The following is a 57,671-nucleotide window of genomic DNA, read 5'->3' on the forward strand; positions in this document are numbered from 1 at the left end:
ATCAGCCACGGGGCCCAGGATGGCAGCAGCCACGCCGGGGGTATCAGGCACGCCCAGCACGGAGATCTTGGCCTCGCCACGGTTGAAAGCGATGCCGGATACGACAGCCTTTTCCATTTTTTCGTCTTCCTCAAAAGTAATCAGCGTGCCAGACTTGGCTTCTTCTTCCAGATCGATATCCCAGGGCGTGAAGCTCGACAGCACGCGCATGGGCACCTTGTACTTGCCTGCAAACTCCACGGAACGGATTTGCAGCACCTTGGAGCCCAGGCTGGCCATTTCCAGCATTTCCTCAAAGCTCACCGTACCCAGGCGCTTGGCAGCAGGCACCACACGGGGATCGGTGGTGTAGACGCCATCCACATCGGTATAGATCAGGCATTCGGCCGCCTTCAGGGCGGCAGCCACGGCCACAGCCGAAGTATCGGAGCCGCCACGCCCCAGCGTGGTGATATTGCCTTCGGGATCGATACCCTGGAAGCCGGTCACGATCACGACACGACCTGCCTCGAGGTCGGCACGCACGCGCTTGTCGTCGATGGACTCGATGCGAGCCTTGGTGTAGCTGCTATCGGTGCGCACGGGCACTTGCCAGCCCGCATAGCTGACCGACTCCATGCCTTCAGCCTGCAGCGCAATGGCCAGCAGCGCTGAGGATGCCTGCTCGCCAGTGGCGGCCAGCATATCAAGCTCACGATAGTACGAACTCTTGGCGTGGCTGGGAGCCAGTTCGCTGGCCAGACCCAGCAAACGGTTGGTTTCGCCACTCATGGCGCTGGGCACAACCACCAACTGGTGACCTGCCCGAGCCCATTTGGCCACACGCTTGGCGACGTTGCGGATGCGCTCTGTCGAGCCCATCGAGGTGCCGCCGTATTTATGAACGATCAGTGCCATTGGATACTAAAGGGTGACGAAACAGCAGCCACGGCGCAGGTCACAAAGGTTTTGGCGCGCCGGCGGTTTTCGTACAGGTAAAAAAACCAAAACCTAGGAATTGTACCAACCGAGACTTGTCCCCTGGCGCTCTACAAAACCTCGCCCCACCTTGATGTGGATGCGGTGCCCTCGCGTAGTGCAAACGCCGAGCTGTGCCATGAGCTGCGCAAGCTGTGCCGCCGTCGGCGTGGTGCCATGCTCGGTGCGCAACCAATAACGCAGGACATTACCCATACGCAGCTCGCTCAAACTCTGCAGCGCCTTGATGGCGGGCGGCACCCCCACCAGTTGCAGATCTGCCGCCGCCTGCTGGTCCAGCAACTGCGACGCTTGGGCGCAATGGGCGCTGCTGCGTGCAAACGTACTGCGAAACTGCGGAAAGACCTGTTCCAGCACCGGCAGCAACTGAGCCCGGATGCGATTGCGCGTGTAGCCTGGATCGGCATTCGTCGGATCCTCGACCCAGCTCAAATTCCTGAGCCGCAACCAGTCGCGCAGCGCCTGCCCCGGCACCTCCAGCAAGGGCCTGAACCATTCCAGCCCTGCTCTTTGCCAATGCCCAGGCATGGCCGCCAGGCCGGCCACACCGGCACCGCGCGAGAGCGCCAGCAGCAAAGTCTCGACCTGATCGTCGGCATGCTGGGCCAGCGCCATGGAGCGCACCGCATCCAGCGCAGCACCCTGCGCATCGAGCCAAGGCTGCCGGGCCTCCTGAATCAAGGCCGCATAACGCCTCTGCCGCGCCGCATCTTCGGGGCTTTGTCCCTGCACATTGCGCGCATTGATGGCGCAGACCTTGAGGGCAATGCCGTGCCGGGCGCACAGCTGCTCGCAGTGCCGCTGAAATTCATCAGCTGCAGCCTGCAAACCATGGTGCACATGAATCGCCCGCACCTGCCCTGGCCAGCGCGCATGGCAGGCCAGCAGCAGAGCTGACGAATCGGCTCCGCCGCTGAAGGCCACAACCAGCGGCAGCGCTGGATTGAATGCAGCCACTGCGGCATCCACCCGGCCGGCCGAAGCCACCAACAAGTCAGCATCTGACTGGGCTTGCATGAACAACAGACCCCTTCTTTCAAATTCAATAGCAGCCAACGCCTACCCAGCAAGGGATTAAGGCGTATTTCGCTCATAAACTCTCGACAAAAAACAAATGGCTCCCGAAGGAGCCATTGTGCGCAAGCGGCATCAAGCCCGCTGGCTCAGCGGTTGTCGGCCTTGGTGTCGGCAAACTTGCCATAGCTCTGAATGCGGTCGTAGCGACGATCCTGCAGTTCCTTGGGCTTGAGATCGGTCAGCTGGCGATAGGCATCGCCCAGCGCACGCTTGAGGAAGGCACCCATTTGCTTGTGATCGCGGTGAGCACCGCCCACAGGCTCGTTGACGATCTTGTCCACCAGACCCAGCGCCTTGAGGCGGTGAGCAGTGATGCCCATGGCGTCTGCCGCTTCCTGGGCCTTTTCGCCGGTCTTCCACAGAATGGAAGCGCAGCCTTCGGGACTGATCACCGAGTACACGGAGTACTGCAGCATCAGCACCTGGTCTGCCACTGCAATGGCCAGCGCACCGCCCGAGCCACCTTCACCGATGATGGTGGTGATGATGGGGGTCTGCAGCTGCGCCATTTCGTAGATGTTGCGACCGATGGCTTCTGACTGGCCACGCTCCTCGGCATCGATGCCTGGGAAGGCGCCGGGCGTGTCCACGAAAGTGAACACGGGCAGCTTGAACTTCTCGGCCGTCTTCATCAGACGCAAGGCCTTGCGATAGCCCTCGGGACGCGTCATGCCGAAGTTGCGCAGCGTACGCTCCTTGGTATCGCGGCCCTTTTGATGACCGATCACCATGCAGGGCTGGCCATTGAAGCGCGCCAGGCCGCCGATGATGGACTGGTCATCCGCAAAGTGGCGGTCGCCGTGCATTTCGACAAAGTCGGTAAAGCACTCGCGCACATAGTCGAGCGTATAGGGGCGCTCGGTATGGCGTGCGATCTTGGTGATCTGCCAGGGGGTCAGGTCGCTGTAGATGTCCTTGGTCAGCTGCAGGCTTTTCTTGCTGAGCTGATCGATCTCTTCCGAGATATCTACTGCGCTTTCAGTCTGCACATAGCGCAGTTCTTCGATTTTGGATTCGAGTTCGGCAATGGGCTGCTCAAAATCCAGAAAGTTCTTTTTCGCCAACGTATTTCTCCTTGTGCCAGCCTGTTGCAATCCTTGCAATCGGCCAGTGGACAGATGTCATCAAGCCACAGGCTGCGCCTCGAGCGAGCGCCAAATATACCAAGTTGCAACCGTACACCACGGTTTCCAAGCCTCGGCAACTTCACGGGCATCGCTGCGACTGACAGGATCGCCCGAAAAATGATTGAGAGAGATGCCCTGTATCAAACCGGCATCGTCCAGAGGCAGCACATTGGGCCGCCCCAGACAGTAAATCAGAAAATTCTCGGCCGTCCAGCGGCTTAGACCGCGTATGGACATCAGCTCGGCAATGATGACTTCATCGCTCATCTGAGCCCATTCATCCATGTGCAGACGGTTCTCGGTGAAGTGCAGAGCCAGATCGACCAGATAGTCCACCTTGCGGGCCGACAACCCCACCGCACGCATATCGTCCACCTTGAGCCTGAGCACCTGCTCGGGCTGCATGGCAACAGGCAGCCTGGCGAACTTGTTCCACAAGGTCTTGGCGGACTTCGCCGAAATCTGCTGCCCGATGATGGACCGGGCCAACGTGGCAAAGGCCTGCTCCTGCCCGCAAGGCAACAAAGCCTGGCTGCCGAGTTGCGGAATCAGGCGCTTGAGCACACGATCGCGGCGCATGAGTTGACGACAGGCCTCAGCCCAATAGGCGGGCACACCATCAGGCAAATCCAGATGGATCTTTGGAGCGGCCGCTTTGGACGCAACTGCCTGCTTTGCAGATGTACCCGCAGGCTGAGCAATGGCTGCGGCCCCCAAAGGCGCTACAGGCAAAGGCGCAGCCGGCCCCATGGGCACGGGCAGATCAGCCACCAGCGGCAGCTGCTCAAACTCCATGGTGTCCAGATGCTTGGCCGCACTCATGCACGACTCTCCGCACTGCTCACACAGTTGATGGAATATTGCATGCAGCCTCAGCCCTTGGCGGCCGCTTCCCAGGTCGTGCCCGCAGCCGAGTCCTTGAGGACGATGCCCTGATCGAGCAACTCCTTGCGGATGCGGTCGGCCTCGGCCCAGTTCTTGGCAGCCTTGGCCTCTGCGCGTGCGGCAATCTGCGCCTCGATCGCTGCCGCGTCCACCCCTTCGGCACCAGCCTGCAGAAACTTTTGCGGCTCGGCCTGCAGCAGGCCCAGGCAGGCCCCCAGGGCCTTGAGCAAGCCAGCCACTTCGGGCGACTTGCTGCGGTTGACCTCGGCGGCCAGCTCGAAGAGCACGGCCACGGCCTCGGGCGTGCCGAAGTCTTCGTCCATCGCCGCCTTGAAGCGGGCGGCATAGGGATTGCTCCAGTCGATCTGCACCTCGGCAGGCGTCACCAGGTCCAGCGCGGTATAGAGGCGCTTGAGCGCACCGCGCGCATCATCGAGATGCACATTGGAATAGTTCAGCGGGCTGCGGTAGTGACTGCGCACGACGAAGAAACGGATGGTCTCGGCGTCGTACTCCTTGAGCACGTCGCGGATGGTGAAGAAGTTGCCCAGCGACTTGGACATCTTCTCGTTGTCCACGTTGATGAAGCCGTTGTGCATCCAGGTCCGTGCGAACGGCTTGCCGGTCGCACCTTCGCTCTGGGCGATCTCGTTTTCGTGGTGAGGGAACTGCAGATCCGCACCGCCGCCATGGATGTCGAAGCTCTCTCCCAGCAGCTCGCAACCCATGGCCGAGCACTCGATATGCCAGCCGGGGCGACCTTCGCCAAAGGGGCTGGCCCACTTCACGTCGGCGGGCTCGTCCACCTTGGCCGACTTCCACAGCACAAAGTCCAGCGGGTCGTGCTTGCCGTCGGCCACGGCCACACGCTCGCCGGCGTTGAGCTCGTCCAGCGACTTGCCCGAAAGCTTGCCGTAGCCAGAAAACTTGCGCACGGCGTAGTTCACATCGCCGTTGCCGGCCTGATAGGCCAGGCCCTTGCCCTGCAAGCGGGCAATCATGCTCAGCATCTGCGGCACATACTCGGTGGCGCGCGGCTCCAGCGTGGGGCGCTCGATGCCCAGCGCATCCGCGTCCTGGTGCAGCGCATCGATCATGCGGTCGGTCAGGCTGCGTATGGTCTCGCCGTTTTCCACCGCGCGCTTGATGATCTTGTCATCGATGTCGGTGATGTTGCGCACATAGGTCACCTTGTAGCCGCTGGCGCGCAGCCAGCGCTGCACCACGTCGAAAGCCACCATGGAGCGTGCATGGCCCAGGTGGCAGAGGTCATAGACCGTCATGCCACAGACGTACATACGCACATGGCCCGGCTCAAGCGGCGAAAACGATTCCAGTGCACGCGACAGCGTGTTGTAGATACGCAAACTCATGAATCTTGAAATAGGGAGAGAGGGTGGCGAGCAGCAGCACTGGTCATGCCTGCGATGCATAAACCATGCCTGCCATTCCCTGAGGCTGAAAAATGCGCACTAGCATCCAGACACATCCCGGTCCGGCCAGACGCCTAAGCGCCGCACACCCCTCAGCTACAATTCCCCGCAGTATAAGCTCCCGCCGCAGCGCAGTTTTGCGGCGCCATGAAAGCACCTACATGCCTGTACGCAACTTGTTCAGTACCGCAGCGCGTGCGGCAGCCCTGGCTGCCTTGCTCGCTGCAGGTAGCGCCTACGCCGACGATTACACGGATGTTGCCCAGTTGCTCAAGAGCGGCAAGACACAGCAGGCGCTGCAAAAAGCAGACGCCTATCTGGCCAAGAATTCACGCGACCCGCAGATGCGTTTTCTGCGCGGCATCGCACTGAGCAATGACGGCAAGACCGAGGACGCGATTGCAGCGTTTCGCCAGCTGACCGAGGACTATCCCGAGCTGCCCGAGCCCTATAACAACCTGGCCGTGATCTATGCACGCCAGGGTGACCTGGATCGCGCCCGCGCCGCGCTCGAAGCTGCCGTGCGCAACAATCCGAACTATGCCGTGGCGCACGAGAACCTGGGCGATATCTATGCCCGCCTGGCCTATCAGTCCTATGCGCAGTCCCTGGCCAAGGGCGGCCGCCCAGCAGCCCTGAACCCCAAGCTCAAGCAGCTCAAGGACTTGCTGCAGCCTGCGGCCTCTCTCGCAACGCCTGCCCCGGCCCAGCCTGCACAACGCTGAACCCGTTTTTTGCCATCGCCGCCCTTCTCCCTCTTGTGAAGCAGGCCGGCGCCCTCAGCTGCCTCAAGCCTGTTTTTCGCAGCCGCCATCCCTGCGGCCCTGCCCAAGGCCCACTTACCCAGGAATATGACCATGCTGAATTTCCGTCGAAACAGCCTCAAGGCCCTGTCCGCGATTGCGCTGACAGCCACTGTTTTTGCCACCCCCGGCCTGGCCCAGGCGCAATCCAAGGTGCAGCTCAAGACCAGCATGGGCGATATCGTGGTCGAGCTCAACGATGCCAAGGCCCCCAAGAGCGCCGCCAATTTTCTGCAGTATGTGCGCGACAAGCACTATGACGGCACGGTGTTCCACCGCGTCATCGACGGCTTCATGATCCAGGGCGGCGGCATGGACGCCAATCTGAACGAAAAGCCCACACGCGCCCCGATTCCGCTGGAAGCCAGCAACGGCCTCAAGAACGACCGCGGCACGATTGCCATGGCGCGCACCGGCAACCCCAATTCCGCCACCTCGCAGTTCTTCATCAATGTGGTGAACAACGACATGCTCAATGCCCCCAAGCCCGACGGCCATGGCTATACCGTCTTCGGCAAGGTCGTCAAGGGCATGGATGTGGTGGACAAAATCCGCGCCGTGGCTACGGGCAACCGTGGCATGCACCAGAATGTGCCCACGACGCCGGTAACAATCCTCTCCGCCACCGAAATCAAGTAAACACCCCGGCGGCGCTGCACCTGCCGGGCCGCGCCAGCCTCTTTACTCCATCCTCTAGAAAGCACAGACATGAGCAATCCCCAAGTCGAACTGCACGTGACCATCAACGTGGCTGACACCGCAACCCAGGGCGTGATCACCCTGGAACTGGACGCCGTGAATGCGCCCAAGTCCACAGAGAACTTCCTGAACTACGTGAATCAGGGCTTCTACAACGGCACCATCTTCCACCGCGTGATCAAGAATTTCATGATCCAGGGCGGCGGTTTCGCAGCCGACATGAAGCAGAAGGAAACCGCTGCTCCCATCGAGAACGAAGCCAAGAACGGCCTGAAGAACGACAAGTACACGATTGCCATGGCTCGCACCAGCGATCCTCACAGCGCAACCGCCCAGTTCTTCATCAACACCGTGGACAACGGCTTCCTGAACCACACCGCTCCCACCGGCCAGGGCTGGGGCTATGCCGTGTTCGGCAAGGTGGTCAAGGGTGAAGAAGTCGTGGACGCCATCAAGAAGGTGCGCACCACTCGCAAGGGCTTCCACGACGACGTGCCTTTCGACGCCGTGGTGATCGACAAGGCCGTGGCACTGTAATCTCCCCCTGAGGCGCTAACGCGCCTTCCCCCTCTCTGCTTCGCGGAGGGGGACGACGGCCTCGCTGCGGGGCGGCCCTTGCTTGCCGTCTCTTTGTGAGGCCGTTATTGTTTTCAGGCTGCGCACTTTTCATTCATGGCTGAATCTTCTGATCCACGCACTGCCGCTCCTCAAGTCGCGCAGCTCCAGGCTGAGCCCCACTGGCGCACGCTTGATTTCATTTCCGATCTGCATCTGCAGCCTTCGGAGCCGCAGACGGTTGAAGCCTGGCGCAGCTATCTGGCACGCAGCACGGCCGACGCCATCTTTATCCTCGGCGATCTGTTTGAAGTCTGGGTGGGTGACGATGCACTCGATGAAACCGGCAGCTTCGAAGCCGAATGCGCTGCCGTGCTGCGCGAGGCGGCGCAGCAGCGCCCGCTGTTCTTCATGGTCGGCAACCGCGACTTTCTGGCCGGCGACGAATTTCTGCGCCGCAGCGGCATGACCGGCCTTTCCGACCCCACGGTGCTGCGGTGGGCAGGCACCAGCATCTTGCTCAGCCATGGCGATGCACTGTGCCTTGACGATGTGGATTACCAGCAATTCCGCGCTGTTTCGCGCTCCGCCGCCTGGCAACAGCAACTGCTGGCCCAGCCCCTGGCCGTGCGCCGCGCGATCGGCAGATCGGCACGCAGCGAAAGCGAGCAACGCAAGCAAAGCGGCGCGCCCTACGCAGATGCCGACGCGCAGATGAGTGCCACCTGGATGCAGGCCGCGCAAGCGCCCTGGCTGATTCACGGCCACACTCATCAGCCCGCCGACCACGCACTGGGCAGGCAGCAGTGGCGCATCGTGCTCAGCGACTGGCATATCGATGCCGATACGCGTCGCGCCGAGGTGCTGCGTGTGACGCCCGAAGGCTGGCAGCGCATGCCGCCCGAGCTGGCGTGACGCACCAACCAGTTGCCGCTATCTCATTCAGAGCTTATTGCGCAGGTTATTTATAGATTTCAGATTGAAAACTATCCAAATTCCATGAATAGCAGGCGCTAGCAGCTATCAAATTTACTGAACTGACAGACACGGGAAAGCCCGCTGCCCACAGAGTTGGAGCACCGGGCTTCTTTGTTTACGGCCAGATCTCAAACCGAGATAGCTGAAGCCGAGCCTACTTGCTTGCGCAGCTCGAACTTCTGGATCTTGCCCGTGCTGGTCTTGGGCAGTTCGCCAAACACCACGGCGCGCGGCACCTTGTAGCCGGCCAGATGCTTTTTGCAGTGGGCAATGATGTCTTCGGCCGTGGTCTCGGCTCCGGCTTTGAGCTCGATGAAGGCGCAGGGCGTCTCGCCCCATTTGGGGTCGGGCTTGGCCACCACGGCCGCAGCCAGCACGGCAGGGTGGCGATAGAGCACATCCTCCACTTCGATGGACGAGATGTTCTCGCCTCCCGAGATGATGATGTCCTTGCTGCGGTCCTTGATCTGGATATAGCCGTCGGGATGCTGAACGGCTAGGTCGCCGCTGTGGAACCATCCGCCGCGGAAGGCTTCCTGCGTCGCCTGCGGGTTCTTGAGATAGCCCTTCATGGCGATATTGCCCTGAAACATGATCTCGCCCATGGTCTGGCCGTCGCGCGGCACGGGCTGCATGGTTTCGGGATCCAGCACGGCAGCAGAGCGCTGCAGGTGGTAGCGCACGCCCTGGCGCGAGTTCAGGCGGGCGCGCTCGCCGATATCGAGCGCATTCCAGCTCCCATGCTTGGCGCAAACCGTGGCCGGGCCATAGGTTTCGGTCAAGCCGTAGACATGGGTGATGTCAAAGCCCATGGCCTCCATGCCCTCTATCATCGATGCAGGCGGCGCAGCCCCTGCCACCATGGCCTTGACGCCTGCGGGCACGCCCTGCTTCATGGCAGCCGGCGCATTCACCAGCAGGCTGTGCACAATGGGCGCGCCGCAGTAATGGCTCACGCCATGGTTGCGAATGGCGTCAAAAATCGCCTGCGCATCCACCCGGCGCAGGCAGACATTGACCGCCGCGCGTGCGGCCACCGTCCAGGGGAAGCACCAGCCGTTGCAGTGGAACATGGGCAGCGTCCACAGATAGACGGCGTGTTTGGGCATGTCCCACTCCAGCACATTGCTGATGGCGTTGTTGTGCGCGCCGCGATGGTGGTAGACCACACCCTTGGGATTGCCCGTGGTTCCGCTGGTGTAGTTCAACGCAATCGCATCCCATTCGTCGCCGGGCAACTGCCAGTCGAAACCGGCATCGCCCTGGGCCACAAAGCTCTCATAGTCGGTAGCACCGATTTGCTCGGCCGCCTCGCCGTAAACCGGGTCTTCGACCTGGATCACATAGATGGGCGCGGTGCTCTGGCGCAGCTTGAGCGCCCTAGCCATCAAGGCCGCGAACTCGGGGTCCACGATCAAGGCCTTGGCCTCGCCGTGATCCAGCATGAATGCCAGGGTCTCGGCATCGAGCCGGGTATTGAGCGTGTTGAGCACGGCACCGGCCATGGGCACGCCAAAGTGCGCCTCCACCATGGGCGGCGTATTGGGCAGCATTACGGCCACGGTGTCGTTCTTGCCAATGCCGATTTTCTGCAGGCTGCTGGCCAGCTGACGGCAGCGCGCATAGGTTTGCGCCCAGCTCTGGCGCAAGTCGCCGTGAACAATGGCCAGGCGCTCGGGGTAGACCTCGGCCGTGCGGGCAATAAAGCTCAGCGGCGTCAGCGCGGCATGGTTGGCGGTATTTGGGGCGAGGTTCAGATCGAAAGAACTTGTCATGTTTGTCTCCTGAGCGTTTTGTACTCCAGCATCCGTCACGCCAGGCTTACAACCGAGCGCCATGCGGGCCTGTTGTGATCGGGATCAAGCAGTTGCGCCCGAAATGGCCGCTCCGCACCGGCAAACCGGCATGCGACATGCACAGACAAACCAGAGCAATGCAAATGGTCATTCAGCGAAACAGTACTTTCAACAGCTTCTGAAAATCGATAAATTCATTTGAAATCAACCACATGAAATCCTATTGAAAAACCCCCTCATTCCCTAGGCAGGGCCAACTCATGCAAGTCATCTATAAGACATCATTTATCTGACAGACCAATCACCAGGACTTCGAATCGCTTTTAGAATGCGCACATGTTTTGAGTACATGACTGCCTGCACTGGCAGTGCAAGACCGGCATCTCTGCCCGCACGGAGCCGGTCGCAAGCCTCAAGACTGAGTGGCGGAGGAGACGTTTTAGAGGAGAGCCTGGCAATGACCCAGGCATCAGGAGACCTGAGCCTGCACCCATGGGTGCAGGCTTTTTTTTGCCCGCCTGCTCCATTCCTGCCGCGCCCTCGGCCATTGCCGAAAAAGGCAGAATACGCGGGTGGCCATTCCCCAATCATTTATCCAAGAGTTGCTATCCCGCGTCGACGTCGTCGACATCGTGGGCCGCTATGTACAGCTCAAAAAGGGCGGCGCCAACTTCATGGGCTTATGCCCGTTCCATAGCGAGAAGTCGCCCTCTTTCACCGTCAGCCCCAGCAAGCAGTTCTTTCACTGCTTTGGCTGCGGCAAGAATGGCAATGCCATCGGCTTTCTGATGGAGCATGCCGGCATGGGCTTTGTCGAAGCCGTGCAGGAGCTTGCCAACCAATGCGGTCTGCAAGTGCCGCAGGACGACATCAGTCCCGCCGAGCGCCAGCGCCAGGCTCAGCAAAAGCAAAAGGCGGAAACACTGAGTGATCTGCTGGAAAAAGCCGGCGAGTCCTATCGCAAGCAGCTCAAGGCAGCTCCGAAAGCCATCGAGTATCTGAAAAAGCGCGGCGTCTCCGGCGAAGTCTCCAAGCGCTTTGGCCTGGGCTATGCCCCTGCAGGCTGGCATGGTCTGGCCAGCGTATTTGCCGAGTACGACAACCCGCAGCTCGAAGAATGCGGGCTGGTCATCGTCGGCGGGGACGACAGCCGCCGCTACGACCGCTTTCGCGACCGGCTCATGTTCCCGATTCGCAATGTCAAAGGCGAGTGCATAGGCTTTGGCGGGCGGGTGTTCGGCGATGAAAAGCCCAAGTACCTGAACTCGCCCGAAACCCCGGTCTTCCACAAGGGCCGCGAACTCTACGGCCTTTACGAGGCCCGCCAGGCCCTGCGCGACATGGGCTACGCCTTGGTCACCGAAGGCTATATGGACGTGGTGGCGCTGGCCCAGCTCGGCTTTGCCAATGCCGTGGCCACGCTTGGAACGGCCTGCACGCCCGAGCATGTGCAAAAGCTGTTTCGATTCACCGATGCCGTGGTCTTCAGCTTCGACGGCGACGGCGCGGGCCGGCGCGCCGCGCGCAAGGCTCTGGATGCAGCCCTGCCGCTGGCAACCGACACGCGCTCCATCAAATTCCTGTTCCTGCCTTCGGAGCACGACCCCGACAGCTTCATCCGCGAATTCGGCCCCGAGGCCTTCTCGCGCTATGTAGGCGATGCAACGCCACTGAGCCGCTTTCTCATCGAATCGGCCAGCGAAGGCTGCGATCTGGGACAGACAGAAGGCCGTGCCCACATGGCCAGCAACGCCCGGCCGCTGTGGTCGCTGCTGCCCGACGGCGCGCTCAAACGCCAGTTGCTCTCCGAAATCGCAGCCCTGGCCCAGCTGGACTCGCGCGACCTCTCCGATATCTGGGCGCAGGAAGCCGCACGCACCGCCCCCATTGCCCGCCGCGCGCCTGCGCCCCCCGGCCCTCAGGCACCGGAATGGGATGCTCCTGCGGGCAACTGGGAAAGCGCTCCCGACTGGACTGACGCAGGTGCACCCAGCCCCTCCTACCCAAGCCAGAGCGGAGGCAGCGATGGTGGCAACTGGTCGGGCCGCAAGGAATTCGGCCGCCAGCGCAAGCCCTGGGGCAAGAAGGGTGAGGACTGGAATCCGCCACAACTGGGCCCGCGCCCCACGCCGGTCAGCCGCGAAGATCAGGCCGCACGCCTGCTGATGTGTCACATGGAGTTCATGGAAGAGATGACCCATGAGGATTTCGATGCCCTGGCTCGCTGCAACCAAAGCCATGCCCCCTTGTTCCGTTGGCTGGAGGCCCAGTTCACCGAATCCGGGCCGCGCTCCTGGGCAGTGCTGCGCGAGCAATTGCAAGGCTCACCCTGCGAGCCGCTGGCCCACAAGCTCATGAGCGGCGCCCATGCCAACCCTGAAGGCGAAGTGGACGAGTTGCGCAAGGAGTTACGCGGCACGCTCAATCTGATCCTGGTGGATCACCTCAAGCGCGAAGAAGCCAAGGCTCTCAAGGAAATTGCTACAGACCCCACAGCCGCAAGACGTTACATTGAGTTTCAACAGCGGCGAAAAAATTTATCTGTAATTATTAGCTCCACCTCTTGACATCTTTAAAAAAGGTATAATTTAGTGGATATAGGCAAGAGCGACAGCAACACCTCCGACCCGGGCACCGTGAAGAAATCACGTGATGGCAGCAACTGCATGGCCCATTTCTCGCAAGGATTGCATACCAAATGATCGCCCCAACATCTTGCCATGGAGTCTTTGTGCTCCACCGGACAGGCTAGACCTGTTCTTGCGCCAGCTTTCATGGCGTTTGTTTGCATTTTCCGTTTTCCTTTGTGTGTTTGTGTGTGTTCGTACCGTGAGAGGTGTTCATGCCCGTTTCAAAGTCCGTGAAGTCCAAGCAGGCCCCAGAAGCTTCAGCAAAGCCCAAGACCTCTAAAACTTCCACTTCCGCAGCAGAGCCCGCGAAAAAGGCCAGTGCCAGCAAGCCTGCTGTGAAGAAGAGTGCTGCATCTGCAGCCGAAGCAAAGAAAGACACCACCGTGGTTACCAAGTCACAAGCCGAACTCAAAGCCATGGCCGATGCGCTGCTGGCGCAGGCAACTCCCAAGCGCGGCCGCAAGAAGGCCGAAGAAGACGACGACACAGCTGCCGCTCCTGCCGCCAAGAAGACTGTCGCCAAAAAGACCCCTGCTGCCAAGAAGGCAGCCGCCGTCAAGGCCCCTGCTGCCAGTGCCGATGCCGACAAGGCTCCCGCCAAGCGCGGTCGCAAGCCCAAGGCCAAGGAGGCCGACGAGGACATGGATGATGCAGACCTGTCGGATATCGACAGCGATCTGGAAGGCGAAGTCGAAGAGGAGGCATCGACCGAAGCGTCTGCTGCTCCTGCCGAAAAGGCCAAGCCTCTGCGCATGAAGATCAGCAAGGCGAAGGAACGCGCCTTGATGAAGGAATTCGGCCTGGACGAGACTGTTCTGACCGAAGAGGAAATGAACACCCGCCGTCAGCGTCTGAAGATGCTGATCAAGCTGGGCAAGACCCGCGGCTACCTGACCCACGCCGAAATCAACGACCACCTGCCCGACAAGCTGGTCGATGCCGAAACGCTGGAAGTCGTGATCTCCATGTTGAACGACATGGGCGTGGCCGTGTACGAGCAGACTCCCGATGCGGAAACCCTGCTGCTGAACAACACCGGCCAGTCGGCCACCACCGAAGAAGAAGCGGAAGAAGAGGCCGAAGCGGCTCTGTCCACCGTGGACTCAGAATTCGGTCGCACCACCGACCCCGTGCGCATGTACATGCGTGAAATGGGTACCGTCGAACTGCTGACACGCGAAGGCGAAATCGAAATCGCCAAGCGCATCGAAGGCGGTCTGATGGACATGATGGAAGCCATCTCGGCCTCCCCTGCGACCATCGCCGAAATCCTCAACATGGCCGAGGAAATCCGCGAAGGCAAGGTTGTCATCTCCACCGTGGTGGACGGCTTCGTCAATGCCAACGAGAACGACGACTATGTGGCCGAAGAAGACTTCGACGAATACGACGAAGAAGACGACGATGACGGCAAGGGCGGCTCCAAGGCTCTGACCAAGAAGCTCGAAGAGCTGAAGAACGAAGCCCTGGGTCGCTTTGACTCCATGCGCGAGCTCTTCGACAAGATGCACAAGGTGTATGACAAGGAAGGCTACGGCACCGAGGCATACATGAAGGTGCAGAAGGCCATCACCGAAGAGCTGATGACCATTCGCTTCACAGCCAAGACGATTGAAAAGCTCTGCGATCTGGTGCGCGCCCAGGTGGACGATGTGCGCAAGAAGGAACGCGAGCTGCGCAAGATCATCGTGGACAAGTGCGGCATGCCCCAGGAGCAGTTCATCAAGGACTTCCCGCCCAATCTGCTGAACCTGGACTGGGTCATCAAGCAAGTGGCGGCAGGCAAGAACTACAGCGCCGTGCTGGAGCGCAATATTCCGCCTGTGCAGGAGCTGCAGCAGAACCTGATCGACCTGCAGGCCCGCGTGGTCGTGCCTCTGGAAGAGCTCAAGCACATCAACAAGCGCATGAACAGCGGCGAGCGCGCCAGCCGCGATGCCAAGAAGGAAATGATCGAGGCCAACCTGCGTCTCGTGATCTCCATCGCCAAGAAGTACACCAACCGCGGTCTGCAATTCCTGGATCTGATCCAGGAAGGCAATATCGGTCTGATGAAGGCCGTGGACAAGTTCGAATATCGTCGCGGCTACAAGTTCTCGACCTATGCGACCTGGTGGATTCGTCAGGCCATCACGCGCTCCATCGCCGATCAGGCCCGTACGATCCGCATCCCCGTGCACATGATCGAGACCATCAACAAGATGAACCGCATCTCGCGCCAGCACTTGCAAGAGTTTGGTTTCGAGCCCGATGCGTCCATCCTGGCAGCCAAGATGGAGATCCCCGAGGACAAGATCCGCAAGATCATGAAGATCGCCAAGGAGCCGATCTCGATGGAAACCCCCATCGGCGACGACGACGATTCCCACCTGGGCGATTTCATCGAGGACGGCAACAACACGGCGCCTATCGACGCCGCCATGCAGGCCGGTCTGCGCGATGTGGTCAAGGACATTCTCGACGGCCTGACGCCTCGCGAAGCCAAGGTGCTGCGCATGCGCTTCGGTATTGAAATGTCCACTGACCATACGCTGGAAGAAGTCGGCAAGCAGTTTGACGTGACGCGCGAGCGTATCCGTCAGATCGAAGCCAAGGCGCTGCGCAAGCTCAAGCACCCTTCGCGCTCCGACAAGCTGCGCAGCTTCATCGACTCGCTGTAAAGTCAGTCCGAGGAACCGGCGCGCCGGTTCCCTGCTACTCAAAGCCCCGACCTGCCCCAGGTCGGGGCTTTTTCGCATGCAGCCCAGGTCAGCAAGCCTTCGCTTGCGGCCAAACCCACCAAAAGACACATAACAACGGAGACAGACATGAATACCCCCCACGCGAACAATGCCCTGACACGTCGCCACTGGCTAAGCTATTGCGCTGCCTTGCTGTCTACACCTTTTGCTGCCATCGCCAATCCGCCTCAACGCCTTGGCACGCAGTTGCGTATCGTGATCCCCGCCAACCCCGGCGGCGGCTGGGACCAGACCGGCCGCGCCCTGGGCACCGCGCTGACCAGCAGCGGCACGGTGGACAAGGTCGTTTATGAAAACATCGGCGGCAAGGGCGGCACCATCGGCTTGGCCGAGTACACCAAACGCTATGGCAGCGACCCCAACTGCCTGCTGATCGGCGGCATGGTCATGGTCGGCGCCCTGGCGCTGAACAAGAATTCGGCCGCGCTGCAGCAGGTACAGCCCCTTGCGCGCCTGACCAGCGACTATCTGGTAGTGGCCGTGCCCACCGACTCGCCGCTTGCCAACCCCAAGGCACTGGCCAAGGCCATGCGCGAGAACCTGCCGGCACTGACCATTGCCGGAGGCTCTGCAGGCGGTGTGGACCATATGTACGCAGGCATGCTGGCCCGCCTGGCCAAGGCCAATGCGGAGCAACTGCAATACAAACCCTTTGCCGGCGGTAACGATGTGCTCCAGGCCCTGCTGCAAAAGCAGGTGCAGGTGGGAATCTCTGGTTACAGCGAGTTCAGAGAAGCCTTGCAGGCGGGCAAACTGCGCGCCCTCGGTGTTTCGTCACGCCGTGCCATGTTCGGCATTGCCTCCATGCGCGACCAGGGTCTGGATGCTGAAATGTCCAACTGGCGTGCCGTCTTTACAGGCAAGAATCTGCCGGCAGAACGCGCCCAGCAACTGCTGGCCGCTATCGACCATGCAAGCAACCAGGACAGCTGGAAGCAAGCCCTGGTCAGCAATAATTGGAACTCTTCCTGGCAAACCGGCAAGGCACTGCATGAATTTCTGGAGGTCGAAACCTCCACCGCCCAGCTGATGACCTATCTGCTCAAGCTCAAGAGCTGAGCCTCTTTGCGAGATAGCCGCATGAACATGGTCAACCACACCGCCGCCTCCCCCCGCCTGTCCATTGCCGTCATGGGTGCGGGCTCGGTGGGCTGCTACTTTGGTGCTCTGCTGGCACGCGCCGGCCACCCTGTCACGCTGATCGGTAGAGCATCGCATATGCAGGCCATCAGCCAGCACGGGCTGCGGCTGCAGACGGCGACAGAAGATCTGAACATCCCCATCACCACCAGCACCGAAGCCAGTGCTGTGGCAGGCGCCGATGTGGTGCTGTTCTGCGTGAAATCCACCGACACCGAAGCAGCGGCTGCACAGATCAAACCCCACCTGGCAGCGCACACCCAGGTACTGAGCTTGCAGAACGGCGTGGACAACGACCGGCGCCTGCGCCTGGTGCTGAGCCAGCAGCCGGTGGCTGCTGCCGTGGTCTATGTCGCCACAGCCATGGCCGGCCCAGGCCATGTGCGTCACTTCGGCCGAGGCGAGCTGCTCATCGCGCCCTGTCCGCAGGGTGACGAGATTGCACTCCAGTTCAGCGCAGCAAACATCCCCACCCAGACCTCGGACGGCGTGCTGACCGCACTCTGGCAAAAACTCATCATCAACTGCGTGTACAACGCACTCTCCGCCCTCACCCAGCAGCCCTATGGCTGGCTGATAGCGCAGCAGGGCGTACCCGCCGTCATGCAGGATATTGCCGCCGAATGCAAGGCCGTAGCTCTGGCCGACGGCGTGCTGCTACCGGCCTCCGTGGACGAGGCTGTAGCGGCCATAGCGCGCACCATGCCCCGACAGCTCTCTTCCACGGCCCAGGATCTGGCGCGGGGCAAGACCACGGAAATCGACCATCTCAACGGCTATGTGGTGCGACGCGGTCAGGCCCTGGGCATTGCCACGCCGATCAACCGTCTGCTGCAGGTGCTGGTGCAACTCAAGCAAATGCCGGCACAAAAGCAGGAACTATGATTTCCATAGCTGCTTGCTCTGACAAATCAATGATCAGAGTCAATTTTTACACCCAGAAACACCTAAGCCAGCACTAACACTTCCGGCATGGCTCGCCACCCTGTCCCCAGGGCTGCTTCAGCCCTGCCCCTATTGCTACAAACCCTGAAGCAAGCGAGTCTTCTCCCTGATTCGTGGCTGACCCGCAACACTTGCGCGCTGTTTGTGGCCTTTATCACTTCAAGGCGTTGCAGTCGAAGATTTGAAGCTACTAAACTTGTAGCAAAATAAATTAACCGCTATAGTCCATTGGACATGGCACTGAAAGCGCCTAGTGCGCCCAGCTCGACAACATCATTGCGCAAGGAGAAGCGTCCATGAGCTCCAAGGAAAACGCCGCCATCAACCAGCTGTTCGAGAAGCTCGAATGCCGCTATGCGCTGCGCGTGCTGTGGGCTTTGCGGGATGGTCATCCCCAGACCTTCCGACTGCTGCAAGACAGTGTGGGCGGCATCACCCCCAACACCTTGAACACCCGTATCAAGGAGCTGCGCGAGTGCGGCCTGCTCGAGCATGGCAGCGACGGCTACACCGTCACCCTGACCGGGCAGGATCTGCTCAAGCGCCTGTCCGATGTACAAGCCTTTGCCAACCGCTGGGTTGCCGCGCGCGCCAAGAAGTAAACCTTGCCGCTGTTGCGGCCGGGGAACTGGCAGCAAGCGGGTGCACCACTATCATCCAAGGGCCCCAAGCGTGCTTGGCGGGCCCTTTTTTCCATCGCCTTTTTCTGCTTTGCGCTGAAAGGAAATCATCATGGCATTCAACACTACTGCCTCCGGCCTGCAATACGAAGACACCGTCGTGGGCGAAGGCGCCGAAGCCAAGGCCGGTCAGAACGTGACCGTGCACTACACCGGCTGGCTCTACAACAATGGCGTGCAAGGCGCCAAGTTCGACTCCAGCAAGGACCGCAACGATCCTTTCGTCTTTCCCCTGGGCGCCGGCATGGTCATCAAGGGCTGGGACGAAGGCGTGCAGGGCATGAAGGTGGGCGGCCAGCGCACGCTGCTGATCCCCGCTGCCCTGGGCTATGGCGCGCGCGGCGCCGGTGGCGTGATCCCGCCCAACGCCACGCTTAAGTTTGACGTGGAACTGCTGGCTGTCTAAAAAACAGGCTGGCTCATCAAAAAAGCGGCTCTCTCTGAGGCCGCTTTTTTCTTTGCGAGAGGCTCGACACAGATGGTGCTTATGTCTCTTCCGCCTCAAACAGCGCCCTGTGCAACGACATATAGGCCTTGTCACCCGCAGCATCACGTATGCGCGGAGCCAGCGCTGCCAGTTGCTCATAACCCATGGCCGCCTCCACCGCCAGATTCAGCCTGAAGCCCTTGAGCCCCAGAGCCCCCGTGATGGACACCGCTATCGGATAGGCTCTCTGGTAACGCCTCTGGGCGCTGCCAGGGTCGACGTCAGCAGCTGCCAACGATGCCGAACTGCTCTTTGAGAGCGAAGATGCATGGGCCTGTGCTGCTGCATCGGTCGCGACGGACGACTCTCTTGTGGCCAGCCAGCCCTTGCCGACCAGCGCCAGAATATCGTCCTTGTTCACACCCAGCGCCGAGGTCGCCTCCAGCACCTGCATGAGACTGCGACGACCGTCAAACAGCAAAAAGGCCGAGCGCAGCCGCTGGCTCAGATCGGCATGGCGCTCCTTGAAGGCCAGCTGGCCCTCGGGTGTTTTGACTAGATACATCGACCCCGCCCTCTGTGCATTGAATTGCTTTCCGCCCTGCAGGGTGGCAGCTATGGCTGCAGCTGAAAAGCGGGTTTTCCTGCAAGCCTGGTCCGCGCATGCTCCAGATCAGTTCGCGGCGGATATTCAGCAGAAAACTGCCTTGAACCTGATTCAAAAGATCGCTGAAGGCCATCCAATCAAGAGTTTTCAAGCTCTCGCCCGTCGCTGCTCCCACCAGCTGACGAGCAATGTGGTGGCCAAGCCCACCGGCACACCGAACACTCCGGCCGAGATGGGCTGAATACCCCACCAGAGTGCCTCGCCACGGAGGATCGACGGCAGCACCCCTTGCAGACCCGGAACGTGCGAGGCCATGTAGTAAAGCGTCACGGCCAGGCCCAGCAGCATGCCGGCCACCGCGCCACGACGCGTGGTGCCACGCCAGAAGATGCCCAGCACCATGGCCGGAACCAAAGCCGAGCCCGCCAAAGAAAAGGAGGCAGAGACCATGGGAAGAATGTCCGAAGAGCGACGCGCCGCGACAAACGCCGCCGACAGGGCCACCAGCAGCAATGCGAATTTGGAAAGAATCACGCGCTGTTCAGGCGAGATGCGGCGCTTGCGCGTATCCAGGCGCTGGCGCTCCTGGAAATAGAGATCCCGCACCAGGGCATTGCTGATGGTCAGCAGCAGGCCGTCGGCCGTGGACAGGGCCGCCGCCAGTCCGCCCGCAGCCACCAGCCCCGAGAGCACATAAGGCATGCCGCCTAGTTCTGGAGTGGCCAGCATGATGAGGTCGGCCCCCATGCGGATTTCGGCAAACTGCAAAATGCCATCGCCGTTGATGTCCTCCACCGACAGCAGCGAGGCGTCCACCCTTGACCACTGCGCTATCCAGTTCGGCAAGGCATCGAAATGCGTGCCAACGAGATTGCTCATGACCTCGTATTTCACCAGTACAGCCAAGGCTGGCGCCCCCAGATACAGCAACCCGATGAAGAACAGCGACCAGGCCACGGAGGTACGTGCGGCAGACACCGAGGGAACCGTGAAATAGCGCGTGAGCAAGTGCGGCAGCCCGGCCGTGCCGACCATCAGGCAGAACATCAGCGCCAGAAAGTTGCGCCGACTTTCCTCATAGGCCTGCTGCTCGGCCGGCGAGCCATCCGGATCCCCCGCGAAAGGCTGGCTTTGCAGCGGCATGCCGCCCAGCGGCTTGGCCCGCTCATAGGCCTCGTGCAACTCACGGCTCCAGAGCTCGCGCGCCGCCGCCTCGTCCTTGGGCATGGCGGCCAGCTCCCGGCTGGCGGCCATGATGGCGCCGATATTGCCACTGCTGGTGCGCAGCTCGCGGATATGCTCGCTCAGTGCCTGGCGTTCGGCCGCCAGCACATTGGGCACATCGCGCAGCTTGGCCTGCAGCACCTGAGCGCGGGTGCGATAGGCCTCCAGCACCGACTGCTCGGCCTCTGAGGAAAGCAACTGCTGCTCCATGGCGCCGATCTTGCCCAATTGCTGGCTATAGGCCAGCTGCGCCCAGGGGTTGCCCAGTTGTTTGTAGGCCAGCCAGGAGACAGGCAGCATGAAGGCCAGCAGGATCACCACATATTGCGCCACCTGGGTCCAGGTGATCGCCCGCATGCCGCCGAGGAACGAGCACAGCAGCACGCCGCCCAGCCCCAGCATGATGCCGATCTCGAACTGCACGCCGGTCAGCCGCGCGGCAATCAGGCCCACGCCGTAGATCTGCGCTACCACATAGGTGAAGGAACAGGTGATGGCCGCCAGCGCAGCAATGATGCGCGGCCAACGTCCGCCATAGCGCGCCTGAAAGAAATCCGGCACGGTATAGAGATTCATGGCCCGCAGATAGGGGGCAATCAGCATACCGACCAGACAGAACCCGCCCGTCCATCCCAGGACATAGGCCAGTCCGCCGGGCTGCGTGCCGGTTCCCGAAAAGCCTTGCAGATAAAGCGCACCGGAGAGGCTGATGAAGGAGGCTGCGCTCATCCAGTCTGCAGCAGCCGCCATGCCGTTGTAGAAAGGCGGAATGCGCCGGCCGGCGACGAAATACTCCTCGGCATCGCTGGTGCGCGAATACACGCCGATGGCCGCGTACACCATCACCGTGGAGAACAGGAAGATGGGCCCGATCCAGTGGCGAGAGAGCCCGCGCTCCTCGGCCCAGAGCATGGTCAGCAGAAAGCCTGCCGTTCCCAGCACATAGAGAAACAGGATGCGATGCAGCCGCCAGTGATAGGCACGGCTCAGAACTGACCGCTCAGGCATGAAGATCGGAAGTGGCAGAGGAGGCGTCGTGAGCCTCAGCCGCTTTGCGCGCCTCGTCACGCGCCTGCTGGCGTTCGAAATAATCCATGGCCACACAATAGACCACGATGATGAGCAGGAACATCAGGACCGCCCCTTGGGCCGCCATCCAGTAGGCCACGGGCCAGTCGGGCACCAGCGCCTGGATATCGCGCGCAAAGTAGCAGATGCCAAATGAAAATACCACCCAGACCGTCAGCAGCAAGGCCTTGAGTCTCAGGTGGTAGGTATCGTGCAGATCCGGCGGGAAGGTGACTTCCACCGGATTGCCCAAAGCATCGAATGCCTGTCGCGGAGCATCCGACACAGCATCGTCATGCACGGGCGCGTGATGCGTCTGCATGCCGATGCGCAAGGCTTATTCAGCCAGCTTCTGCCAGGTGGAGACCACGCTGTCAGGGTTCAGAGAGATGGACGAGATGCCTTCATCGGCCAACCACTTGGCGAAGTCGGGGTGGTCCGAAGGGCCTTGGCCGCAGATGCCTACATACTTGTTCTGGTCGCGGCAGGCCTTGATGGCACGGGCCAGCAGCTTCTTGACGGCAGGATCGCGCTCGTCGAAGTCGGCGGCCAGCAGCTCCAGGCCCGAGTCGCGGTCCAGGCCCAGGGTCAGCTGGGTCAGGTCGTTGGAGCCCACGGAGAAGCCGTCGAAGTACTCGAGAAACTCTTCGGCAAGGACTGCGTTGGAGGGCACTTCGCACATCATGATCAGCTGCAGGCCGTTCTCGCCGCGCTTGAGTCCGTTCTCGGCCAGCAGCTCGGTCACGCGCTTGGCCTGGCCCAGCGTGCGCACGAAGGGGATCATGATCTTGACGTTGGTCAGACCCATGTCCTCACGCACGCGGCGCAGGGCTTCGCATTCCATCTTGAAGGCTTCACCGAACTCGGCCGAGATGTAGCGCGCTGCACCGCGGAAGCCCAGCATGGGGTTCTCTTCCTCGGGCTCGTAACGGCTGCCGCCGATCAGCTTGCGGTATTCGTTGGACTTGAAGTCGGACATGCGCACGATCACGGGCTTGGGCCAGAAAGCGGCGGCAATCGTTGCCACGCCTTCAGTCACCTTGTCCACGTAGAACGCGCGGGGAGATGCATGGCCGCGGGCCACGGACTCGACAGCCTTCTTCAGATCCGCGTCAACGGCGGGGTAGTCCAGGATGGCCTTGGGGTGCACGCCGATGTTGTTGTTGATGATGAATTCCAGGCGGGCCAGACCCACGCCTTCGTTGGGCAGCTGGGCAAAGTCGAAAGCCAGCTGGGGGTTGCCCACGTTCATCATGATCTTGGTGGAGATGCTGGGCATCTCGCCACGCTTGACCTCGGTCACTTCGGTTTCCAGCAGACCGTCATAGATCTTGCCGGTATCGCCTTCCGCGCAGGACACGGTGACCAGTGTTTCGGCCTTGAGCAGATCGGTCGCATTGCCGCAGCCCACGACGGCAGGGATGCCCAGCTCGCGAGCAATGATGGCTGCGTGGCAGGTACGGCCACCGCGGTTGGTGACGATGGCCGAAGCCTTCTTCATGACGGGCTCCCAGTTGGGGTCGGTCATGTCGGTCACCAGCACGTCGCCGGCCTGCACCTGATCCATCTGCGAGATGTCGGACACCAGGCGCACGGGGCCGGTGCCGATCTTCTGGCCGATGGCGCGACCTTCGGCCAGCACGGTGCCAGTGCCCTTGAGCTTGTAGCGCAGCTCGGCCTGACCCTTGGCCTGGCTCTTCACGGTTTCGGGACGCGCCTGCAAGATGTAGAGCTGGCCGTCGGTGCCGTCCTTGCCCCATTCGATATCCATGGGGCGGCCGTAATGCTGCTCGATCACCAGAGCGTAATGTGCCAGCTGCTGCACTTCCTCGTCGGTCAGCGAATAGCGGTTGCGCAACTCGTGAGCCACATCGGTGGTCTTGACCAGCTTGCCGTCTGCAGCCTTTTCCTCGGGCGTGGCAAAAATCATCTGGATCAGCTTGGAGCCCAGATTGCGGCGGATCAGCGCCTTGTTGCCAGCCTTGAGCATGGGCTTGTGCACATAGAACTCGTCGGGGTTCACGGCACCCTGCACCACGGTCTCGCCCAGGCCGTAGCTGGAGGTGATGAAGACCACTTCCTCGAAACCGGATTCGGTGTCGATGGTGAACATCACGCCGGCAGCGCCCTTGTCGGAGCGCACCATGCGCTGCACGCCGGCGGACAGGGCCACCACATCGTGCTCGAAGCCCTTGTGCACGCGGTAGGAGATGGCGCGGTCGTTGTAAAGCGACGCGAACACTTCCTTCATCTTGTGCAGCACGTCTTCGATGCCCACCACGTTCAGGAAGGTTTCCTGCTGGCCGGCAAACGATGCATCGGGCAGGTCTTCTGCCGTGGCGGAAGAACGCACGGCAAACGATGCCTCGGCATTGCCGCCTTGCAGGCGAACAAATTCCTCACGGATGGCCTGCTCCAGATCGGCAGGGAAAGGCTGGTTTTCCACCATGGCGCGGATTTCCGCGCCCACAGCGGCCAGAGCGCGGACATCGTCCACGTCCAGGGCAGCCAGCTTGGCCGAGATCTTGCCGGCCAGACCTTCAAATGCCAGGAACTCGCGGAATGCATGAGCCGTGGTGGCAAAGCCGGTAGGCACGCGTACGCCCTGGGGCAGTTGCGAGATCATTTCGCCGAGCGAGGCGTTCTTGCCGCCTACGGACTCGACATCAGACATTCTCAGTTTTTCAAACGGAACGACCAGAGCGGTCGCTTCGAACAGTTGAGACATGGGAAGCTCCAAAGTTAAAAACCGGTACGCAGGCGGCTCTGGGCTGAATGGCCAGGGCACGCGAACCCATGCTGCTTGAATGCAGTGCTTTGCTGTTCTGGATGTCGACCGTCAACGAGCATGGGCTTGAATTTGGGAATAATGGGCGCCATTGTAGGCTGAGCCGGCGAGCGTCGCGTGGCTCAAACCAGATTCAGAGTCCGGGACATGGCATTGCCTGCTCAGGTCCCACCTAATCACTGCGCGCACCATGCATACCCATACGATTTTTGTCATTTCTGACGGCACAGGCATCACGGCCGAGACCTTCGGCACGGCCATCATGGCCCAGTTCGAGAGCAAGCCGAGGCTGATTCGCATCCCCTTTGTGGACTCCATGGACAAGATTCATCAGGCCGTGCGCCAGATCAACCATGTGGCCGAGGTGGAGAAGAGAAAGCCCATCATCTTCACCACCCTGGTCAATCAGGAGATGCTGGAATTCCTTGAAGCCAACTGCAAGGGCAAGCTGTTCGACATGTTCGGCACCTTTGTGCGCCCGCTGGAGGTGGAACTGGGCCAGAAGTCGCTGCACCGCGTGGGCCGCTTTGCCGACATCAGCGAGAGCAAGGAATATCTGGAGCGCATGGAGGCCATCAACTACACGCTGGCTCACGATGACGGCCAGACCCATGCCGACCTGAGCGGCGCCGACGTGATTCTGGTGGGCGTGAGCCGCTCGGGCAAGACTCCCACCAGCCTGTACCTGGCCATGCAGTTTGGCCTCAAGGTGGCTAACTACCCGCTGATTCCCGAAGACTTCGAGCGCAAGCAGTTGCCGCCCGCGCTAGAGCCCTATCGCAAAAAGCTGTTTGGCCTGACGATTCAGCCCGAGCGCCTGTCCAGCATCCGCAACGAACGCCGCCCCGACTCCAAGTACGCCAGCCTGCCCAACTGCCGCTACGAGGTGGCCGAGGCCGAGGCCATGATGCGCAGAAGCGGCATCGAGTGGCTGTCCAGCACCACCAAGTCGATCGAAGAGATTGCCACTACCATCTTGCAGGAAGTGCTGCCGCAGCATCTGGGACATTAGGCCTCCCCCTGAGCGGCTTCGCCGCTTCCCCAAGGGGACGCAGCCCTCGCTGCGAGGCGGCTCTCGGCCGCCCTTACTTAGCCCGTGCCTTTAGCCCGCGCCTGCGTCAAGAGCTACGGGTAATGCAGGCGCCACGCACTGTCCTCGCTCAACGCAGGACGGGCTGCTGCGGCAGCTCCTGCAGCAGATAGTCCACCAGGGCGCGGACCTTGGCCGGCACATATTTACGGTCTTTGAAGCAGGCGAAGAAGTCCAGCGGAGCATCCTCGAACTGCAACTGGCCCTTGCGCGCCGGCTTGAGTGCCAGAGGCACCAGCCGCCCCTTGCGCATCTCCTCATGGACGATGAAACTGCCGGCCCAGGCGATGCCGCCACCGGCAGCGGCGAACTCCACCAGGGCATCGATATCGCTGCCTATGGCCGCAATTTTCTGCTGCGGATCGGTGCGCTGGCCATCGCGCATAAAGGGCCAGCGCATGAGCCTGCCGTCGCGCTCGCGCCGATACAGCAGACAGGCATGCTCAAGCAGATCCTGTGCCGTCTGCGGGCAGCCATGCTGCTGCAGGTACTGGGGCGATGCACACAGAATGCGCGGCACCGAGGCCAGCAGCCGCACCGACATGCCGGGCTCCAGCACATCGCGGTAGCGCACGCTGATGTCCACGTCCTCCTTGAGCACATCCACATGCCGGTCCGTGATCAAGAGCTCCAGCTCCAGTCGCGGATGCAGCGCGCTAAACGCCGGCAGCAGCGGCGCCAGCACATGACGGCCGAAGGCTGCCATGCAGGCAATGCGCAAGCGGCCTTGCAGCTCTCCATGAATCAGCGAGAGATCGGACTGGGCCTTTTCGAGCTCGTCGAGCACCGGTGCGACGCGCGCCAGATAGCTCTCGCCGGCCTCGGTCAAGGCCATGGACCGGGTGGTGCGGGTGATCAGGCGCGTGCCCAGCTCGCGCTCCAGCCGCGCGATGTTCTGGCTGGCAGCGGCGGGCGAAATGCCCAGCTGGCGCGCAGCCGAGGCGATGGAGCCGCCCTCCAGCGCTTTGACAAAGGTTTCTATGGCTCGCAGATTCGGCATGACTGCGAATGTATCTCCAATTGAATTCGAAAGTTCTGCTTACGAGTACAACAAGCCCCGGACCTCTACCGCCGGCCGCTGCTGATGCTTACAGTTCAGCCCTGTTTCCCATCCATGCATTCGGCCTCAAGCCTTTGACACAGCAACGCAAGTCGCCATGACGCCGAATGCATTTTCAGCATCGTTCCCATGAATTCATACTCCAACTCCTTCTCCTCCAGACTTTCCGCACTGAAGCTGCACAGGCGTTACACGCCGTTTGTTTTCGCGTTTTTCATGGCCGGCATCATGGCGTTCCTCATGTGCTGCACCATCGTGGCGGCCAATACCGGCTTTGACAGCGGCTATGTGCGGCGCGTGTTCAGCGCCTATGCGCTGGCCATGCCGGTGGCGTTCTTCTGCGTGATGATGGTGCGGCCGCTGGTGCTCAAGCTGGTTGCGCTGACGGTGCATACGCATTGACAGCCAGTGACAGCCAGGTCGTTAGCTATTGAATCTGAAGCAGCCCGCGCATGGCTAGCTTCAGAATTCAATTCAATCTGCTGAAATTTCAAGCAGGTAAAGCGGTATCAGCTGCAAAAATATATTGCAGCGCGCCGTCGCTGCTGCGCACCGGATCGCACTGCATGCCCCAGACCTGGCGCACCAGCGCAGGCTGCAGCACATCCAGCACCGCACCGTGATGCACTCCGGCATCACCGCCCAGTACCAGCACATCATCGGCATAGCGCAAGGCCAGGTTCAGATCGTGAATCACCGCCACCACGCCTGCGCCCTGCTGCCCAGCCCACTGGCGCAGCAGGCGCATGGCATGGTGCTGATGGGCCAGGTCGAGAGCAGCGGTGGGCTCGTCCAGCAGAAGCCAGCGCGCCGCGCCGTCGGCGGGCGGCTGCCAGATCTGCGCCAGTGCCCTGGCCAGGTGAGTGCGAGCCCGCTCGCCGCCCGACAGCGTGTTGATGCTGCGCTGCGCCAGATGATCGACCCCGGTCAACTCCATGGCCTGCGCCGGAATCTGCGCCTCCCCGGCGCCGGGCTGATGACGATGCGGATAACGTCCCAGTTCCACCACCTCCTGGGCCGTGAAGTCAAAGGCCACGCTGCAATCCTGGGGCATGACGGAGCGACGCCGCGCCAGGCCCTCCACAGCGTGCGCGGACAGCGCCTGCCCGTCGAGCAGGACCTGCCCCGACTGCGGCGCGCGCTCGCCCACCAGCATGGACATCAGCGTGGACTTGCCGGCGCCGTTGGGGCCGAGGATGGCGGTAAAGCGCCCGGCCGGAATCCTCACATCCACCGTCGCCAGGCGCGGCCCCTTGAGCACGCCAACGCCCAGATTGCGACATTCGAGGCTGGACACCCCTTGGTGCGCACTCATACCTTGCTCCTGAACTGGCGCAGCATGGCCAGGAAAAGCGGCACGCCGATAAACGCGGTGAGCACGCCCAGCGGCAGCTCAGCCGGCTTGACGATGGTGCGCGCCACGGCATCGGCGCTGACCACCAGCGCAGCCCCCAGCAGGGCCGACCCCGGCAGCACCACGCGATGATCGGGACCGGCAATCAGCCGCACCCAGTGCGGCGCGACCAGGCCGATGAAGCCGATGATGCCGGTGGTCGCGGTCACGGCACCCACGGCCAGCGCAGCCACCATCACGGCGCGACGCTTGGTTTTCTCGACGGCGACGCCCAGCAGATTGGCCTGGGCTTCGCCCAGGGCAATCGCATTCAGCGGCCTGGCCAGCGCCAGCGCCGCCGCCGCGCTGACGGCAACTGCCGCCGACACCAGGGCTACCGCGCTCCAGCGCGAGGCGCCCAGGCTGCCCAGCAACCACATCTGCAGATTGCGCAGCTGCTCGTCCGTCGATACAAAGCTCAGAAAGCCCAGTCCGGCGCCGGCCAGCGCATTGATGGCAATACCGGCCAGCAGCATCAGGCCGATGCGGGTCGTGCCCTGGACCTGACCCAGCACATAGACCACGGCGGTCACGGCCAGACCGCCGCCAAAAGCCATGGCCACCAGAGCCCAGCTGCCCAGATGACGCGGCAGCCAGGGCAGATACAGGCCGCCCAGCACGATGGTGATGCCGGCAGCCAGGGCCGCGCCGCTGCTCACGCCGATGAGGCCGGGGTCGGCCAGCGGATTGCGAAACAGCCCCTGCATCAATGCGCCGGCCAGCCCCAGTCCTGCACCCGCAGCCACGCCCATGAGCAGGCGCGGCAGGCGGATATTGAGAAAGACCAGATGCTCGGGGCCGCTGTCCACGGCAGCGCCAAAAAGACTGCGAAGCCCGTCCCAGGCAATCCCAGGCAATTGCCCCGGTGCAATGGCATAGGCCCCGCTGGCCGCGCCCCACACCATGGCCAGCAATACCAGAGCCGCCCCCAGCAGCAGGGCTGCGCCGCGGCTGAGCCGCCCAGCAGGAGTGCGCCAACGTGATGCGACGGGCAGCTCGACTGCTGGCTTTGGTGCCACGCTCCCCATGCTTGCGCTCATGCTCAGGCCACCCACTGCAAAGCGCGCATATGCAGCGCCTGCACAGCGCTGGGCAGGCGCGGACCAAAGCCCAGCAAATGGCTGGCTTCCAGTGTCACCAGCGCCTTCTTGGCATAGGCGGGAGTCAGTGCCAGCTCGGGCCGCTTCCAGAAGGCGGCCTCGCCACCCAGTGCTTCAATGCCCTGCGTGGTGTTGATGATGACCTCGGGCGCAGCGCTGGCCATGGCTTCGGCAGTCAAGGGCTTGTAGCCGTCGAACTGGTCTATGACATTGACACAGCCCGCGTACTGGATCAGTGCATTGGCTGCCGTGCCCTTGCCTGCCACCTGCGGACTGCCGCTGTGCGAGAGCACAAACAGCACGCGCGGCTTGCGCTGGGCCTTGGCCACCTGCGCCTGGACGCTGCTCCACTGCGCATCGAGCTGGGCCAGCAGCTTGTCGGCCTCGCTGGAACGACCTGTCTCGCGCCCCACAACCTTGACCTTTTCCTGGACCTCGGCCCAGTTGTGCCTGGCCGCAACCAGCGATACACGCACGCCAGCCTGACGGATCTGATCGAGCACCACGGGAGGCCCGGCCTCGCTGGTTGCGATCACCGCATCGGGCTTGAGCGAGAGCAGGCCTTCGGCCGAGAGCTGGCGCACATAGCCGACCTTGGCGGTTTTTTGCGCCGCTTCGGGAAACAGGCTGGTGGTGTCCGTGCCCACCAGCAGGCTCTGGGCATTGAGCAGATAGACCACCTCGGTCAGTGCGCCGCTGAGCGACACCAGTCGCTTGGCTCCGGGTGCAGCAGCTGCAGAAGCGGCCTGCACCAGCCCCGGCAGGGCCGTGCCCGCCACGGTCGCACCCAGCCACTGCAGGCCCTGGCGTCGGGAAATGCTGGCCGTGCTCATACGGCCTCCGCCACTTCAGTCTTGCGCGGCAGGCCGGCCACCAGATCGCGCCAGCCTTGCAACTCGGGCTGGCCTGGCTTGCGCTCACCGAAGAACATGGCCATGTTGTTGCCTTCGGCATCAAAGGCCTCGACCGAGGTCACCACGCCATCGCTGGTGGGTTTCTGCACCACCCAGACATTGGCTATCAGGTCGGTGCGCAGATGGAGGTTGAAGCCCTTGTCCAGCACATTGATCCAGCGCACGCCGTCCTTGCCGTCCATGGGCTGGATATTGCTCACGGGGCCGGTGTGGATCTGGATGCAGCCGCTGCTGCCCACAAACACCATGATGGAGACACCGTCCACCGCCGCATCGCCCAGCAACTGCGCGACCGCGTCGGTGCTCAGGCGCTCGCAGTACTGAGGCACCAGACGGAAGGCCTGCTGGCGCTCGACTCCGAACCTGCGCAGCATCTCGAAGAACTCATGCGTGTCCTTCATATCGGTCCAGGCCTGAGTCAGCGCGGGCACGTCGATCTCGGCATCGGCCTTGACGGCCGGCTTGGCCGCAGGCTCGCGGAACACATAGCCTGCAGAGGGCTCGGCAAAGCGCTCCACCAGTGCATTCCAGGCTGCCATGTCCGTGGCCTCCCGCGCAAACACCTTGTGCACGGCACGGCCAGCGGCGTCATAGAACTGCAGGCTGCGCATGGCAGGACGGTTGCCGTTGGCGGACTCCTCGGTCACGGCAAAGCCGACATGCCAGTGCATGAAGAACAGGCGCAAATCGATCTCCCGGCTCAGCGCCAGACCGACCGGCCCCTGGGCCGAGAGGTTCTGGTAGATGCCGTCTTTTTCATGCACGGTGGATTCGTTGCGCGTGAGCGCCATCACGGTGCCGCAGGCTTCCAGGGCTTTAAGAATGTCCAGCCATTCGGCGCGCAGCGGCAAAGCCTTGAGCGTGCGTTCATGTTCGCCGCCATGGGCTGCGATGACCGCGCCTTCGCTCAGCTGCAGCGCCTCGGCCGCATCCTTGGCGCGCAGGCCTTGCTCGCGCTTTTGCGCGAATTGCTCACGGATCTGCACCGCAGTCATGGTCTGGATTTCGGGGGATGTGATGGCGTTCATTGCAGGGTCTCCGGGCTGTGATGCCAGTGTGGTTGTGGGTTGGAAAATTCGTCGTCAAAGCGGGGAGCCGAAGCCTGGGCTTCGGGCTCTTGTTCAGGCTGGGCCAGCACCCGGGCCACCGTGGCCCAGCGCTGCTCCAGCTTTTGCAGAAAGTGGCGCATGTCCTCAGAGCGCTCACAGCCGTCCAGGCCTTCGGCCATGCGCGCCAGTTGCGTCGAGACCCTCTGAGCCATGGGCGCGCGGTGCGCCGCACAGCAGCCCTGGCTGAAACCGGTCATCAGCGCCAGCACCGTGGCCAGCTGGGCTTCGCCCTCGGTGAGCAGATATTCCTCATCGCGACTGCCAGAAGCACTCTGGGCATTGGCGGCGTTCTCGAAAACAGACATGGCACACTCCCGCAGTTTTGAGTCAAAAAGGCCTACAGCGCTTATCAGTCAAGCGCTTTCAGCTACAAAATCAGAAGTCCTGAACCAGGGACACGCGCACATTGCGGCCCGGCTGGGTATAGGCATCGGCAATCTGCGTCGTGCGGCTCAAGCCACGAACATCCGCCCAGCGCGAATACTTTTTGTCGGTCAGGTTGTAGATGCCCACATTCAGACGCGTACCTGGACGGATACGCCATTGCGCACTCAAATCCAGCACCGTCGCAGATGAGCTGAGCAAGGGGCGGCCAGTGGAAAGATCAGGCGCATCCTTGTCTTTTTTGCCTGCCCAGTGCGAGGCGCTAAGCTGCACGCCCACATTCGAGCGGTCGTAGCGCACGCCCAGCACCAGTTGCTGAGGCGAGATGGTGTCCACGGGCTTGTTGGTGCTCTTGTCCGTACCCTTGGTGTAGCCATAGGCGGCATTGGTGCGCCAGTTGCCGCCCGCAAACCGGCCCCAGTCATAGTCGGCCTTGAGCTCGAAGCCGCTGATATGCACGCGGTTCAGATTGACGGACTGGAACGTGGCCGGGTTGTTGCGATCACCGTATTCGCCCGCAACCTGCACCTGATCCTGGATGAAGTCCTTGTAGCGGCCCGTGAAGACTGCGGCATCGAGGCGCAGCGCACTCATACGGCCGCGCAGACCCAGCTCGAAGGTATTGCTTTTTTCCGCCTTGAGATCGGGGTTGGGAATGCTCTTGTAGAACATGAACGGGTTCTCGAAGAAGGCATTGATCTGCCCTGCATTCGGCGCTCTGAAACCGGCGGCATAGTTGCCGTAAACCGACCAGGCATCGTTCATCTGGAACATGGCGCCCAGCTTGGGGGAGACGGCGGAGTCCGAATTGCTGACCGCCGTGCCGCCAAAGCCCTGCTGCTTGGGCTTGATGCTGTAGTGCTCGGCCCGCAATCCGGGCGTCAGGCTGAAAGCACCATAGTGCAGCTCGGCCTGGGCAAACAGCGCGGTCGAGGTTTCCGTGGTGTCGGGGAAGCGCTTGAGCGGAAAGCTCTCGCCTGCCGGCGGCGTGATGCCGTTCTGCTCGTTGACCACCTTGCCGCGCAGATAGTCGATGCCATAGCTGAACTTGCCGCTGAGGCCATTGCTCCAGCGCAGCGTCTTGCCGGCCTGGGCATGCAGTTGCAGCGCATCCTCGTCATAGGTCACATCGCGCTCGCGATAGGCCAGAGGCGGGGTGCGGGTTTCGGTCACGAACTCGCGCGAGCTCGAGCTTTGATAGCTGGCCATCAGCTTGAGCTCGTCGGCCAGTGCCGTATCCAGCTGCTGCCACTGCCCCTGCCAGGTAGCGCGCCAGCGCTTCATGGTGGTCTCGGCACGCGAATCGGTGACGGTGGCGCTGCGAGCGCTCAGCAGGTCGTAGTCGGCACGCTTGTCCACGTTTTCCAGCGTGAAGACATGTTTTTGCACGGCCGAAGGCGTGTAGACCAGCCGCCCCAGCAGCGAATGGCTCTTGTCCTTTTCGGGATTGGGCGTGGTGCGCAGAGCACCCACGGTGTTATTGCTGCCCATATTCTCCAGCGCGCTGGAGCGGCCCACACCGGCCGAAAGCAGCCAACTCCATTCATCGCTGGCCTTGCCCGCGAGGGTTGCGCCCAGGCGCTTGCCGTTGTCCGAGCCGTCATAGCTGGCCGAAACCCGGCCGCCAATGGTCTTGCCGTCCTTGAGCAGATCGCTGGGCTGCACGGTGATGAAGTTGACCAGGCCGCCCATGCCGTCCGAGCCATAGAGCGCGGGCACAGCACCGCGCAGGATTTCCACGCGTTGCACCAGACCCAGATCCAGATAGTCGCGGCCAAAGGCATTGGCGCTGAAGGTATAGCTGCGCGGCAGGCGCACGCCATCGACCAGCATCAGCACGCGGTTGCCTTCCAGGCCACGGATATTGAAGCCGCTGTTCTGGTCACGCCCGGTGGGAGAGCCGGCCAACGTGAAACGCGCAGGACTGCGCGGCACGGTCACATTGGGCAGCTTGGCTGCAAGCTCACGGATATCGCCGATCTGCTCCTCTTCCATTTGCTTGGCGTCGATGACATCCACCGTCATGGGCAGGCTGTCGGCATCCTGCTCGTCGCGCGAGGCACTGACCACCACATCGCGCATGACTGGCGCATTGCGGTCTGCACGAGCCGCCACGACCTGGACGGTTTGGGAAGATTGCTGCTGGGCCTGGGCCGAGATGGCAGCGCAGGCCAGTGCGCAGGCCAGCGCCAGCGGGCGGAGATTGGAGCGTGGCGCCGGCATGGCGCGGGCGTGCAAAGCGGTGGCGGATGCCATACCAGAAACCCTCTTTATTCATAGAAATGGACAAGAGCTGGCTTCTGATAGGTACCTCAATGGCCACAGGTCGAAACGTCAGAGGCTTCGCGGCCTGTAGCTGGCACGGCATTGGCTGGCTGAATAAAAGAAGTATATGCGAATAATTCTCAACCGCAAATGAATTCGTTACAAAACCGGGAATTGAGTCCTGGCGCAAGGCTGCAGCTTGCACCGCCGCCTGTTTTCATGGGCTGCTTTGCCCTCAACCCCGGCCCGATGAACGCTGCAGCCCCTGACGATCCCGGCGGAAATACCCCCTCCTCCCGGCCGTCCATAAGAAAAAAGGACTGCCTAAGCAGTCCTTTTTGATAGCTACCATCGCTTACCTTGCAAGCGATGAAGGCAGCTTAGTTGCGGATCAGGTGATCAAAGGCCGACAGTGCTGCGGTAGCACCGGCACCAGCGGCGATCACGATCTGCTTGTAAGGCACCGTGGTGCAGTCACCGGCGGCGAACACCCCGGGCAGATTGGTCTGTCCCTTGGCATCCACAATGATTTCACCGAACTTGCTCAGCTCCACCGAGCCCTTGAGCCATTCGGTGTTCGGCACCAGGCCGATCTGCACAAACACACCTTCGAGCTCCACATGATGCTCTGCGCCGCTCGTACGGTCCTTGTAGCTCAGACCGTTGACCTTGCCGTTGGCACCCGTGATCTCCGTAGTCTGGGCATTGGTGATGACGGTCACATTGGGCAGGCTGTGCAGCTTCTTGACCAGCACGGCATCGGCCTTGAGCTGATCGGCAAATTCCACCACCGTCACATGGGCCACCAGACCCGCCAGGTCGATCGCAGCTTCGATGCCGGAGTTGCCGCCGCCGATCACCGAGACGCGCTTGCCCTTGAACAGCGGACCGTCGCAGTGCGGGCAATAGGCAACGCCCTTGTTCTTGTACTCGGCCTCGCCAGGCACGTTCACATTGCGCCAGCGCGCACCGGTGGACAGGATCACGGTCTTGGCCTTGAGCGAGCCGCCATTGGCCATTTGCACTTCCACCAGGCCACCGGGCTGCGCAGCGGGAATCAGCTTCTCGGCGCGCTGCAGGTTCATGATGTCCACGTCATAGGCACGGGTGTGGGCTTCCAATGCCGCAGCGAACTTGGGTCCATCGGTCTCCAGCACGGAGATGTAGTTCTCGATCGCCAGCGTGTCGTTGACCTGACCGCCAAAGCGCTCGGCCGCCACGCCGGTGCGAATGCCCTTGCGAGCCGCGTAGACAGCGGCTGCCGCGCCGGCCGGGCCACCGCCGATGATCAGCACGTCGAAGGCTTCCTTGGCCGACAGCTTGGCTGCGTCACGCGAGGCGGCACCAGTGTCCAGCTTGGCCACGATTTCTTCGATGGTCATGCGGCCGGAACCGAAAACGCTGCCGTTCATGAACACCATGGGCACGGCCATGATTTCACGCTCGCTCACTTCCTTCTGGAAGGCGCCGCCTTCGATCACCGTGGTCTTGACCTTGGGGTTGAGAATGGCCATCAGCGACAGTGCCTGAACCACGTCGGGGCAGTTGTGGCAGCTCAGGCTCATGTAGACCTCGAAGTTGAAATCGCCGTCCAGTGCCTTGATCTGGTCGATCACGTCCTGCTCCACCTTGGGCGGATGACCGCCCGTCCACAGCAGGGCCAGCACCAGCGAGGTGAATTCATGGCCCAGAGGCAGACCGGCAAAACGCAGCTGGGTGGCCGTGCCCTGGCGCTGCAGGGTGAACGAGGGCTTGCGGGCATCGCTGCCGTCGGTGCGCAGCGAAATCTTGTCGCTGCGCAGGGACTGGATGGTTTTCAGCAGATCGTGCATCTGTGCACTGGTCTCGCTGTCATCCAGAGAAGCCACCAGCTCAAACGGCTGCTGCACGCGTTCCAGGTAGGCGGCGAGTTGGGCTTTGAGTTGATCGTCAAGCATGGTGGATTCCTTTGAATTTAGAGTTGTTGATGCAATGCAGCAAAGTGCTTTTGAGGCCTTTGCCCGCCCATGAAAGCAAAAACTGGGCGAAAAAAAGCCGGACGGACAGGCGGCACTCGCCTGAACGTCGTCCGGCTTTCAGAGCGCATGCACGCTCAGCCGATAGGTATCAGGCTTAGATCTTGCCGACCAGATCCAGCGAAGGAGTGATCGTGCTGGCGCCTTCCTTCCACTTGGCGGGGCACACTTGGCCGGGGTTGGCGGCGGTGAACTGGGCAGCCTTGAGCTTGCGCAGGGTTTCGGACACGTCACGAGCGATTTCGTTGGAATGCACTTCCATGGTCTTGATCACGCCTTCGGGGTTGATCACGAAGGTACCGCGCAGAGCCAGGCCTTCTTCGGGGATGTGCACGCCGAAAGCGTTGGTCAGCTGGTGTGTGGGGTCGCCAACCAGGGGGAACTTGGCCTTGCCCACTGCGTCGGAAGTTTCGTGCCACACCTTGTGCGAGAAGTGGGTATCGGTGGTCACGATGTAGACCTCGGCACCGGCCTTCTGGAACTCGGCGTAGTTGTTGGCTGCGTCTTCGATTTCGGTGGGGCAGTTGAAGGTGAAGGCGGCGGGCATGAAGATCACCACAGACCACTTGCCCTTCAGGCTCTCTTCAGTCACGGTGATGAATTCACCCTTGCCGTTGCGGTTCACATAGGCTTCGGTCTTGAAAGGTTGAACTTGAGTGTTGATCAGAGACATTTGCTGTTTCCTTGTGGTTAGTGTTTGAAGACAGGATGAAGTTTAGAGCGGCCCGCTTAATAAAACCAATCGATTGATTTCATCAAATTTATTTACAAAACCTATCAAACCAGATTCCCGGCTTCTGAAGTCAAGCCGCACCGCTGTGCAGCTCAGCTTTCTATTGTGGGCCGAAACCAGGAAGTTCAAGCCAATAGTCCTTCAATCACGCTCATAGCTTTTGTTGTCATCACTGAGTCAAACCTCGCGAGGAAGGTCCGTCCGGCAGTACGTAAGCTAAACGAGAACGCGCATCAGATGCAGCCAATTCGCGCGGGCATGGGCTTTGTTTGATTTGCCTCATAAAGCATGGACAATCGACTCGAACAACAACTGCCCGAGAAGGAGTCCTCATGAAAGGTGATGCACAAGTCATTTCCTGGCTGCAAGCCCAGCTCAAGAACGAACTGACCGCCATCAACCAGTACTTTGTGCATTACCGCATGTACAAGCACTGGGGCTTCGACAAGCTGGCCAAGAAGGAATATGAGGAATCCATCGGCGAGATGAAGCATGCCGACGCGCTGATGGACCGCATCTTCATGCTCGACGGCCTGCCCAATCTGCAGGACCTGGGCAAGCTGCAGATCGGCGAGGACGTGCCGGAAGCCCTGGCCTGCGACCTGCGCCTGGAGCAAGCGGCGCAGCAGACCATCAAGGACGGTATCGCGCACTGCGAATCCGTGCGCGACTATGTTTCGCGCGATCTGCTGCAGAAGATTCTGGACGACACCGAAGAGCACATCGATTTCCTCGAAACCCAGCTCGACCTGATCGACAAGGTCGGCACGCAGAACTATCTGCAGTCTCTGATGGGCGAGATCGAATAATTTCGGCTTCACGCTGAAAGACAAAAGCGGCCTCAGGGCCGCTTTTTGCTTTGGAGACCCCGGCCTCAGGTCGGCATCAGGAAGTCCCGGCTGATGCCGGAGCCCAGATCGTTGACACGATCGAGAAACTGCGTCAGATAAGCGTGCAGGCCGGTGGTCAGTATCTCGTCGATGCGACCGTATTGCAGGTCGGCCAGCAGGCGCCCGGCCTTGCGCGTGGTTTCCTGCGAATGGTCGTTGGCCACGCGCTCCAGGTTCTTGACCACCTCATGCATGCTGGCCAGCAACGAGCGCGGCATGTCGGCGCGCAGCATCAGCAGCTCGGCTACGCGTTCGGGCGTGATCACATCGCGGTAGACCTTGCGGTAGACCTCGAAGGCCGAGACGCTGCGCAGCAAGGCGCTCCAGTGATAGAAGTCGAAGTTCATCAGGGCGCGACCGCGCGGCATGCCGTGGTAGTCGCGCTCTATGGAATGGAACTTCACATCCAGCAAACGTGCCGTGTTGTCGGCCCGTTCGACAAAAGTGCCCAGGCGCACAAAGTGCAGCGCCTCGTCCTTGAGCATGGTGCCCAGCGACACACCGCGCCACAGGTGTGAGCGGTACTTGACCCATTCGAAGAACTGCGCCGGATCCTTTTTCCAGGCATCCTTGCCGAAGTGGCGCTGCAGCGCCAGCCAGGTCTGATTCTGCGTTTCCCAGGACTCCGTGGTCAGCGCACCGCGCACGGCACGCGCGTTCTCGCGTGCAGCCTTCAGACAGGCAAAGATGGATGACGGATTGGCCTCGTCCGACACCATGAACTGCAGCACCGACTCACGATCCACCACAGGAAACTGAGCCTTGAAGGCGGGGATCAGCTCGCTGATGGACAGCACGCTCTGCCAGCCACGGTGCGCATCATGGATGGCCTGCGGCAGCATGGCGGTTTCATAGGCCACGCTGAGCATGCGCGCGGTGTTCTCCGCCCGCTCGGTGTAGCGGGACATCCAATACAAATGATCGGCAGTACGACTCAGCATAGGCCCTCCTTGGGCAGAGAACCCCGCACGCGCTGAACGCGCGCGCCGTATTCTGTTGAAAAAATGCTTGCAGCATTTTTTTCCGCCCGCTCGGTGTAGCGGGACATCCAGCACAAATGATCTGCGGTACGTGACAGCATCAGCGAGCTCCCCCTTGATCTTCCAGCACCCAGGTATCCTTGGTTCCGCCGCCCTGAGACGAATTCACCACCAGCGATCCCTGCTTGAGCGCCACACGCGTGAGTCCACCGGCCACCATATTGACCTCGGTGCCCGTGAGCACAAAGGGCCGCAGGTCGATATGGCGCGGCGCTATGCCTTTTTCCACCATGGTCGGGCAGGTGGACAGGGAGAGCGTGGGTTGAGCGATATAACCCGAAGGATTGCCGACCAGCACGCGGCGGAAAGCCTCTATCTCGGCCTTGGTCGCGGCCGGCCCGATCAGCATGCCGTAACCGCCGGCACCGTGCACCTCCTTGACGACCAGCTCATGCAGGTGGTCGAGCACGTATTTGAGGTCGTCCTCCTTTCGGCACAACCAGGTCGGCACGTTCTGCAGGATGGGCTCCTCGCCCAGATAGAAGCGGATCATCTCCGGCACATAGGGATATACCGATTTGTCGTCGGCCAGGCCCGTGCCCACGGCATTGCAGATATTGACGTTGCCTGCACGGTAGGCCCGCATCAGGCCCTTGCAGCCCAGCGTCGATGTGGGCCTGAAGACTTCGGGGTCGAGGAAATCATCGTCCACACGGCGGTAGATCACGTCCACACGCTGCAGCCCCTGGGTGGTGCGCATATAGACCACGTCTTTCTCGACCACCAGATCCTGGCCTTCGACCAACTCCACCCCCATTTGCTGGGCCAGGAAGGCATGCTCGAAATAGGCACTGTTGTACATGCCCGGCGTCAGCACCACCACCGTGGGCTCCAGCACGCCCGACGGTGCGCTGGCACGCAGCGTGTCGAGCAGCATGTCGGGATAGTGGGCCACGGGTGCCACGGCATGCTTGCCGAAAAGTTCGGGGAACAGGCGCATGGTCATGCGACGGTTCTCCAGCATGTAGGAAACACCCGATGGCACGCGCAGATTGTCTTCGAGCACGTAATAGACGCCGTTGCCCTGCTCATCGGGCGCGCGCACGATGTCTATGCCGGCGATGTTGGCGTAGACATCGTTGGGCACCTGAATGCCCTCCATCTCGGGCCGGTACTGGCTGTTGCCGCGCACCAGCTCCGTCGGGATCAGGCCGGCACGCACCATGTCCTGGCCATGGTAGGCATCGCGGATGAAGCAGTTGAGCGCCTTCACGCGCTGGGCCAGACCGGCCTGCATGCTGGCCCACTCATGGGCCGGAATGATGCGCGGGATCAAATCGAACGGAATCAGGCGTTCCGTACCTGCGCCGCTCTCGTCCTTGTCGCCATAGACGGCAAAGGTGATTCCCACGCGGCGAAAAACGATTTCCGCCTCGGCACTGCGCGCTCGCAGATATTCCTGCGATTGCTTGCCCAGCCACTGCGCATAGTCCCGATAGTGGTCTCGCACCGCACCACCTTCGGCGGGCAAGCTCAGATACATCTCATCGAATGTGCGCATCTTGTCCTCTCTATTTTTGCCGCTGCTCACACAGGCAAGCCACGGATTTCAGTTTAGCGACGCCGCACCGGACAAGCTGCCAGGCAACGAGCGTGCAACCATGCATGTATGCACCCGCCCGAAGGCGGTACAGCATCAATGCAAGCCCCATGCCAGTTTCTCAGGGCTGCTCCTTGGAAACGGCATGGACATCCCAATAATGCGCCCGAATCAAGCGCTCGCATTCCAATTTTTCAGGTTGAGCAGAGTTCCAGTAGGCCGCGCCGCAGCGATCCTGAACCACCAACTGGCTGCCCACCGCCTGATAGCGCTGCACCACAGCTGCCACCGGATGTCCAAAACGATTCCGATAACCCGCCTGCACCACTGCCCAGCGCGGCCGCAGAGTGCTGACCCAGGAGTCGGTCGATGAAGTCTTGCTGCCATGGTGAGGCACCAGCAGCCAGTCCACTGGCTCGTCCAGACTGGTTTGCAACAGTTGCTGCTCCTGCGCTGCCTCGATATCTCCGGCCAACAGGGCCACGCGCCCGCTGGCCGAACGCAGACGCAACACGCAACTGCCAAAGTTCGGCTTGGCCTTGCGACCATTGAGCCAGGCCTCTCCTGCAGGCGGGTGCAGCACTTCAAACGTCACACCATCCCATTGCCAGTGCTGCCCCTGTGTACAGCGCTGAACCGGAGCCAGGCCCGCCAGTTGCGGGGCTTGAATCACCGAGTCCGAGCCCCAGACTTTCGCGCGAGGCTGAGCCTCCTTGACGGCCAGAGCCCCGCCGGTGTGATCCTTGTCGCTGTGACTGAGCATCATGGCATCAATCTGCATGCCATTCGCGGCCATCAGCGGCAGGAGCACACGCTCGCCGGCATCGCTCTGGCGGCTGTACTGCGGCCCTGCGTCATAGAGCAGACGATGGCTGGCTGTGCTGATGATGACGGCATTGCCCTGGCCGATATCCGCCGCCAGCAGTTCAAACTCGCCCGCACGCGGCCATGATCGAGGCCAAAACAGGGCTGGCAAAACAAATATGGCCGCCACCAGCCGCAACCTGAGTGGCAAAGGCGCAATCACCAGCAGTCCGGCGGCTATCGCCAGCACACTGGCCCACCAGGCAGGTTGCGGCAAGGCCCATACGGCCCCGGGCAGCGCAGCCAGCCACTGCAGCAGGCTCATCAAGGGCAACATGGCGACGGCGGCAGCGCTTGCCGCCATGGGCAGCACGGCAGCCAGCAAGGCCAGCGGCGTGACCACCAATGTCACCCAGGGAATGGCCAGCAGATTGGCCAGCAGGCCCACTACGGACACTTGACCAAACAGCAGCAGACCCAGTGGTGCCAAGGCCAGGGAGATCAGCCACTGCTCGCGCCACAATTCCTTCAAGCGTGCGAGAAGTCGTCTTTTTGCGCTTGCAGCTTCAGCGCTAACGGCCCCTGAATTGGAAGCAAGCAATACGCCGACGGCGACAAAACTGAGCCAGAACCCAGCCTGCCACAACGCCCAGGGGTCGGCCACAACAATCACCGCCAGTGCCAGCAGCCATACACAGGCCCAGGGCCAGCGCACGCCCAACCATTGAAGCAGCGCCACTACAGCCAGCATACAGATCGTGCGCTGCGCAGGCAGGCCCCAGCCGCTGAACAAGGCATAGGCCGCCGCCAGTAACACGCCCATGACCAGGGCCGCGCGCGGGGCAGGCATCCAACGACAAGCGCGCGCACTCAGCCTCCATACACGGCCCACAATCAAGACTGCCAGCCAGGCAAACATGGTGATATGCAGGCCCGATATGCTCATCAGATGCGCCACACCTGTCTGACGGAACAGGGTCCAGTCCTTGCGGTCAATCGCCTGCTGATCGCCCACGGCCAGCGCAGCCACCACGCCCAGAGCGGTCTGAGCATGCTCTGCACCGCCACCTGGCAACCAGCGCTGCAAGCGCAATGCCTCGCCCTGAATGCGATCGCGCAAGCCCTGTCGCCAGCGCTGCAGCGGATATTGGCTTGTCACGGCCAGCAGTTCGGGCGCTGGCTGCTTGCGCACATAGCCTGTGGCCTGCACTCCTTGCTCCCAGGCCAGCAGCTCATAGTCAAAGCCGTGCGGATTGCGCGAGCCATGCGGGCGCTTGACGCGCACCGTGAAGCGCCAACGCTGTCCGGGACTCAGCGCCACGCCTTTGGCCCAGTCAGGCACGAGAGGCTGGCTGGCATTCGGCACCTGCCCGAACGGGCCATACCAGGACAGCTCCAGCAGCCTTGGCACGCCTGCGTCCGAACTATCGACCACAAAACGCCAGCGCTGGCCGTTGGCCTGGTTCTGCAGCATGGAGGCAATCCGGCCTTCCACCTGCAAGTCCACCGCCTCCAGCGCCTGTGGCAGGGTCTGCGTCAGATAAACATGTGCACGCCAACCCGTCAGCCCCGCCACACAGCAGGCAGCACCCAACAGCATCAGCCACCAGCTCTGCCAGGACCTGCCACGCCATCTGCTTGCAAACAGCAGTGTCAGCAAGCCCCAAGCCAGCAAGATCTGGTAGAGCGACAGATGCCACAGCCTGGCCTGGGTCACCTGCCATGCAGCGCCCAGCACACAACCCCAGAGCGGCGCCAGCCACGACAAGCGGCGACGCTGAGAGCTTGGAGTCTGATGGAGCGGCATGCTGCCATGCTAGGAGGGAGCGACCAGGCCCAGCATTGCGACTATCCCTGCCCTGTCTCGGACATCAAAACAGCATCAAACATTTGCTCTCATTGTGCGAGCAGCTATCAATTCAAAAGCTATGGCCACTGTGCCAAGGCGATCCATGCCCGGGCCCGCTGCTGTGTCAAACTTGTCGATCCTTAGCCTCGCACTTTTTGGAGCCGTCATGAGCGTCTATGAAAAACTCAAAGCCCTGAACATCACCCTGCCCGAAGTGGCCATGCCTGCAGCCGCCTACCTGCCCTATATGCAGACCGGCAATCTGGTGTTCCTCAGCGGCCATATCGCCAAGCAGAACGGCCAGCCCTGGGTCGGCAAGCTGGGCGAGAACATGACGACAGAAGAAGGCAAGCAGGCAGCCCGCGCCGTGGCCGTGGATCTGATGGGCACGCTGCAGCATGCCTGCGGCGGCGATCTGAATCGTGTCAAGCGCATCGTCAAGGTCATGAGCCTGGTCAATTCCAGCACCAGCTATACCGAGCAGCATCTGGTCACCAACGGCTGCAGCGAACTGTTGGGCGAAGCCTTCGGCGAAGCCGGCAAGCACGCCCGCAGCGCCTTCGGCGTGGCCCAGATCCCCCTGGGCTGCTGCGTGGAAATCGAGCTGATGGCAGAGCTGGGCTAAGACTTCCGCTCACACACATAAAGTGAGCTAATACCGCTTGCCATTCATAGAGTTCAGATAAAAAACCATCTGAATTGATTGACAGGCAAGCGCAAGCAGCTCACTTTATCTTTGCAGCGCGATGCTTGGCGCAAGCATCTCGATCACTCACGAAAGAGCCCTCATGCCCAGCACGCAGGCACCCCCGCTGGTTCTCAGCATTCAATCCCATGTCGCCTACGGCCATGTGGGCAACGACGCCGCCATGCTGCCGCTGCAGCTGCTGGGCATAGAACCCGTGGCCGTGCATACGGTGCAGTTCTCCAACCACACGGGCTACGGCGAATTCAAGGGCCAGGTCTTCACGCCGGCCCATGTACAGGATGTGCTGGACGGCCTGCGCGCCCGCGGCGTGCTGGCGCGCTGCACGGCCGTGCTCTCGGGCTATCTGGGCGATGCCGGTGTGGGCGAAGCCATTCTGGCCGCCGTGCAGGAGGTGCGCGCCGCCCAGCCCAAGGCACACTATCTGTGCGACCCGGTCATGGGCGATGTGGGGCGCGGCGTGTTCGTGCGCCCCGGCATCCCGGACTTTCTGCGCAAGCGCGCGCTGTCCCAGGCCAGCGTCATCACGCCCAACCACTACGAATTCGAGCTGCTGTGCGGCGGCCAGCCGCTGAGCACCGTGGAAGCGGCCACCCAGGCGGCCCGAGCCATGCTGACGCAACTGCATCACAGCCCATCGGCCCTGATCGTCATCACCAGCCTGCGCACCGACGATCTGCCTGCCGACCAACTGGCCACGCTGGCCGTGACTGCCGACAAGTCCTGGCTGGTACAGACGCCCTATATCGACCTGCACCCTCTGCCCAACGGCATGGGCGATGTGTTCTCGGCCGTTCTGCTGGGCCATCTGATTCAAGGGCGCGCCGTGCCCGATGCCGTGTCCAGGGCCGTGAGCACCTTGTATGCCCTGGTCTCTCGCACCGAATCGGGACAGCGCGACCTGCCCCTGGTCGCCTGCCGCGACCAGATAATAGCCCCAGCGCAAACCTTCACGGCACTGCCTGTGCCAGCGCAGTGAATGGGCGCAAGAGCTTTGCCAAAGCTCTTTGCATCAACAGGCCTCCGGGGACTGGAGCGAGCTAAGCCTCAACCCAGGTCAAAATCGAATTTCCTGCTGTGAGCATTAATCCCTGGCGGCCGAAACGGAGTCAGCGAGGCGGGCTGCTTTGGCATAGATTTTGACTGTCGCCGTTCGGCGCCCCAAAGCCGCCGCACGCGTACTTTATGAAACGACAGCTTTGGACCAAAGCTGCGGCGCGCTGTTGCAAAAGCAGAGCAACCTCAAATCCGGCCTATTGCCTGGAGTCAGCTGTCCGTCTGCTGCTTGGGTAAATGACGAGCCAGCACCAAAACGACTAGCGCGAGAGAAAAAAGCAACGCGATGACAACACCGCTAACCGCGGCAAAAGACGCTTCAAACGCTTGCATTGCGCTTTGTAAAACGGCTGGAGATTGGATGCCTTGTTGGGTATTTCGGTACGCTTCGTCCAGGCCGCTGCCAGCCATGGCCTCTATACCGCCGTGTCGTACATGCGCGACGTAGACCGCCGTCATCAGGGAGCCAAAAATAGTCACCCCCAACCCTCCTCCAAACTCATAGGCCACGCCTTCTACAGACCCCGCCATGCCTGCGCGGTCTTCTGACACATTCGTCATTACCAGCGCGCTGGAGGCGGTCAGGCTGAAGCCTATTCCCACACCGCACAAGGCCAGAACCCCCACTTGCCACAATGCGCCTGCCTCGTTCAAGCCAAGATATCCCCAGATGCCTGAGGCACACATGACCAGGCCGGCAGCAATGACACGCGGACCGCCAATGCGTCCAATCAATATCCCCGCCAATGGTCCTGCGAAGAAAGACCCCAAGGAGATAGGCAGAACAGATGCTCCTGCCTCAAGGGGACTTTTTCCCAGAACCAACTGCAGCCTCTGACTGAGCACCAACTCAAAGCCGATCAGCATCATTGACGCCACGAGCGCGATAAAAATACCCATGGCTATGGGGGTGACTGAAAGCAAGCTGAAATCAATCAATGGTTGAGGCAGCCGGAGTTGACGTCGCACAAAGACTGTCAATGTCACAGCTCCCGCAAGCAAAGCCCCCCAGGCCAAGAGCACATGACTATCGAGCCTGGCCAATTCCTTGATGCCATAAGCCAGTGCAATGATGCCAAGCGTGCTTTGCCAGCAGCTATGCAAGTCGATGGTGACGCTCGCATTCCCCGCGCTCTTGGGAACCAGCCACCAGGCCAGCACTGCAGCCACAGCAATGATGGGGACGTTGATCAGAAAAACCGAACCCCACCAAAAATGCTCCAGCAAGACTCCACCCAAGACCGGGCCCACCGCAGCGCCACCAGAGGCCACAGACGCCCAGACACCAATGGCAAAAGCCAGTTCTTTGGGGTCGTGGAAGGTGGTACGAACAATGGCAATCGTGGCCGGCATCATGGCTGCGCCGCCAATGGCAAGCAATGCACGAGCAGCGATCAGTACAGCGGCGCTGGGAGCAAATGCTGCAATCACGGAGGCCAGTCCAAACAGAGCCATGCCACTGATAAAGACCGCCCGGTGGCCCAGACGATCGCCCAAGGCACCCATGGCCGGCATCAATCCGGCCATCACCAAAGAGTAGGCATTGAGAATCCACAGCTTTTCCGAAGCCGTGGTGTGCAGGGCCTGCGCCAGACTCGGCAACGCCGTGTAGAGCACCGTCATATCGATGACGATGAGCAGCAACGCCGTTGAAACCACGCCAAGCGTGAGCCAGCGGCTCTGGAATTTCATAGAGAACCTTCGAACATTGACTTCGGTGCCTTGCAGATGCAGGCCTTGTGGCATTCGATGGATAGCGCGACTGACTACCCCTCAAGCCAAGCGACATGATGAGCGCTCCAATTCAGTCTTCAGTCCGACACTGGATTGCGCGGGGAATCCGTAACTGCAACTCAAATCTGCACCACGTCATGAAGCCAGCCCCTCCATGAGACTTGGCACCCAAGCCGGGCTGTGAACTATGAAGCCTCGCCCAAGTTGGAAACAACTTGAGGGCGGCTATTTGCCATGACCGGGAAAAAGCGGTCATAGGCGACGTTGAACACAAAGTTGTAAACAAGATAGAACACGACGATAGCCAGATCGAGCACCAGCGTATCGAGTAGCGTCATATTCAGATACCAGGCTATCAACGGCAGCAGAATCAGCAGCAGACCCGCCTCAAACAAGACAGTGTGCAACAGGCGTGCTTTGAGGCTCTTGCGAATATGGCCGTACATCTTCCGCATGCAGCGATCAAATCCGATGTTGAACGTGAAATTCCAAACCGTCGCGATCGTGGCAGAGCCGATACCCACCACACCCATGTGCGTCATGGGCTTGTTGAACAAGGCTGCCGAGGCCGGGATGATGATCATCAACCCGATAGCCTCGAACATCAAAGCGTGCCGCACCCGATCAGAAAGACTGCGCGTTTTCATCATTTTTCTCCAATCACATTGATTGGTGTGCAATGTATCTTGATATCAAATAATGAAAAGTTATCTTCCATCTTAAAATCAGATAGATGAGCATATCCATGGATCAACTGGAAGCATTCGTCTCGGCGGCAGAAAAAGGATCGTTTTCTGCCGCCGGACGAGCTTTGCGCAAGGCGCAATCGGCCGTCAGCACCCAGGTTTCCAACCTGGAGACGGATCTTGGGGTGATGCTGTTCGACCGTGCCGGGCGCAACCCCTCGTTGACGGCTGCGGGCGAGCGCCTGCTGGCTGAGGCCAAGCTGATCCTCGATCGCCGCGAACACCTCATTGGGGTTGCGGCGAGCTTCGAGGCGCATGTTGAAAAGCGCCTTGTCGTAGCCATCGACGAGCTCTACCCGGAGCATGTGCAGGGAGAGCTATTCGCCGAGTTCGCGAGCCTCTTTCCCCATGTCGAGCTGGAGTTGCTGTTCCCCATGATGGAGGATGTCAGCAATATGATTCTTGATGGAAAAGCGGATATCGGAGTGATGTGGCGCCAGGAATCGCTGCCCGCAGAACTTGGCTTTCACACTATTGGCTGGGTACCGCTCAAACTGGTTTGCGGAAGCAACCATCCGCTTGCGCACACCGTTGTCGACTGGGAGGAGCTCAAGCGTCACCGCCAAATCATGGTGACCCTGAGGTCCGAGGGAACCGAAAAGCACCGCCTTCGCGTCGCTGCCGAGGTCTGGTGGGTCGAAAGCCATTGGGTCATCCTGCAAATCCTCAAGCAAGGAATTGGCTGGGCACTGATCCCTGATCACATCATCGCGCGCTCGCCTATCGCCAAGGACCTCGTCATGCCCGCGCTACGATTCGACGAAGGGGCGCACCCAGTGGCCTTGGAGCTGGTTTGGCACAAACAGCGGCCCAGCGGGCCCGCGGCCACATGGCTGCGCGAGAGATTTGCGGCAACGAAGATCTATACGTGACAATTTCTGAGAAAGATCGAAGCGATACCGTTGACGGCTTCGACACAAACGTCCGCCACGGATCGTTCTCTGTCACTCCTTCTTCAAACCCGATAAAAAAACCGCTCCAGCAAAACTGACGCGGTTTTTTCATGGGCGTACTGATCACCTATTCCACACGCGTCACCGCCTGGGGCTTGAAGCCCAGGTCGGCAGCCTTGCCCTTGCGGCCGCGGTTGCCGCGGGCGTTGTTGAGGCTGCGGATCTCCAGCGTCTCGGTCCGCGCCTTGCCGCCGCGCCCCACGCCATCCAGGCGGATGCTGCGCGTATAGGCGGCCGCGCCGGCCAGCTGATCCTTGTCTTCCAGGCTGATCAGCATCAGGCCGCGCCCGCCCTTGGGCATGGCCTTGAGCTCTGCGATCTCGAAGGTCAGAATGCGACCGCCCACCGAGGCACAGATCACATGGCTGGCGAGGTTGAGCAAACCGGCGCCCTGCTCGCCGCCTTCCACATATTCGGCACGCGCATTCATGGGCACGCCATGCACCACCGAAGGTGCGCACAGGGTCTCGCCCTCGCCCAGCGTGACAAAGGCCTTGCCGGCCTTCTGGCGCGAGACCATATCGCCCACACTCGCCGTGAAGCCATAGGCGCCCGAGCCCGAGAGCAGCAGCTGCGTGCTTTCGCTGCCGGCAAAGTAGTACAGCAGCTGGGTACCGGCTTCGAGTTCGATCATCGTCGTCACGGGCTGGCCGTCGCCGCGTCCGCCCGGCAGGGCCGACACCGGCACCGAATAGACCCGGCCGTTGCTGCCAAAGGCCAGCAACTGATCGACGGTGCGGCACTCGAACGTGCCGTAGAGGCTGTCGCCTGCCTTGAAGCTCAGCGTGCCCGCATCCACGCCATGGCCTTGACGCGTGCGCACCCAGCCCTTTTCGGAAATGATCACGGTCGTGGGTTCATCCACCACCTTGACCTCGGCCACCACCTTTTTCTCCTCGTGGATCAGCGTGCGACGGGCATCGCCGAAGGTCTTGGCATCGGCCTCGATTTCCTTGCAGATCAGGCGGCGCATGGTCGCCTCGCTGCCCAGGATGTCTTCCAGCTTGCCCTGCTCGCTGCGCAGTTCCTTGAGCTCCTGCTCGATCTTGATGGCCTCCAGGCGCGCCAATTGACGCAGACGGATTTCAAGAATGTCCTCGGCCTGACGCTCGGAAAGATTGAAGGCGTCGATCAGGGCCTGCTTGGGTTCATCGCTGGCGCGGATGATGGCAATAACCTTATCGATATTGAGCAGCACGGCCTGACGGCCTTCGAGGATGTGGATGCGATCCAGCACCTTCTCCAGCCGATGCTGGCTGCGTCGCGTCACGGTCTGGAAGCGGAAGGCAATCCACTCCTCCAGCATCTGGCGCAGCGACTTCTGCACTGGGCGACCATCGAGGCCGATGCTGGTCAGATTGATCGAGCTCGAAGACTCCAGGCTGGTGTGGGCCAGCAGCGCCGTGATCAGCTCCGACTGGGGAATCTTGCCGGTCTTGGGTTCGAACACGATGCGCACCGGCGCATCCTTGCTCGACTCGTCACGCACGCAGTCCAGCACGGCCAGCATGCTGGCCTTGAGCTGGGTCTGCTCCTGGCTCAGCGCCTTCTTGCCGGTCTTGACCTTGGGGTTGGTGATGTCCTCGATCTCTTCGAGCACCTTCTGGGCCGACACGCCGGGCGGCAGCTCGGTCACCACCAGTTGCCACTGGCCTCGTGCCAGCTCTTCGATCTTCCAGCGCGCACGCACCTTGAGACTGCCACGGCCCGTGCGGTAGGCATCGGCAATATCGCTGCTCGATGAAATGATCTGGCCGCCGCCCGGATAGTCGGGGCCGGGAATCAGCGCCAGCAGCTCTTCCTCGGGCAGCTGCGGCTTCTTGATCAAGGCCACGCAGGCCGCCGCCACCTCGGGCAGATTGTGGCTCGGGATTTCCGTTGCCAGACCCACGGCAATGCCGCTGGCGCCATTGAGCAGCGAGAACGGCAGGCGGGCCGGCAGCTGCTTGGGCTCCTGGGTGCTGCCGTCGTAGTTGGGCACAAAGTCCACCGTGCCCATATCGATTTCGTCGAGCAGCAGGCCGGTGATCTTGGACAGGCGCGCCTCGGTGTAACGCATGGCCGCTGCGCCGTCGCCGTCGCGGCTGCCGAAGTTGCCCTGGCCGTCGACCAGCGGGTAGCGCTGGTTGAAGTCCTGCGCCATGCGCACCAGTGCGTCGTAGGCCGACTGGTCGCCGTGCGGGTGAAAGCGGCCCAGCACGTCGCCGACGACACGGGCGCTCTTGACCGGCTTGGCCGCCGTATTGCCATTCGGGCCGCTATAGCCCAGACCCATGCGGTCCATGGCATAGAGGATGCGGCGCTGCACGGGCTTGAGGCCATCGCTGACGTCGGGCAGGGCACGGCCCTTGACCACCGACAAAGCGTATTCGAGATAGGCGCGCTGTGCGTATTGACCCAGGTCCAGTGCATCGCCAGCGGCTTGTTGAGACAAATCCAGTGTGGTTTGATCGCTCATGAATTCTTTGTGATTTTCCAAATTGCGCCGATCCGGCGACTCAAGGTATTTGCGCGTCCGCGGCCGCAGAGGCCGCGCCCGGCAGAGTCATGCGTATGCGGGAGCCGCCGCGGCCAGGCGAGCCGGCCGCGGCCAGCCGGCCGCTCAGGGGCCGGGCTGCCTGCAGCTGCTCGTAGATGCCGGTGACGGCCTTGACGTAATTCATTGTTTCTTTGTAGGGTGGAATCGCCTTGCCGAATTTCTGCACCGCACCTTCGCCCGCGTTATAGGCGGCCAGCACCAGATCGAGCCGGCCCGGGAACAAGTCCATCAGATAGCTCAGATAGCGCGCGCCGGCAGGCACGTTCACGGCCGGGTCGGCTAGCTGCTGCTGCATGCTGCGCTTTTTGCTGGCCGACACGCCAAAGCGCTCGGCCGTGGCCGGCATCAGCTGCATCAGGCCGACAGCCCCCTTGGGCGAGACGGCCTGGGCATCAAAGCCGGACTCCACGGCGATCACGGCCTTGATCAGGTCGTAGTCCACGCCGGTTCTCTCGGCCGCCTTCTGCAGATGCGGCCTCACGCTCTTGTAGCGCGGCGAGACCTCGAAAAAGCTCTGCATGCGCGTGCGGGCGTTGAGCCCCTCGGCCGCCGAATCCTGCTTGAGCTGCAGACCTGGCTGGCTGCTGTCGTAGAGCTCGCCCTTGAAGAACAGCTTGTAGCGTTCGTCCAGCGCCTCGGCCGCAAAGTGCGTGACGCCGAATTCGTCGACATAGGCCCAGAGATCGGCATGCGCCGCCGGCGCCAGGGCCAGCCAGCCCGAGCCCGCCAGCAGGGCAGCAGCCACCGCACGTCGCAAACGCACAGACGCGAACCCGCCGCGCGCGGGCGGCAGGCTGGGTGAGGCATCGAACATGGGCTTGTGCATGGCTGGCTCCATCGACCGCTAGTGAGCGCTAGTGCAGACGTTGGCAACGCCGCCTAGATATCGACCTCCACGGCATCGCCATGCAGCTCCATCAGCTCGCGGCGGGCGGCGGCTTCGCCCTTGCCCATGAGCTTGGTGACCACGGCCTCCGACTGTGCAAAGTCCAGATTCATGAACTGCACCGGCAGCAGACGACGCGTATCGGGGTTCAGCGTGGTTTCCCAAAGCTGTTCGGCATTCATCTCGCCCAGGCCCTTGAAGCGGCTGACCTGGCATTTCTCGCGCGGCACGCCGTCCTTGGCGCATTTTTCGATGATGGCATCGAGCTCGCCCGCATCGAGCGCATAGACCTTGATGGCCGGCTTCTTGCCGCGCGCCGGCACGTCCACCCGGAACAGCGGCGGCAGCGCCACATGGATGTGGCCGGCTTCGATGAGCTTGGGGAAATGCTTGAAGAACAGCGTCAGCAGCAGCACCTGGATGTGCGAGCCGTCCACGTCCGCATCCGAGAGAATGCAGATCTTGCCGTAGCGCAGGCCGGACAGGTCGGGCTCGTCATTGGGGCCATGCGGGTCCACGCCGATCGCCACCGAGATATCGTGGATTTCGTTGTTGGCGAACAGCCGGTCGCGGTCCACCTCCCAGGTGTTGAGCACCTTGCCGCGCAGCGGAAGGATGGCCTGGGTTTCCTTGTCGCGGCCCATCTTGGCGCTGCCGCCCGCAGAGTCGCCCTCGACCAGAAACACCTCGTTGACGGCTATGTCCTTGCTCTCGCAATCGGTCAGCTTGCCGGGCAGCACGGCCACGCCGCTGCCCTTGCGCTTTTCCACCTTCTGGCCGGCCTTCTGGCGGGTCTGGGCGGCCTTGATGGCGATCTCGGCCAGCTTCTTGCCCCAGTCCACATGCTCGTTGAGCCACAGCTCCAGCGCCGGGCGTACAAAGCCCGAGACTAGGCGCACGGCGTCGCGCGAGTTCAGGCGCTCCTTGATCTGGCCCTGGAACTGCGGGTCCAGCACCTTGGCATTGAGCACATAGCTGGCGCGCGCAAACACGTCGTCGGGCATGAGCTTGACGCCCTTGGGCAGCAGCGAGTGCATATCGATAAAGGCCTTGACGGCCTGGAACAGGCCGTCGCGCAGGCCACTGTCATGCGTGCCGCCCGCCGTGGTGGGAATCAGGTTGACATAGCTTTCGCGCAGCGGCGCGCCGTCTTCGGTGAAGGCCACGCACCAGGCCGCGCCCTCGCCTTCGGCAAAGCTGTCGTTGTTCTTGTCGGCAAAGCCCTCGCCCTCGAACAGGGGGATGACGGGCTCGCCATGCAGGCTCTGAGCCAGATAGTCGCGCAGACCGCCCTTGAACTGCCAGCTCTGGGTGTCACGCGACTTTTCGTTGATCAGCGAAACGGCCACGCCAGGCATGAGCACGGCCTTGCTGCGCAGCAGATGCACCAGCTCGCCCATGGGCAGGGCCGAGGATTCGAAGTATTTGGCATCGGGCCAGGCACGCACCGTCGTGCCCTGCTTGCGCTCGCCGGCCTGCAAAGGGCGCACCTTCAGCGGCTCGATCACATCGCCGCCCGAGAACACCAGCGTGGCCACCTGGCCGTCGCGGTGCACCTGCACCTCCAGGCGCGTGGCCAGTGCATTCGTCACCGACACGCCCACGCCGTGCAGACCGCCCGAGAAGCTGTAGGCGCCGCCATTGCCCTTGTCGAACTTGCCGCCCGCGTGCAAACGCGTGAAGACCAGCTCCACCACGGGCGCCTTCTCCTCGGGGTGCAGGCCGAAGGGAATGCCGCGGCCGTCGTCCTCCACGCTGTAGGAGCCGTCGGCATGCATGGTGAACTTGATTTTCTTGCCGTAGCCGGCAAGCGCCTCGTCGGCCGCGTTGTCGATCACCTCCTGCAGGATGTGCAGGGGGTTGTCGGTGCGCGTATACATGCCGGGACGCTGTTTGACAGGCTCCAGACCCTTGAGAACGCGGATCGAGCCTTCGGAATATTCGTTGGACGGTTTGACTGCCATGGGGGCGGATTGTAGTAGCCTCTCCGAGTGAGAGCTGGATAAATTCACAGTTGTTTACTCCCAATACTCTTGCACAAAGCCCGAACATCTGTCTTGGCAACGTGTTTTTACCGGGTCTTCATCGCTGCGGATACCCTGAAAACAATAGCATCTACCGCATGCCATTCATACGTTATGGATAGTTTCAAATCCATATCCATTACATGGATTGCGCAAGGCGCTCACTTTTTCTTTCTTCCGCCCTGCTCCGGCTCCCGCGCCGCAGCTTGCCGGTCACGCATTCTGGCAGGCCAGCCTGCCACGCATGTGACGGCCTGTGCAGGCACAAAACAGCTTGTTTCGTTAAAGTGGCAAGTTGCCCGCCTCCCAAGCCTTTTTTCGCACACACGGCATGACTACAAAGACAACTCCGGCCCCCATGTCCATGGCGCAGATTCTTCTGTGCGGTGGCGCCATCGTCACGCTCTCCATGGGCATACGCCACGGCTTCGGGCTGTGGCTGCAACCCATCACCCAGGAGATGGGCTGGACGCGCGAGAACTTTTCCCTGGCCATTGCCGTGCAGAACCTGTCCTGGGGCATCCTGGGCATCTTCGTCGGCATGCTGGCCGACCGCATCGGCGCCTTCAAGGTGCTGATCGGCGGCTCCATCCTCTATGCCCTGGGCCTGGTCGGCATGGCGCTTTCCCCCAGTTCCACGGTGTTCCTGCTGACCGCCGGCGTGCTGATCGGCGCGGCCCAGGCCGGCACCACCTATGCCGTGATCTATGGCGTACTGGGCCGGCAGATTCCCGTGGCGCGGCGCAGCTGGGCCATGGGCGTTGCCGCGGCGGCAGGATCGTTCGGCCAGTTCTTCATGGTGCCCGTGGAAGGCAAGCTGATCGCGCAGTTCGGCTGGTCCAATGCCTTGCTGATACTGGCGCTGTTCGCGCTGCTGATCGCCGCCCTGGCCTTCGGCCTGCGCGAGCCGGGCTTTGGCGGCAGCACGCCCATCAAGCGCGAACAGACTGTGGGCCAGGCGCTCAGGGAAGCCTGGACCTATCCCAGCTTTCTGCTGCTGATGGCGGGCTACTTTGTCTGCGGCTTCCAGGTCATGTTCATCGGCGTGCATATGCCCAGCTATCTGAAGGACTTCGGCATGGCGCCCCATGTGGCCAGCTATTCACTGGCCCTGGTCGGCCTGTTCAATATTTTCGGCACCTATCTGGCCGGCAATCTGGGCCAGAGGCTGCCCAAGCGCTACCTGCTGTCGGGCATCTACGGTCTGCGCTCGGTGGCCACCGTGGCCTTTTTGCTGGCACCGCTGTCGCCCTGGTCGGTCTATGCCTTTTGCGCCGCCATGGGCTTTCTGTGGCTGTCCACCGTGCCGCTGACCAATGCCACCATCGCCCAGATCTTCGGCGTGCAGCATCTGTCCATGCTGGGCGGCTTTGTCTTCTTCAGCCACCAGATCGGCAGCTTCCTGGGCGTATGGCTGGGCGGCTATCTCTACGATATCAACGGCAACTACGACATGGTCTGGTACATCTCGATTGCCCTGGGCATTTTTGCCGCCGTCGTCAATCTGCCCGTGCGCGAGACAGCCATTGTGCGCAGCAGCGCGCCAAGCGCCGCCTGATACAGGAGACACCACCATGCAGCTCAAACTCTGGCAACGCATCTCCATCTGGTGTGCCGTGCTCGTGCTGCTGCTGGCGGTGTTTGCCCTGTATCTGCAACCGGAATTCATGCTCACACTGGCAGACCAGGTCTGGGCCTGCTTCTGAGCTCTTGGGCAACCGGCCCGGGCGGCATGGCCGGGAGAGAGCATGGCCCGCATCATCATTACCGGAGCCTCGGACGGTATAGGCGCCGAAATGGCCCGCCAGCTGGCCCAAACCCATGGCAGCCGGCTGCAGCTGACGCTGGCCGCGCGCAACGCCGGCAATCTGCAAGCCGTGGCAGAACAATGCCGGGCCCTGGGGGCGCAGGTGCTGACAGTTCCCACCGATGTGAGCGAAGAAGCCCAGTGCCGCGCGCTGATCGACGCCGCCGTGCAGCAGTTCGGCGGGCTGGACGCTCTGATCAACAACGCCGGGATCTCGGCCCATGCGCTCTTTGAACAGGTCAGCGCGCAAGACCTGGGCTGGTATGAGAGGTTGATGCGCATCAACCTCTGGGGCAGCGTCTGGTGCACCCATGCGGCGCTGCCGCACCTCAAGGCCAGCCAGGGCTCCATCGTCGCCGTGTCTTCGCTGGCTGGACTGATAGGCGTGCCGGGCCGCACGGCCTATAGCGCCAGCAAGTTCGCCATGGCCGGCTTCTTTGAAGCCCTGCGCATCGAGCTCAAACCCGCCGGCGTGAGCGTGACCACGGCCTACCCCGGCGTGGTGGATACGCGCATCCGCTACCACGGCTACAACGCCAGAGGCGAGGCCGCAGGCGTCAGCGGCCTCAAGGAAGACGGCGCGATGACGGTGGCCGAATGCGCGCGCCTCATACTCGACGGCATGAGGCGCCGCCAGCGCGAGGTGGTGATGACGGGCAAGGGCAAGCTGGGCCGCTTCATCAAGCTGATCGCCCCGGGCATGGTGGAAGACATGGCCCTGGCCGCGCTCAAGGACGATGTGAAGCCGCACTGAGCTGGCGGCCTACATCTGACGCTGCTGCAGGCCATGCAGGAACAGGGCTGCGGGCACTGCTATAGTTTTCGCAAGATGACCAGCAACACCCAGCCTCCCACACCCGCCGCCATTCCTGCGATTGCCGCCAGCCACTGCGCGCCGGCGCCCTCCGCCTGGATTGTCCGCTTTGCCCATCTGGTACGCCCGCAGGGCTCTGTGCTGGATCTGGCCTGCGGCATGGGCCGCCATACCCGTTTCCTCTCGGCCTTGAATCACGCGTTGACCAGCGTGGACAGGGCGCCGGAAGCGACCCGGTCCGTGGCGGATATCGCCGAGACGATTACCGCCGACATCGAGAACAGTGCCTGGCCGCTGACGGGCCGCAGCTTTGATGGCGTGGTAGTCACCAACTATCTGTGGCGACCGCTGTGGCCGCTGATTCTGGCCAGCGTCAAGCCCGGCGGCGTGCTGCTCTACGAAACCTTCGCCCAGGGCAACGAGGCCTATGGCAAGCCCTCGCGCCCGGACTTTCTGCTGGCGCCAGCCGAGTTGCTGCAGGTCTGCGCAGGCTGGAACATCGTCGCCTACGAGCACGGCCTGCTGCACCAGCCCGAACGCGTGGTTCAGCGCATTGCCGCCATCAGGCCCGGTGGCCCGGCCGCGCCTGCCGCATTGCTTCAAGCCTGACACCCTTCTTCTGCATCCACATCTGCCCGACTGCCATGCCCGCCTACGCCCTGCTGCTTGCCCACGACGAACACCCCAGTCCCTCGACAGAGTGGCCCGCAGAGTCCGGCGGCAGCTGCGACGGCTGGGCCGAATGGTTCAGCAGCACGCCGCTGCTGTTCAGCGTGCTGCTGGGCGATGCGCGGCATCTGCCCGAACTGGTTCCCTGCAGCGCCTACCAGGACAAGCAAAGCCTCTCGGCCCTGGCCGCCCCCATGGAGCAGGTCCGGGCCCGCTGGCAATGGCTGAGGAGCGTGATTGAGCCATTGCCCGCAAAAAGCCCTGCGCATTGGCCCGACTCCGTCAAGAAGCAATGGCAGCACATCGATCACACCATCAGCACCAGCACGCGCCAGTGGCTGCTGCTGGACTGCGCCACGCTATGTCCGCATGACTTTGACGAAGCGCAGTTCACAACCTTTTTGCAGGCCCAGCGCGAGCTATGCCGGCAATGGAGCTGCAGCGTCGGCGAACTGCCCGAATCTCTGCAGGCCTTGAAGCGGGCGCCGCAATCCCATCTGGGATGGTGGAGCGATTCGGTCATTGCCCGCACCGAGGTCATCGAGCAGGAAAGCGAAGAAGACTGGCCCGCCTGGCTGGCCGATCACTACGAGCCGCGCCACCATGGCGCCTGGGACGAAGCGACCGAAAGCTATTACGTCATGCCCAAGCTGCACCCGCGCACGGGCCTGAAGCCACAGAACGAGGCCGAGCGCGACCACTGGCCTGTGGGCATGGTCACGCCCTATGGCCGCTGGCTTCAGCGCCCCTTGGAAGGCGCGAGCATGACTTTTGTCTCTGGCGAGCATCTGAGCGTGCACTATCCCGAGACCACGCCGGGCGAAGGCGCGAGGTCCGGCATCAAGGATTTGAACGGCATCTGGCTGGTATCGCCCTCCGAGGGCTATCGCGACGCCTATGCCGTCACGCCCCATGTTATGGCCTGCAGATCACCGAGGCAGGAAAACATGCAGGACCTGCGTAATCTGCC

General features: G+C 61.8%; 48 protein-coding genes (1 of these 48 running past the window's edge). 21 read left to right on the forward strand and 27 right to left on the reverse strand.

Going from position 1 to position 57,671, the window contains the following annotated elements; genetic code table 11:
* The 5 genes from AAIL67_RS12535 to cysS all read right to left on the reverse strand — a co-directional run.
* Positions 1-897, reverse strand: an 897-nt coding sequence (locus tag AAIL67_RS12535; RefSeq protein ID WP_343484135.1) for an aspartate kinase, incomplete at its 3' end; no start/stop codon positions are given.
* Positions 898-990: 93 nt separating this feature from the next.
* The gene (gene tilS / locus AAIL67_RS12540; RefSeq protein ID WP_224650112.1) at positions 991-2,001 is read right to left on the reverse strand and encodes a tRNA lysidine(34) synthetase TilS; all 1,011 of its coding nucleotides are present in this window, start codon (positions 1,999-2,001) and stop codon (positions 991-993) included.
* Positions 2,002-2,141: 140 nt separating this feature from the next.
* Positions 2,142-3,119 carry an acetyl-CoA carboxylase carboxyltransferase subunit alpha gene (locus AAIL67_RS12545; RefSeq protein ID WP_003057594.1) on the reverse strand — a complete coding sequence of 326 codons (978 nt, stop codon included), beginning with the start codon at positions 3,117-3,119 and terminating at the stop codon, positions 2,142-2,144.
* 60 nt (positions 3,120-3,179) lie between these two features.
* The gene (locus tag AAIL67_RS12550; protein ID WP_343484136.1) at positions 3,180-4,004 is read right to left on the reverse strand and encodes a DNA-3-methyladenine glycosylase 2 family protein; all 825 of its coding nucleotides are present in this window, start codon (positions 4,002-4,004) and stop codon (positions 3,180-3,182) included.
* A 50-nt stretch (positions 4,005-4,054) separates the two neighbouring features.
* A complete protein-coding gene (cysS, locus tag AAIL67_RS12555) occupies positions 4,055-5,440 on the reverse strand; it encodes a cysteine--tRNA ligase (RefSeq protein WP_343484137.1) in 1,386 nt (461 codons plus the stop codon).
* Positions 5,441-5,661: 221 nt separating this feature from the next.
* Between cysS and AAIL67_RS12560 the strand changes: the two genes are divergently transcribed.
* The 4 genes from AAIL67_RS12560 (at position 5,662) to AAIL67_RS12575 (ending at position 8,472) form a co-directional block, all read left to right on the forward strand.
* Positions 5,662-6,225 carry a tetratricopeptide repeat protein gene (locus AAIL67_RS12560; RefSeq protein ID WP_034360033.1) on the forward strand — a complete coding sequence of 188 codons (564 nt, stop codon included), beginning with the start codon at positions 5,662-5,664 and terminating at the stop codon, positions 6,223-6,225.
* Positions 6,226-6,357: 132 nt separating this feature from the next.
* Positions 6,358-6,942: a peptidylprolyl isomerase gene (locus AAIL67_RS12565; protein ID WP_034360075.1), complete on the forward strand. Its 585-nt coding sequence runs from the start codon at positions 6,358-6,360 to the stop codon at positions 6,940-6,942.
* Positions 6,943-7,011: 69 nt separating this feature from the next.
* Positions 7,012-7,539, forward strand: a complete 528-nt coding sequence (locus tag AAIL67_RS12570) for a peptidylprolyl isomerase (protein ID WP_034360031.1) — start codon at positions 7,012-7,014, stop codon at positions 7,537-7,539.
* A gap of 135 nt (positions 7,540-7,674) precedes the next feature.
* Positions 7,675-8,472 (forward strand): UDP-2,3-diacylglucosamine diphosphatase, encoded by a 798-nt coding sequence (locus AAIL67_RS12575; RefSeq protein ID WP_224650106.1) that lies wholly within the window; start codon positions 7,675-7,677, stop codon positions 8,470-8,472.
* 191 nt (positions 8,473-8,663) lie between these two features.
* Here the strand turns inward: AAIL67_RS12575 and AAIL67_RS12580 are convergent, their stop codons facing one another.
* Positions 8,664-10,310, reverse strand: a complete 1,647-nt coding sequence (locus AAIL67_RS12580; RefSeq protein WP_343484138.1) for an acyl-CoA synthetase — start codon at positions 10,308-10,310, stop codon at positions 8,664-8,666.
* Between the two features lie 593 nt (positions 10,311-10,903).
* On the opposite strand from AAIL67_RS12580, the gene dnaG reads away from it, so the two are divergent.
* The 6 genes from dnaG (at position 10,904) to AAIL67_RS12610 (ending at position 18,873) form a co-directional block, all read left to right on the forward strand.
* The gene (gene dnaG / locus AAIL67_RS12585) at positions 10,904-12,898 is read left to right on the forward strand and encodes a DNA primase (protein ID WP_343484139.1); all 1,995 of its coding nucleotides are present in this window, start codon (positions 10,904-10,906) and stop codon (positions 12,896-12,898) included.
* A 275-nt stretch (positions 12,899-13,173) separates the two neighbouring features.
* Positions 13,174-15,621 (forward strand): RNA polymerase sigma factor RpoD, encoded by a 2,448-nt coding sequence (gene rpoD / locus AAIL67_RS12590; RefSeq protein ID WP_343484140.1) that lies wholly within the window; start codon positions 13,174-13,176, stop codon positions 15,619-15,621.
* A gap of 147 nt (positions 15,622-15,768) precedes the next feature.
* The gene (locus tag AAIL67_RS12595) at positions 15,769-16,761 is read left to right on the forward strand and encodes a tripartite tricarboxylate transporter substrate-binding protein (RefSeq protein WP_343484141.1); all 993 of its coding nucleotides are present in this window, start codon (positions 15,769-15,771) and stop codon (positions 16,759-16,761) included.
* 21 nt (positions 16,762-16,782) lie between these two features.
* Positions 16,783-17,727 (forward strand): ketopantoate reductase family protein, encoded by a 945-nt coding sequence (locus AAIL67_RS12600; RefSeq protein ID WP_063661421.1) that lies wholly within the window; start codon positions 16,783-16,785, stop codon positions 17,725-17,727.
* A gap of 356 nt (positions 17,728-18,083) precedes the next feature.
* Positions 18,084-18,389, forward strand: coding sequence for a winged helix-turn-helix transcriptional regulator (locus tag AAIL67_RS12605; protein WP_003057624.1), 306 nt, complete (start codon positions 18,084-18,086; stop codon positions 18,387-18,389).
* A gap of 130 nt (positions 18,390-18,519) precedes the next feature.
* Positions 18,520-18,873: an FKBP-type peptidyl-prolyl cis-trans isomerase gene (locus AAIL67_RS12610; protein ID WP_003070674.1), complete on the forward strand. Its 354-nt coding sequence runs from the start codon at positions 18,520-18,522 to the stop codon at positions 18,871-18,873.
* Positions 18,874-18,952: 79 nt separating this feature from the next.
* Here AAIL67_RS12610 and AAIL67_RS12615 read toward each other — a convergent pair whose 3' ends face one another.
* The 4 genes from AAIL67_RS12615 to ppsA all read right to left on the reverse strand — a co-directional run bounded on the left by AAIL67_RS12615 (position 18,953) and on the right by ppsA (position 24,521).
* Positions 18,953-19,459, reverse strand: a complete 507-nt coding sequence (locus tag AAIL67_RS12615) for a hypothetical protein (RefSeq protein WP_059441191.1) — start codon at positions 19,457-19,459, stop codon at positions 18,953-18,955.
* A gap of 189 nt (positions 19,460-19,648) precedes the next feature.
* Positions 19,649-21,733, reverse strand: a complete 2,085-nt coding sequence (locus AAIL67_RS12620) for a VC_2705 family sodium/solute symporter (RefSeq protein ID WP_343484142.1) — start codon at positions 21,731-21,733, stop codon at positions 19,649-19,651.
* Positions 21,726-22,115 (reverse strand): DUF4212 domain-containing protein, encoded by a 390-nt coding sequence (locus AAIL67_RS12625; protein ID WP_034378961.1) that lies wholly within the window; start codon positions 22,113-22,115, stop codon positions 21,726-21,728. The genes AAIL67_RS12620 and AAIL67_RS12625 overlap by 8 nt, the downstream gene beginning before the upstream one ends.
* Before the next feature lie 15 nt (positions 22,116-22,130).
* Positions 22,131-24,521: a phosphoenolpyruvate synthase gene (gene ppsA, locus AAIL67_RS12630; RefSeq protein WP_034378888.1), complete on the reverse strand. Its 2,391-nt coding sequence runs from the start codon at positions 24,519-24,521 to the stop codon at positions 22,131-22,133.
* A 250-nt stretch (positions 24,522-24,771) separates the two neighbouring features.
* Between ppsA and AAIL67_RS12635 the strand changes: the two genes are divergently transcribed.
* The gene (locus AAIL67_RS12635; protein ID WP_003057637.1) at positions 24,772-25,593 is read left to right on the forward strand and encodes a pyruvate, water dikinase regulatory protein; all 822 of its coding nucleotides are present in this window, start codon (positions 24,772-24,774) and stop codon (positions 25,591-25,593) included.
* Positions 25,594-25,741: 148 nt separating this feature from the next.
* On the opposite strand, the gene AAIL67_RS12640 is transcribed toward AAIL67_RS12635, so the two are convergent.
* Positions 25,742-26,671: a LysR family transcriptional regulator gene (locus AAIL67_RS12640; RefSeq protein ID WP_063661425.1), complete on the reverse strand. Its 930-nt coding sequence runs from the start codon at positions 26,669-26,671 to the stop codon at positions 25,742-25,744.
* 189 nt (positions 26,672-26,860) lie between these two features.
* On the opposite strand from AAIL67_RS12640, the gene AAIL67_RS12645 reads away from it, so the two are divergent.
* The gene (locus AAIL67_RS12645; protein WP_034392095.1) at positions 26,861-27,133 is read left to right on the forward strand and encodes a DUF2798 domain-containing protein; all 273 of its coding nucleotides are present in this window, start codon (positions 26,861-26,863) and stop codon (positions 27,131-27,133) included.
* A gap of 88 nt (positions 27,134-27,221) precedes the next feature.
* Here the strand turns inward: AAIL67_RS12645 and AAIL67_RS12650 are convergent, their stop codons facing one another.
* The 8 genes from AAIL67_RS12650 to ahpC form a co-directional block, all read right to left on the reverse strand.
* Complete coding sequence (locus tag AAIL67_RS12650) at positions 27,222-28,046, reverse strand: heme ABC transporter ATP-binding protein (RefSeq protein WP_063661426.1); 825 nt, start codon at positions 28,044-28,046, stop codon at positions 27,222-27,224.
* Positions 28,043-29,152 (reverse strand): iron ABC transporter permease, encoded by a 1,110-nt coding sequence (locus AAIL67_RS12655; RefSeq protein WP_034360070.1) that lies wholly within the window; start codon positions 29,150-29,152, stop codon positions 28,043-28,045. Before AAIL67_RS12655 ends, AAIL67_RS12650 begins: the two co-directional genes overlap by 4 nt.
* A 14-nt stretch (positions 29,153-29,166) precedes the next feature.
* Complete coding sequence (locus AAIL67_RS12660; protein ID WP_034360009.1) at positions 29,167-30,057, reverse strand: ABC transporter substrate-binding protein; 891 nt, start codon at positions 30,055-30,057, stop codon at positions 29,167-29,169.
* The gene (locus AAIL67_RS12665; RefSeq protein ID WP_063661428.1) at positions 30,054-31,166 is read right to left on the reverse strand and encodes a ChuX/HutX family heme-like substrate-binding protein; all 1,113 of its coding nucleotides are present in this window, start codon (positions 31,164-31,166) and stop codon (positions 30,054-30,056) included. The genes AAIL67_RS12660 and AAIL67_RS12665 overlap by 4 nt, the downstream gene beginning before the upstream one ends.
* A complete protein-coding gene (locus AAIL67_RS12670; RefSeq protein ID WP_034360005.1) occupies positions 31,163-31,552 on the reverse strand; it encodes a hypothetical protein in 390 nt (129 codons plus the stop codon). The genes AAIL67_RS12665 and AAIL67_RS12670 overlap by 4 nt, the downstream gene beginning before the upstream one ends.
* A gap of 70 nt (positions 31,553-31,622) precedes the next feature.
* A complete protein-coding gene (locus tag AAIL67_RS12675) occupies positions 31,623-33,887 on the reverse strand; it encodes a TonB-dependent hemoglobin/transferrin/lactoferrin family receptor (protein ID WP_343484143.1) in 2,265 nt (754 codons plus the stop codon).
* Positions 33,888-34,276: 389 nt separating this feature from the next.
* Positions 34,277-35,833 carry an alkyl hydroperoxide reductase subunit F gene (gene ahpF, locus AAIL67_RS12680; protein ID WP_063661438.1) on the reverse strand — a complete coding sequence of 519 codons (1,557 nt, stop codon included), beginning with the start codon at positions 35,831-35,833 and terminating at the stop codon, positions 34,277-34,279.
* Between the two features lie 175 nt (positions 35,834-36,008).
* Positions 36,009-36,584: an alkyl hydroperoxide reductase subunit C gene (gene ahpC / locus AAIL67_RS12685; protein ID WP_003057651.1), complete on the reverse strand. Its 576-nt coding sequence runs from the start codon at positions 36,582-36,584 to the stop codon at positions 36,009-36,011.
* 392 nt (positions 36,585-36,976) lie between these two features.
* On the opposite strand from ahpC, the gene bfr reads away from it, so the two are divergent.
* Complete coding sequence (gene bfr / locus AAIL67_RS12690; protein ID WP_003057652.1) at positions 36,977-37,453, forward strand: bacterioferritin; 477 nt, start codon at positions 36,977-36,979, stop codon at positions 37,451-37,453.
* 65 nt (positions 37,454-37,518) lie between these two features.
* Here the strand turns inward: bfr and AAIL67_RS12695 are convergent, their stop codons facing one another.
* From AAIL67_RS12695 to AAIL67_RS12705, 3 genes are all read right to left on the reverse strand, one after another.
* Positions 37,519-38,475, reverse strand: coding sequence for an alpha-E domain-containing protein (locus AAIL67_RS12695; protein ID WP_003057653.1), 957 nt, complete (start codon positions 38,473-38,475; stop codon positions 37,519-37,521).
* 139 nt (positions 38,476-38,614) lie between these two features.
* The gene (locus AAIL67_RS12700; RefSeq protein WP_034392114.1) at positions 38,615-40,075 is read right to left on the reverse strand and encodes a circularly permuted type 2 ATP-grasp protein; all 1,461 of its coding nucleotides are present in this window, start codon (positions 40,073-40,075) and stop codon (positions 38,615-38,617) included.
* A 160-nt stretch (positions 40,076-40,235) separates the two neighbouring features.
* Positions 40,236-42,725 (reverse strand): DNA internalization-related competence protein ComEC/Rec2, encoded by a 2,490-nt coding sequence (locus AAIL67_RS12705; protein WP_343484144.1) that lies wholly within the window; start codon positions 42,723-42,725, stop codon positions 40,236-40,238.
* Positions 42,726-42,933: 208 nt separating this feature from the next.
* Here AAIL67_RS12705 and AAIL67_RS12710 point away from each other — a divergent pair, with 208 nt between their 5' ends.
* Entirely contained in the window at positions 42,934-43,392 is a 459-nt protein-coding gene (locus AAIL67_RS12710) for a RidA family protein (protein WP_343484145.1), read from the forward strand.
* Positions 43,393-43,555: 163 nt separating this feature from the next.
* Entirely contained in the window at positions 43,556-44,452 is an 897-nt protein-coding gene (gene pdxY, locus AAIL67_RS12715; protein ID WP_012837395.1) for a pyridoxal kinase PdxY, read from the forward strand.
* Positions 44,453-44,739: 287 nt separating this feature from the next.
* Here the strand turns inward: pdxY and AAIL67_RS12720 are convergent, their stop codons facing one another.
* Entirely contained in the window at positions 44,740-46,221 is a 1,482-nt protein-coding gene (locus AAIL67_RS12720; RefSeq protein ID WP_343484146.1) for an MFS transporter, read from the reverse strand.
* A gap of 227 nt (positions 46,222-46,448) precedes the next feature.
* Positions 46,449-46,913, reverse strand: coding sequence for a PACE efflux transporter (locus AAIL67_RS12725; RefSeq protein ID WP_343484147.1), 465 nt, complete (start codon positions 46,911-46,913; stop codon positions 46,449-46,451).
* A gap of 83 nt (positions 46,914-46,996) precedes the next feature.
* Between AAIL67_RS12725 and AAIL67_RS12730 the strand changes: the two genes are divergently transcribed.
* Positions 46,997-47,881: a LysR family transcriptional regulator gene (locus AAIL67_RS12730; RefSeq protein WP_034378849.1), complete on the forward strand. Its 885-nt coding sequence runs from the start codon at positions 46,997-46,999 to the stop codon at positions 47,879-47,881.
* A 148-nt stretch (positions 47,882-48,029) separates the two neighbouring features.
* Here the strand turns inward: AAIL67_RS12730 and parC are convergent, their stop codons facing one another.
* The 3 genes from parC to AAIL67_RS12745 are packed head-to-tail and all read right to left on the reverse strand — an operon-like array spanning position 48,030 to position 53,351.
* Entirely contained in the window at positions 48,030-50,420 is a 2,391-nt protein-coding gene (gene parC / locus AAIL67_RS12735) for a DNA topoisomerase IV subunit A (protein ID WP_343484148.1), read from the reverse strand.
* A gap of 40 nt (positions 50,421-50,460) precedes the next feature.
* Positions 50,461-51,327, reverse strand: a complete 867-nt coding sequence (locus AAIL67_RS12740; protein WP_343484149.1) for a transglycosylase SLT domain-containing protein — start codon at positions 51,325-51,327, stop codon at positions 50,461-50,463.
* A gap of 53 nt (positions 51,328-51,380) precedes the next feature.
* On the reverse strand, positions 51,381-53,351 hold the full coding sequence (locus AAIL67_RS12745) for a DNA topoisomerase IV subunit B (protein WP_003064589.1): 1,971 nt from the start codon (positions 53,349-53,351) through the stop codon (positions 51,381-51,383).
* Between the two features lie 418 nt (positions 53,352-53,769).
* Between AAIL67_RS12745 and AAIL67_RS12750 the strand changes: the two genes are divergently transcribed.
* The 5 genes in view from AAIL67_RS12750 to AAIL67_RS12770 are tightly spaced (at most 42 nt apart) and all read left to right on the forward strand, a layout consistent with a single transcriptional unit that may run on beyond the window.
* Positions 53,770-54,969: an MFS transporter gene (locus AAIL67_RS12750; protein WP_063661448.1), complete on the forward strand. Its 1,200-nt coding sequence runs from the start codon at positions 53,770-53,772 to the stop codon at positions 54,967-54,969.
* Positions 54,970-54,985: 16 nt separating this feature from the next.
* Positions 54,986-55,117 carry a hypothetical protein gene (locus AAIL67_RS12755; RefSeq protein WP_003057673.1) on the forward strand — a complete coding sequence of 44 codons (132 nt, stop codon included), beginning with the start codon at positions 54,986-54,988 and terminating at the stop codon, positions 55,115-55,117.
* A gap of 42 nt (positions 55,118-55,159) precedes the next feature.
* Positions 55,160-55,972 (forward strand): SDR family oxidoreductase, encoded by an 813-nt coding sequence (locus tag AAIL67_RS12760; RefSeq protein WP_280008960.1) that lies wholly within the window; start codon positions 55,160-55,162, stop codon positions 55,970-55,972.
* A 33-nt stretch (positions 55,973-56,005) separates the two neighbouring features.
* On the forward strand, positions 56,006-56,641 hold the full coding sequence (locus tag AAIL67_RS12765) for a class I SAM-dependent methyltransferase (RefSeq protein WP_063661452.1): 636 nt from the start codon (positions 56,006-56,008) through the stop codon (positions 56,639-56,641).
* 35 nt (positions 56,642-56,676) lie between these two features.
* Positions 56,677-57,671: the beginning of a hypothetical protein gene (locus AAIL67_RS12770; protein ID WP_343484150.1), read on the forward strand. 1,156 nt of this gene lie beyond the right edge of the window; the window shows 995 of its 2,151 coding nt (coding positions 1-995); it begins with the start codon at positions 56,677-56,679; its stop codon lies off the right edge, out of view.

This window comes from Comamonas sp. A7-5, from assembly GCF_039581385.1.
GTDB classification, from domain to species: domain Bacteria; phylum Pseudomonadota; class Gammaproteobacteria; order Burkholderiales; family Burkholderiaceae_C; genus Comamonas; species Comamonas thiooxydans.

Coding starts and splice junctions, on each gene's coding strand:
- AAIL67_RS12580 (WP_343484138.1), bottom strand. CDS start 10,310: ATGACAAGTTCTTTCGATCTGAACCTCGCCCCAAATACCGCCAACCAT.
- AAIL67_RS12640 (WP_063661425.1), bottom strand. CDS start 26,671: ATGCCGAATCTGCGAGCCATAGAAACCTTTGTCAAAGCGCTGGAGGGC.
- AAIL67_RS12565 (WP_034360075.1), top strand. CDS start 6,358: ATGCTGAATTTCCGTCGAAACAGCCTCAAGGCCCTGTCCGCGATTGCG.
- ahpC (WP_003057651.1), bottom strand. CDS start 36,584: ATGTCTCTGATCAACACTCAAGTTCAACCTTTCAAGACCGAAGCCTAT.
- cysS (WP_343484137.1), bottom strand. CDS start 5,440: ATGAGTTTGCGTATCTACAACACGCTGTCGCGTGCACTGGAATCGTTT.
- AAIL67_RS12665 (WP_063661428.1), bottom strand. CDS start 31,166: ATGAACGCCATCACATCCCCCGAAATCCAGACCATGACTGCGGTGCAG.
- AAIL67_RS12765 (WP_063661452.1), top strand. CDS start 56,006: ATGCAGGAACAGGGCTGCGGGCACTGCTATAGTTTTCGCAAGATGACC.
- AAIL67_RS12745 (WP_003064589.1), bottom strand. CDS start 53,351: ATGGCAGTCAAACCGTCCAACGAATATTCCGAAGGCTCGATCCGCGTT.
- AAIL67_RS12625 (WP_034378961.1), bottom strand. CDS start 22,115: ATGCAGACGCATCACGCGCCCGTGCATGACGATGCTGTGTCGGATGCT.
- ppsA (WP_034378888.1), bottom strand. CDS start 24,521: ATGTCTCAACTGTTCGAAGCGACCGCTCTGGTCGTTCCGTTTGAAAAA.
- AAIL67_RS12695 (WP_003057653.1), bottom strand. CDS start 38,475: ATGCTGAGTCGTACTGCCGATCATTTGTATTGGATGTCCCGCTACACC.
- AAIL67_RS12655 (WP_034360070.1), bottom strand. CDS start 29,152: ATGGGGAGCGTGGCACCAAAGCCAGCAGTCGAGCTGCCCGTCGCATCA.
- AAIL67_RS12750 (WP_063661448.1), top strand. CDS start 53,770: ATGTCCATGGCGCAGATTCTTCTGTGCGGTGGCGCCATCGTCACGCTC.
- AAIL67_RS12600 (WP_063661421.1), top strand. CDS start 16,783: ATGAACATGGTCAACCACACCGCCGCCTCCCCCCGCCTGTCCATTGCC.
- AAIL67_RS12755 (WP_003057673.1), top strand. CDS start 54,986: ATGCAGCTCAAACTCTGGCAACGCATCTCCATCTGGTGTGCCGTGCTC.
- AAIL67_RS12605 (WP_003057624.1), top strand. CDS start 18,084: ATGAGCTCCAAGGAAAACGCCGCCATCAACCAGCTGTTCGAGAAGCTC.
- AAIL67_RS12550 (WP_343484136.1), bottom strand. CDS start 4,004: ATGAGTGCGGCCAAGCATCTGGACACCATGGAGTTTGAGCAGCTGCCG.
- AAIL67_RS12635 (WP_003057637.1), top strand. CDS start 24,772: ATGCATACCCATACGATTTTTGTCATTTCTGACGGCACAGGCATCACG.
- AAIL67_RS12650 (WP_063661426.1), bottom strand. CDS start 28,046: ATGAGTGCGCACCAAGGGGTGTCCAGCCTCGAATGTCGCAATCTGGGC.
- AAIL67_RS12610 (WP_003070674.1), top strand. CDS start 18,520: ATGGCATTCAACACTACTGCCTCCGGCCTGCAATACGAAGACACCGTC.
- ahpF (WP_063661438.1), bottom strand. CDS start 35,833: ATGCTTGACGATCAACTCAAAGCCCAACTCGCCGCCTACCTGGAACGC.
- AAIL67_RS12705 (WP_343484144.1), bottom strand. CDS start 42,725: ATGCCGCTCCATCAGACTCCAAGCTCTCAGCGTCGCCGCTTGTCGTGG.
- AAIL67_RS12675 (WP_343484143.1), bottom strand. CDS start 33,887: ATGGCATCCGCCACCGCTTTGCACGCCCGCGCCATGCCGGCGCCACGC.
- AAIL67_RS12710 (WP_343484145.1), top strand. CDS start 42,934: ATGAGCGTCTATGAAAAACTCAAAGCCCTGAACATCACCCTGCCCGAA.
- AAIL67_RS12700 (WP_034392114.1), bottom strand. CDS start 40,075: ATGCGCACATTCGATGAGATGTATCTGAGCTTGCCCGCCGAAGGTGGT.
- AAIL67_RS12760 (WP_280008960.1), top strand. CDS start 55,160: ATGGCCCGCATCATCATTACCGGAGCCTCGGACGGTATAGGCGCCGAA.
- AAIL67_RS12740 (WP_343484149.1), bottom strand. CDS start 51,327: ATGCACAAGCCCATGTTCGATGCCTCACCCAGCCTGCCGCCCGCGCGC.
- AAIL67_RS12660 (WP_034360009.1), bottom strand. CDS start 30,057: ATGAGCACGGCCAGCATTTCCCGACGCCAGGGCCTGCAGTGGCTGGGT.
- AAIL67_RS12720 (WP_343484146.1), bottom strand. CDS start 46,221: ATGAAATTCCAGAGCCGCTGGCTCACGCTTGGCGTGGTTTCAACGGCG.
- AAIL67_RS12670 (WP_034360005.1), bottom strand. CDS start 31,552: ATGTCTGTTTTCGAGAACGCCGCCAATGCCCAGAGTGCTTCTGGCAGT.
- AAIL67_RS12645 (WP_034392095.1), top strand. CDS start 26,861: ATGAATTCATACTCCAACTCCTTCTCCTCCAGACTTTCCGCACTGAAG.
- AAIL67_RS12575 (WP_224650106.1), top strand. CDS start 7,675: ATGGCTGAATCTTCTGATCCACGCACTGCCGCTCCTCAAGTCGCGCAG.
- parC (WP_343484148.1), bottom strand. CDS start 50,420: ATGAGCGATCAAACCACACTGGATTTGTCTCAACAAGCCGCTGGCGAT.
- rpoD (WP_343484140.1), top strand. CDS start 13,174: ATGCCCGTTTCAAAGTCCGTGAAGTCCAAGCAGGCCCCAGAAGCTTCA.
- AAIL67_RS12595 (WP_343484141.1), top strand. CDS start 15,769: ATGAATACCCCCCACGCGAACAATGCCCTGACACGTCGCCACTGGCTA.
- AAIL67_RS12570 (WP_034360031.1), top strand. CDS start 7,012: ATGAGCAATCCCCAAGTCGAACTGCACGTGACCATCAACGTGGCTGAC.
- AAIL67_RS12620 (WP_343484142.1), bottom strand. CDS start 21,733: ATGCCTGAGCGGTCAGTTCTGAGCCGTGCCTATCACTGGCGGCTGCAT.
- bfr (WP_003057652.1), top strand. CDS start 36,977: ATGAAAGGTGATGCACAAGTCATTTCCTGGCTGCAAGCCCAGCTCAAG.
- AAIL67_RS12560 (WP_034360033.1), top strand. CDS start 5,662: ATGCCTGTACGCAACTTGTTCAGTACCGCAGCGCGTGCGGCAGCCCTG.
- pdxY (WP_012837395.1), top strand. CDS start 43,556: ATGCCCAGCACGCAGGCACCCCCGCTGGTTCTCAGCATTCAATCCCAT.
- AAIL67_RS12725 (WP_343484147.1), bottom strand. CDS start 46,913: ATGATGAAAACGCGCAGTCTTTCTGATCGGGTGCGGCACGCTTTGATG.
- AAIL67_RS12615 (WP_059441191.1), bottom strand. CDS start 19,459: ATGTATCTAGTCAAAACACCCGAGGGCCAGCTGGCCTTCAAGGAGCGC.
- AAIL67_RS12730 (WP_034378849.1), top strand. CDS start 46,997: ATGAGCATATCCATGGATCAACTGGAAGCATTCGTCTCGGCGGCAGAA.